This is a genomic window from Bacillus cereus group sp. TH152-1LC (assembly GCF_027710505.1).
GTDB classification, from domain to species: domain Bacteria; phylum Bacillota; class Bacilli; order Bacillales; family Bacillaceae_G; genus Bacillus_A; species Bacillus_A mobilis.
The window spans coordinates 230,685-280,738 of the sequence record NZ_JAQFNK010000005.1 but is presented as its reverse complement, the minus strand read 5'-3'; the positions used below and the strand labels follow the sequence as shown (position 1 = coordinate 280,738).

Genomic DNA, 50,054 nt, shown 5'->3' with positions numbered 1-50,054 from the left:
TAATTGCATCTTGCAATTCTTGATAACGAAATCCTAATCTTAATCCAAGCGCAATTACTAAAAACCATGAAATAAATAGCGCTAATTGAATTGGGAGATCAAAAATCGTTTGGAAGGAAAAGACAACAGCAAGAAATAGTAATAAAAGAACTATGATTTCTAGCATCGATGGTAATCTTACACTTTTCATTTTTTTCTCTCCTTACAAGTCGATAACATGACGTATGTCGTCTTACATGTATGTAATATACAATTAGCGAAGACAAAACAAAATTTTCATATTATTTCGATTTATTTTTCCAGTATAATATAACACCTTTTCTATTGTAAAAGTAGATGTTACTTTTCGCAATGGAAAATATAAAAAATGTTACATTTTTATTTAGATAGAACAATCCGAGAATAACTTTTTTAATATTTACCACAACAAAACTTTTTACTATTCCCCATCTTTTAAGAGCTACCATTTTTCCCCACGCAAAAAAAGCACACATCATTAAAATGATGCATGCTCCACTTTTATTTATACATATCTTGTATTTCTTCTTTATTTTTAAGTATTTCCACAAACTTATCGCTACACCCTTTCGGAAACAATACTCCGAGTCCATATGAATGCTCAAACTGGAAATGAGGGTACTTCGCCTTAACCTCATCCCAAAATTTATACACGCCGAAATTTCGATCTTTCACCTCAATATCGTGAAATAAAACGATACCGTTATTCGCAAGTTTCGGTAACCATGTTTTATAGTCATGAGAAACTGCTTCATACGTATGATAGCCATCAATATGCAACAAATTTATCGTTCCTTCTTGAAACCGATCCACAGCCTCGTCAAAAGTAGACCGAATTAAATTACCTATATGTGGGTAACTCATGTCCGTATATTTACTCACTATTTGAAAAACACCTTCTCCATATGGACCTGTATGCTCATCTCCTGCCCAAGTATCTACAGCAAAGCATTTTGTAGATAATCCCCCATCTTTTACCCCTTGGCAAAAACTGAAAAAAGAAGCTCCTAAATGAGTACCTAACTCAACTAATATTTCTGGTTTTTCAAATCTTACTAAATCATAAGCAAAGTTTAAATGTCCTACCCACGCAGAATTCATTCGAATATATGGACTATATTGATCAAATTCAAATATTGGTTTATGAGTAACCCAGCTCATCACATTTCTCCTTCTACACATATTTTTAACAAACCAAATTACTCTTATCTTTATTTTTTTATCTTCTTGATTATGATTTAATTTTATAATTTCGCCTCGTTTTATTTAACCTAATCACTTATATCGTAAAGATAACTGGAACTACTAAAATCCCCATCTCACAAAACAGAAATTTCAGTTTATTTTTTATACATTTCGTGATATATTGCATATTGTATTCAAAACTTATTTTTAGAGAAAGGAAATAAAACTATATGGATCCAAATCGCTTAAAAGGAATCATTATGGTTGTAATTGGTGCTTGTTTATGGGGATTGTCCGGGACAGCTGCACAACAACTTTTCCAATATGAACACGTTTCCACTGAATGGTTAGTTACAATTCGATTGCTTATATCCGGTGCTATCTTGCTCATTCTTTCGTCATTCGGAACGAGAAAAAAAGAAATATTCGGCATATGGAAACAAAAATCGGATGCTATTAAAATGATTTTGTTTGGCCTATTCGGTATGCTTGCTGTACAGTACACGTATTTTGCCTCTATTAAAGAAGGAAATGCCGCCGTCGCAACATTATTACAATATTTAGCTCCTATATTCATCACTGTATACTTACTTTTCAAATGGAACGTTCGTCCATCAAAAATTGATTTTATTTCAATTGCCCTTTCATTAGTAGGAACTTTTCTCTTACTAACAAACGGATCTGTTCATAACTTGGCTGTTTCTTCACCATCTATTATTTGGGGTATTTTATCAGGGGTATCTCTTGCTTTTTATAGTTTATATTCAAAGGGATTACTAGAAAGATGGTCTTCCTCTGTTATCGTTGGATGGGGCATGATTATTGGGGGTATTGGGGTAACGATTCTACACTTTATTTCAACAAAAGAATTCGTTTTATTATCAACTATGCAATATGTAAAACTAAGTACTCTACCGCTCATCACATTTGTCGTCATTTTCGGGACACTTATTGCATTTTATTTATACTTAGACAGCATACGATACTTAACTCCGAAAGAAACGACATTATTCGGATGTACAGAACCACTCGCAGCTATTATTTCTTCTGTACTTATATTACACGTACCGTTTCAATCTTTTCAGTTATTAGGGGCTCTTTGTGTCATTGTAATGGTGCTTATCTTAAGCCAAAAACCAGATGAAGGGAAACCCGAATTAAAGCTTGTTCATGAGAAAAAGGAAAATATACAATGAAAGGATTGAATGCACTATGCCTATCCCTCAAAATTATAAAAAACAAGGAAGAGTTTCGGCAAAATCACTCGTTTTAAATCAACTACAAGATTGGATTATTGAAGGTGTACTGCAGCCTGATGAAAAAATTAATGATGGGGAATTGGCTGAAGCACTAGGAGTAAGCAGAACACCTGTAAGAGAAGCACTGCAAATATTAGAGCTTTCTGGATTAGTGGAAATGGTACCTGGGCAAAAAACAAAAATTGCTCCTATTAAGTTAGACGACATTCCTATCATTTATGAAACGATGGCTGGTCTTCACTCTATTATAGGAAAGCAAGCACTTCAAAACATTACAGACGCTGATCTGAAACTACTTTCTGAAATAAATGATGATTTTCAGCGCTCTATAGAGAAGAAAAACGCAAAACAAGCTTTACAACTAGATATACAATTTCACAATACAATTTCTTCTATTGCTAAAAACCAATATATTGAACCCTTTCTAGAAAATATGCAACTTCACGTTTTACGTCTTGAATATTTGTTTTTCCAAAACTTCGTTCCAGCAAGTCAATCTATTGAAGAACATCATTCTATCATTCAAGCACTGCAGAAGCAGGACGAAAAACAAATGGAACTAATGATGTCCCAAAACTGGCTTCGTCCAATGAAAGAAATATCAAAAATAATTTCTATGAAATAATAATAGAGCTGGTTACAGAAAATTTATCAAGACCTAATTTAAAAAAAGATAGAAAAACTAAAGGGTTCTACATATTAGTCATATCTAATATGTAGAACCCTTTCTTCTTTTACTAAAGCCCCCGTTACTTGAAGAAATTTATTATAGAAATGAATTACTATAATCACGTTTAGATCATTTAAAGGGGCGTAAAAACGCAAGAGAATCAGAACAAAAAGAACGCAGCAGAAGAAGTTATCCATAATTATATTAATAACGATGGCTCTTTTAATATGTTTTTCATATTATTAATTTATCCCTTGCATGTAGTATAATTTTTATTAATACAATAATCAAATTCACTTATAACGACGGAGGGAGAATGTACGTCTATTATGTTAAATAAAGCAATAGAAAAAATCATCGCTATTATTTTTAAAGTATCTATATTATTACTGATAATAGGGTTACTTGAGAAATTTAGGTTCTGTTGCAAAGTTTCCGAAGACATAAAGAGATGGGGAATATTGTGGACCAGCTTTATGAAGCTATTAATAATTCATGTAATGCGTTATACGTCGAAAAAACGAAGTTTGGTTGAGGACTTCGTTTTTTCGACGTATATAGCATGAACAGTTTCTATACCTTTAATAGTACGTGAGGCATGGCGAAGACTTTGAAACCCTAAAGAACGGGAGAATCAACGTTTCACATGTCGGTGATCTTGCTCAATGATATTATTGAGGTACTTGATTGTACGATGAAAGGTATTTTTGTAAAGACCTATCTCTTTTAATTTTTTGAATGCGGAAGCTAAAGAAGGGGCCTTATCTGTCGTCAGAACCGTTGGTTCTCCAAAAGTTCGAACAAGTCTCTTCATAAAAGCATATGCTGCTTGTGTGTCCCGTTTTTGACGAAGTTGAATATCAAGTGTTTGTCCCTCTTTATCAATTGCTCGATATAAATAACACCATTTCCCTTTCACCTTGATATAGGTTTCATCCAAACGCCAAGATAACAATGTGTTTTTGTTTTTCTTCTTCCAAATGTGATAGATAAGATTTCCATATTCATGAACCCAGCGCATGATAGTTGTTGGATGAATAGAAATACCACGTTCTTTGAGAATTTCAGACACATCGCGATAACTTAAAGAAAAACGACAATAGTAGCCAACGGCTATTAAAATAATATCCCTCTTGAACTGTTTCCCTTTAAAATATCCCATCTGTGATTCTCCTTGTTTTATTTTTCGAAAGTGTAGCTTAGTTTAGAAAACTTTGCAACAGAACCTTATTATTTATCTTTAAATATAAAAAAGCATCTAAATAGATGCTTTTTTAATTCCTAACAAACTTAAAAATAGCTAAAACAGAAGCGATGACAGTAAAAATGTCTGCATCTTGCGTAGGATATTGATGAAATATTTCTTGAATTTGTTTATTCCATTCATAAAATTTCATTTCTCAAATTCCTCTCTATTATCATCTATTAGTAAATATATTAAAATTATACGAAAAAAACAAAGAAAATATACTCTAGTTAACATAACCTCACTTAGCGGAAGTAAAAAAGCTAGCTCTATGCTAGCTTTTTATCATCAATGATATCAAATAAAAAAATTAGAAATAATCTTTCATTAATTCTTTCATCCATACAGGGACACCAGTATCTTTTCTTGAATCAAACTCTGGTATATAAGGTTTAATATCTAATACTGGTGTCTTATTATTAGCATCTAATCCTTTTACGGTAATTACATTATCATCAATTGATAATATCTCAACTGTAGAAATCCCAATAGGATTAGGACGATACTTTGTTCTTTGTGCAAAGCAACCCTTCTTGGCTAAAGTTTCAATTCCCCTTGGTTTTCTAATCCAATTAGCCCTTCTTTATATCCTGGATTAATTATGATAGTCGAAACAATTTCTCCCCATTTTTCATATACCTTTTCATCAATAATTGATGTTACTTCGCCTATAGAAGACATAGTTATTAAACTCAAATTTTGTTCCTTCTTTCTTTACATAACCACCGTTATTGGAAGTTAATTATTCACCGATATAAAACAGACTTTGTGCAATACTCGTAAAAAATTCTGGTTCTTGTATAGGGGAATCTTTTTCTATCTCTAAGTATGTTTTAAACAATTCTGATGTCTTCATTCTCCACCTTGCTACTTCTTTACCTTGATAATAAAATTTTGCCCAATCCATTGGTACTTTCTTTACTATGAGTTCACAAGATTTAGATTTAATAAGAAGCTCAGGGGATATAACTTGCCATGAAATATAACTTACCTCATATTCTTCACTCTTCAGATAGTTAATAACTTTATACGTAGGTTTTCCCAACCATTTGGTATTCTTTATACACTGATAAACTATATCTCTATCGTTGGAATAGACATCAATTTGAACGTTCCAATCAATATTCCATACATAGGTTGCCATTCTTGTTAACATATTTTTGTACTTCCTTTTAAATGTGAACACTTTATTTCCAGCTTCATCTATAACATCGACTGATTTAGTAGAGCCCTTTATCCTAGGTGGTAAGTACGAATATTTCTTCATTCTAATACTTCTCCTTTATTTTATCATTTAGAATAATTGATTGGTTGCAAAAAAGGCTGATCTCTACTTTCATAAGGAATCCGCCTTTTTCTTTTTCTATGATCCTATTCATTTTTATACATTCCGATTCTGGCGTGGGTTTCAGGGTTCCCGTTTGTTTCTGGATTACCCAAAAAATTGGATAAAAACTGTTTCGTATTTTTGAAGAGATCTCTAAGGGTTTAAGTTACTTTTCAAAGCTAAAGAAAGATACTATTTTATAATACAACATATGATATCTTTTTAATTAAACTCAGCAATCTCTCAGATACGCCTATCAACATTTAGTTAGCCTTTATGTTTTGACTTATAACAAAAAATAAACGGCAAAAATGTCGTTTATTTTTTGTGTTTATGGACTAATATCCCTTTATTAACTATTAGTTTAATTGGTTATTGATGTACGCTAGCATTTCATGGAAACAATTTTTTTCAAATAGTATATTTAATGCAATATTTAAATGAAATTCTTTATTTATTTTGGCTATTACTTTGGAAGCTAAAATCGAATGGCCACCTAGTTCAAAAAAGTTACTTGAAAGTTGAATTGTTTGAACATTTAAGGTTTCCTTCCATATATTAAATAGCTTTTGCTCCGTTTCTGTTGAGGGTACAAAATAATCTTTTGTCTTACTTTTTAGATTATCTAAATCAGTTACTAATCTAAATCTATCTATTTTCCCATCATTTGTTCGTGGCATATCGTTTAGCTTGACATAATTCATTTTCTCTTCCGTTAATGATTGTTCAATCGCCTCGATAGATTTGTCATCTTCATAACAAACTGTTGGAGTGAGCTTTAAGGTTTTATTTGTATGAACATTAGATCTAATATTTTTATTTTGATAATCTAATCCTATTAATAATAAGGGTTCATTAATGTTTAAACTTACGAAAAATGAATTTAAACCTTGAACTGTTGAAAGGACCTTAAAGCCACGTTGTTGTGTTAATTTCACAAGTGAATAAATATCCTTACTCATACCAATATTATCCCACATACTCCACGCTAGACTTTTCGCATTAATGTTTTTCTTTACTCTTAGGAACTGAGCGAATCCGTCTAAAAAAGAATTAGCTGTGGAATAAGCTCCGAAAGATGTTCCTCCAAAAAATCCATTGACAGAAGAGAAAAATATAATTTCACAATTTTTTCTTTTTCCAACAATTTCTGATAGTACCCATGCTCCATTCACTTTAGGTTGGAGTTCTTGTAAGAAAAAGTCTTGTTTTGTCGATCCTAATGAATATTCATCAGGATTTTCAAAATGTTCCGATACACTTCCTACTCCAGCTAAATGAATGACTCCATCAAGCTGTTGATTCCAATGATGTTCAGTGTTCTCTACTATTTCAACAAGCTCTTCTTCATTAGTAACATCTACAAAATGATAACGGACATCCCCTAGAGATTCTAAATGTTGTAATCTTTTTTCCTTATTTGGATCGTTTTCGATTTGTGATCGTCCAATGATCAATAGCTTTAAATTGAATTTACTTATTAATTCCTTTGCAATGAAAAAACCTACTCCGCCTAGTCCACCTGATACTAAATAACACCCATTTTCTTTTATAGATTGATTTGACTTTTCTGTAAGTAAATCCACTTTACGAAGGCTAACACTATACCTGTCTTCTCCCCGGTAACCCACTTCAATATCATGATGGAATGATGTTATTTCTTTATACAACGAGTTTACATTATGTTCATTTCCAAATTGAAAGTCTATATGGACGACATTCGTATTTTGCCATTCTTCATTTAACGTTTTCAGGAAACCTGTAAGCATTGACTTTTTGTAATCATATTGGTCAGATGAATCGATTAGCTGTGCCTCTGTTGTTACAACAAAAAGTTTATTCGGAACGATCATTTCTTCTGAAAAGGCTTGGACCATATTTAGTAATGCAACTATATTATGTTTTTTAAAATGCTCAATATCATCTATATTTCTTGGACTTTCTGCCGTGTCATAGTTTAAAAGGTGAACAACGTTCTTTATATTATAATCCTGTTCTTCACAAGCAGATAATAGGGATTCATAATCACCAACAATGTTTGGATTAATTACATAGCTGTTATCTGAAATTTTTTTAAATTCATCACCTGCGTATACTTTTATATACTTACTATTATTATGATCCATTTTATTAGCTAGTTGTTCGCCTAGCTTATATGGATCCATAAAGATTAAGGTGATACCATATAATAAAGAAGGGTTGTGAATTCGATTATTTTTCTTAATCCAATCTTTCTTAAAAAACCATTGAGGTAATGTATTGTGATTTTCTAAGTACAAGTCTATTTCTTTTACCATTTCTTTAAAATAGCCATCCTGAAATAATTTAGCGAGTTGCGCTCGTTGAATTTTTCCACTATTTGTTTTCGGGAATATCGATTGAGTTACGGGAATTACATAGGTTGCTTCAATTCCAAAATGGCGAATAACTTTTTTACGGATTTGCTTAATCGTTTCTCCTGTTTCTTTTAGTCTTTCTCCTTTTTCAGAAACAAAAAAGATGACTAAATCATCGCTACCTTTATCCAAGTTTGGAATACCACAAGCTGCTGTAAATGTTACTTTAACACCTTCAATTTCTTCTACAACAGATTCAATCTCATGATTTAAAAAATTTGCCCCATTTATAATGATAACGTCCTTCGCACGACCAGTGATTGTCAAACGTCCATTGTTTATGTAAGCTAAATCCCCAGTATCGAACCAACCATCTTTTTTATAGACCTTTTTGTTTTCTTTCTCATTTTTGTAATAACCATTCATAATTGTTGGACCTTTTGCTTGTAAATGACCAATTTCATCCTCATGTAAAACTTGATCGTTTCCATCTACAATTCGAATTTCAACATTTTGGATTGGAACGCCTACTTCGGTAATCAGTGCACTATTCTCATGATTTTCATCTATAGTATGGATTCTGTTAGATAACTTTGTCTTATCAACAGACTTGAATCCACTATTTATCGTGAAATCTCTGTTTTGTACAATTGCTGAAGATGTTTCTGACATTCCAAACGCAGGTACCATTGCGTTTTCTGGAAGTCCGTGTTTTTTCATTATTTTAAGGAAACGTATGCTTGTCTTTGTCACCACTTGTTCGGCAGCATTCATAATATAATGTAAGGATGACAAGTCCCAAGCTCCTGAAGAGATTTCTTCTTCATGTTCATTCAATAAAGCAAAGGAAAAGTTTGGTGCCCAAGTAATCGAAACTTTATACTTCTCAACCCAATCTAGCCATAATAATGGATTTGCAAGAAATAAATCGAGCTTTGGATTAATATGCTGACATCCAATATAAACATCACGAACATGAAACATCACGATGCCTCCAACATGATCAAGCGGCATCCAGTTCATTGATATATCGTCTTCTGTAAAACAATTAAATTTCACCGTTGATTTAATTCTAGCTAAAATACTACGATGTCTATGCTGTATGCATTTTGGCATTCCAGTACTACCAGAACTTAATAAATTTATGACTAGATCGTCCTCCGTTGCTTCATAATAATCTGTATCTGGTAATTCATTTTGATAGACTGTAGTATCCAGTATCGGAATGTCCATTTCTCCCCATAGTTGTTTTAATCTTTCGATTCCATTACTTAGACCAGGTTCTGTTAATATAGGAGATTTACCCAGTAATTCCCATGCATTTTTCAACTTATTTACCCCTGAACTATTTTCTGTATATGTAGGTGGGGTGGCGATGGGCGTTGGAATGATTCCACCTAGAATACATCCCCAAAATGTTGTAATAAAGTGTTTGTGGTTATTGAATTGTAAGATTACTGAATCACCAGGTTTTAATCCATATTTCCGTAGACCTACAAGTGTTTTCCCTGCATCCTCAAGTAATTCTGCATATGTTTGAGTGACTTCTTTTCCATTTTCTTCTATATAAGTAATTCCTTTGTGCCCATTATTCTTAGCTGTATTTAAGAGCATTTCTATTAACGTATTAGGAGCATTTCGGTCATATTCATAAGATTCCCCTTTCTGATAAGCAATCGGTCTATCATTCTTTTTCTCAACTGTATCTTGAATAGGATCATGAGCATTTGAAGTATCATCATTCTGAACTTGCTTTGACTCAATATTTAAATCATCAATATGATATGGGATTTCAACCTCTTCTTGTTCATTAAATAAGCGTAAAAATTTTTCTTCGTTGGAATGGTTGTTTAATTTCTGTTCATTTTGTATCGTTTTTATAAAATTATCATTTATGCATGCCTCTAATAGTTCATAGTTTACTTCTCCATTTTCTGTATACGGTATTTGTGATACCTTTATAAAATGCTGTATACAATGTATTGGTTCTTTAGGTGTTTTTTGTGGATTTTTAGTGTCAAGTACAATAAAAGCAATGACTATCAGTTCCAAACCTGAAGCTTCATAAGTGAGGACTGCACAATCCGTGACAGGTAGCTTTAAATATATTTCTTTTTCCAATATTCTGTTATCTACTTCATCAACAACTAATTCTTTTTCATTTATTGTCTTCATATTACATCCTCCATCAATAAATTTCGGGTTTTGTCTTTCCAATAAAATATAAAAAATAATCAACTCTTTTTAAGAAGTATAAATAGTCTTTGTCTCTATTAAGTTCATATGTTGATTAATGATGTTGATTACATCGCTTAATTGTTCATTCAAATAAAAATGTCCACCATCAAATTCATATACATTGCATGTTTTGTTCGTATAGGCTTCCCATTCTTTAATTTCACCTGAATCAGTACCTTCATCATCTTTACCATTCAAAATGACAAGTTCACTATCTATTAACTTTTTTCTCTTTTTATATATATGCTCTTCAGCTATTTTAAAGTCTGTCATAAGAACAGGTATAAACATCTCTAATAATTTATTATCATTAAAGAATGAATCGGAGGTTCCACCCATTTGTAACAACTCATTTTTTAATTCATCCTTACAGAGTGTATGTTTATATTTCTTTATAGGAACATGAGGTGGATTTTGGGCAGATAAAAAGAGAATGGAAGGTAAGCGGTGCCCATTCATTCGAATTTTGTAATATAATTCATATGCTAGTTGACTTCCCATGCTATGACCAAAAAAAGCATATGGAGCACAATCTAGTTCATCTCTTATGTTTAAGTAGACATCATTTACTGCTTGCTTAAAATTTTTATATAACGGCTCATTTGTTCTCGTACCTCTCCCAGCTAATTCAACAGGACGGATTTGTAATTGGTTGTCAAGTTCTTCTTTCCACTTTAAAAACACACTTGAAAATCCTCCGGCAAACGGGAAACAAAATAGGTTCATTTTACTCATCTTTATATCTCCTTTGGGCGTCCAATTAATTGATTATTTCCAACAGCATATATATCATCTAGAACCATTTTAAAACCAAGGTCTCTTTTTTCATATAATGACCGTTCTATTAATCTCTCTTTATGGTAATCTTTTATATCTTGAGGAATTGGTAAGTTTCCAAACTCTAAAATACGAATAGCTCCATCATTATCTCTAGCTGGCAAAACTTTATTACGATTATACTTACTTGGAGCAAATGGAATATCCAGTAACCCGCTATCAAATGCATTGACGACGCCTACAGCCAAATCTCCATTTCCGGCTTTCAGTACTTCATCAATGATGGCCTTTGTTTCTTGTATGATTATATCTTTTTCTTCATTTATTTCACGTGATTTTGGATAGGATTGCCCTTTAAGTAGGTTTAACGTCTGCTTCGTTGCTTTAATTCCTTGTGCATTTGCTTCCATAGTCGGAATACCATGGGCTTCATGTGGAGTTTTCACAATTACTTTAGTAGCTCCACAAAAAGCAGCTATAGTCGAACCAACACAGATTGTACCAAATGCTTTTGCTTCATCAAATGGGAAAAGACCCATCCATTGATGAAAGACTGTTGAAATATCTACATCGTTGTAACCGAAGATATCCATATATTCATTCGTTAATTCCACTAAGGCGCTCATTGCCGCAATATCTTGTACAAGGTTTCCTCCTTGAGAATAACCAATTGATAAGTTTTTCACCCCTTGTTCAGCTGCTAGTAATGCTTCTATAATCATGACACTATTGATAATGCAAGGGGGAACAATTGTAGCAGTGAGTGGAGCAAAGAATTCTCGATTCAGTTCAATCCCCATTTCTTGATAAATGCCAACTAGTCTGTCTGTATACTGCCAATCTTTCAAACTCTTTTCTAATGCAACATCTTTAGAGTAAGGGATATTATAACTAATTCCTCCCCCTTCATTAGCAGTCCACCCAGATGCATGAATAATCTCAGCTAACAACCTACCATCAGGACTTCCGTGTCTAGCTTGTAGAGGTGCGTCTATTGCTTCAAATACTGTTCGACAATTTTTAACACCATAATTAACCGCCGGAAATCCATTCAATAAGGAACGATTGTTATTTTGGTATCCATTAATCACCTTTTCTACTTTTTCATAATTATTATTTCTTGTATAAGAATCTATAGTTGCAGTTAAAAGGTCAGCTTCTCCAGTATTTTTCAAAAAGTTTAATAATTTTATTTGATCATCTATAAGAGTCACACCACATCTTGGTTGAGCTAAAGTCACTTGTTCTTTTTTTGCCTTTCTTAATTGGTATGCCATATTTTTATTTGGTGGAATTTTTTTTAAATACTTATAATTTGCTTCTAGTGAAGAAGCTTCAATTCCAGTCCTCCATGAATTTAAAACGATTTCTCTTATTTTAAAAAATTCATCATTACTTATCTTTTTATTAACCAATTTCATGGACATCACCTTTTCATGTAATCAGTACCACCGATCTAACCGGTGGTTTGCACTCCCCCTTGAAAGGGCTTTACTTTTTGCTTGTTTTACCGATTCGCCCGTAAACGAGTGTATAAATTCTTTCATACTCAAATGATCACCAGCTGTATCATCTTGTAGTCAATTTCTAATATATTCTTCTATTACCTTCTTATTTCTTCCAGCGGTATCTACATAATATCCTCTACACCAAAATAGACGATTTCCATATTTATATTTTAAATTGGTATGTCTATCGAATATCATAAGCGAACTTTCCCTCTTTAAATGTCCCATAAATTGGGAAACACTTAACTTTAGTGGTATACTCACTAACATGTGAGTATGATCTGGACAAGCTTCAGCCTCGATGATTTCTACTCCTTTGCATTTACATTGTCTACGTAAATTGTGCCCTATATCTTTTCGACTCTTTCCTTATATCAATTGCCTTCTATATTTTGGAGCAAATACTATGTTATATTTACTGTTCTATTTTGTATGTGATAAGCTGTTTGTACCCAATTTGGATAACCTCCTCCGTTACTTGAATTAAGTTGGCGGACCAAATTTTTTTGTAACAAAGGAGGTTTTACAACATTTCCTCATAGCTATAAGCTTTTTAGAACCACTGGTCTAGACAATAGTTTTCTTTTAACAAGAAAACCGATTGTGCCAAACACAATCGGTTTTGTCTTTACATTCCATATGAATATTTTTGTCTTTTAATCCTTATATCATGTCGTAAATCTTGCACAGCTTGTTCTAGTGGAGTATATGAAAAGTAAATTCTGTCAATCCCCATATTTTTATAACGATTTTCAACTATAGTAGGATGTTGTTTACCTATAACTAAGTTACCCCCTACATATAGTAAAATATCGTCTAAACCAAACTCTTCACATGCTTTCCGTATTCCTTCACACTCAATTTCACCATGACCATTTAAAGTTGAAACTAATATAGCTTCAGCCCTATTCTCTTTAGCAGCCTTCGTAAAATCTTCAATCTTGTTATAGGTTCCAATATTTACAACATTAAAACCAGCTTCACTGAAAACATAATCAATGATTTTAAGCCCGACTGAGTGACAGTCTTCTCCAATTACACCAAGTACAATGGTTTCATTCATTTTTTATACCGACCTCTCAAAATTTTTATTACACACCTGATCTAGGTGCTGATTGATTGTCTCTGCTAAAGTGTCTGCATGCTCTGAAGAACACATATTATGGTGATGACCGTTAACTCTGTGGGCAATAACATTTCCATTCGTTACCTTTTGTGCACTTTTAGGATCAAGCAAAGGTAACGGAGATACTGGAGCTATTTCATTTACGTAATATAAATGTAAATTCGTATTTAGTTTATCTTTCATTTTAAAGGATTGTCTTGCAATGCAATTACCAACCATAACTTTTACTGCTCGATCTACTCCTTCAAATGTTTCACCCTTCTCAGGTGAGATAAATGTCTTTACCTTTGATTTCGCAAATTCTAATCCCTCTATAGGTGACATAGATTCAATTGTAGATAAATCAATATTCATATTGTTAAGAATTAATTCCGTTACATACTTAATTGCTAACTCTTTGGTTACTTTTTCTTCTGGTAAATAATCCAAAAATGCTAAATACTCGATGTTCTGCCCTTCCTCTTCCAATACTCTAACAATCTCATATAAAATTGTTACACCGAATGACCATGCAATTAACCGATATGGGCCTTTAGGTTGTTTTTTACGAATCTCTTCTAAATATTTATTAGCCATTTCTTTTACATCTTCAAGTGCTTTATCGTCCGAGTCATAGCCATATGATTGTAAACCATATACCGACCCTTTGTATTTTAATTTTTTTACGAAATCTGAATAACAGAGTACCCCTCCGCCTATTGGGTGAATTATAAACAATGGTACTTCATCCTCAATTTGACTTTCACTTTGAAGTGGAATTAGACATTGTCCTTTTTCTATTGAACTATAATTTCTAATATGACTTGCAATTTCTTTTATTGTTGGTGTTTGTATAAATGTTCTTAGTGGTAAATCCACTTTAAAGCTTTTTCGAATCTTGTACATTATTTCCATTGCAAGTATCGAATGTCCACCTAATTCAAAGAAATCTTGGTTAATTTTAATATTTTTCGTATCTAGAATCTCTTCCCAAATCGTAACCAATTCTTTTTCGACCGGATCTGTAGCTGGAGTATTCTCTTCACTACTCTCATTTATCTTTGGATCCATCGTTCTTAAATGTTTACGATCTACCTTTCCATTTGGAAGAAGTGGAAGACGATCAAGGAAGATGAAGTATCTTGGAATCATCACTTTCGGAAAAATATTAGCCAAATATTGTCTTAAATCGTTTATTGTAATTTCCTGATTGGAAACAATATAAGCTGCTATAGATATGTCTTCTCCTTTTTTTATGTCAATGACTGCACATGAAGATATTGCCTCATGTTTTAGTAATGATGCTTGTATTTCTTCTAACTCTATCCTTACCCCATTTATTTTCACTTGGTTATCTTTACGACCTATTATTTCTAGACTTCCATCCATCCTATAGCGCCCTACATCACCAGTTATATAAATCAAATCATTAGGATTACTGCTGTTGAATGGGTTTGGGATAAAAAGTCTATTTGTTTCTTCAATATTATTTAAATAACCAAGTGTTCGGTATGGAGACCTAATCGCGATATCTCCTATTTCTCCAATACCACACAAATTACTGTGTTCATTTAAGATTATAATTTGCGTTCCTTCTATTGATTTACCCGGTGACTGTGTGCCATTATCTGTTACTTTAGGTACTTTCGAAAATGCTACTGCCATCGTTGTTTCAGTTGGTCCATACGCATTAACTATTTCTCCTTCAAAATGTAAGCGCCATTGTGTTATAAGGGTGTCAGATAGTGGCTCGCCAGCTAAAAATGTATATTTCAACTGAATTTTCCCTTCCATTTCTTTAGCAGTTGTTAACCAATGATTAGCTAGAGACGGAACAGTATGAACGACTGAAATATTATCTCTCCTTAACCAGGACACAACTTTATCGGCACTTAAATCAAGTACATCCTCAGGTAAACATAGTGTTGCTCCACATATAAGCGGTAGGAAAATATCCCTAAGCGAGACATCAAAAGAAAGGTTAATTAATTGTGCACAACGATCTGTTGTATCTATATTTGAAAATTCATAACGTAACCAATTTAATACATGATTTAAGCCTTGATGTCTGCCAAGGACCGCTTTTGGTTTTCCTGTTGATCCAGAGGTGAAATAAATATAAGCCGAGTCTTCTCCGAATATGTGAGGTAAACTTACTTCATCTGAAATTGAAGTAGGATACCCTTCAATAGAATCAACATCAATTACTTGTTGAAACTGACTTTTGATTCCCTCATTTTGTTGATTGACACTTATCATAAACGTCGGATTTACGGTATCAATCATAAGTTGTTGTCGTTCAATAGGCATATGATTTGCATCAATTGTTTGTAGCACTCCACCACTTTTCAAAATTCCGAGCATACTAGCATATAACCCAAAGCTCCGCTCACCAATAAGAGTTACGACCTCACCTTTTGATAGACCTTTTGTAACTAGTACTTTTGCGATGTTATTTGCGTGTTCTACTAATTCTTGATAAGTCCAATCGATATTATTTTGTGTGATGGCTGTCTTATGAGGCACTTTGTCGGCCCACTCATCAATTAATTGTAAAACCGATGGACTTTCTTTTATATTCAATGGCAAATCTGGTTTTGGTAGTGACTTTGTTTTCGGAGTCACTAAAGAATATGATGTAATCTCTTTCTCTGGATCACGAACTATCTGCTCTAGCAAATATTCAAATTGATAAAGCATTTCCTGCATTCTTTCAGGTGAATACATATCAGGACGATAAACAAATTCAACATGAAGCCTTTTATCATTAAATATGTGAAATGTAATTGGATATTTAGATTTAGATATTTCTAAATTTACTTCTTCAATTGCAAGGTTATGAACTTGTCGATTAATCCCTTCTTCTGCAGCATTATGAAAGTTGACAAGTACATCAAAAATCGGATTATACTTCAAGTTTCGATCTGGTTGTACTTCTTTGACGATTTGCTCAAATGGTATATCTTGATTATCAAATACCTCAATACATGTCTCTTTGAATTGTTTAAGTAATTCAGAAAATGTTAATCGATCCGACAAATTCGTTCGCAATGCTACAGTATTGACAAATAGTCCTAGTAAATCTTCAATTTCTTTTCGATTCCTATTGGCGATTGGTGTCCCAACAATAATGTCATTTTGCCCAGAAAGTCTCGCTAACAACACCTTGAAAACTGAAGTAGCAAGCATAAACATCGTTGATTCATATTTTTTATTTAAACCTTTTAACTTTTTCGTTAATGCCTCAGATAAAGTATACTTTATACGTTTACAAGTAAATTCTTCTACTGTATTTGTTTTTTGATCAGAAGGTAATTGCAATATTGGAAGCTTTCCACTTAATTTCTCTTTCCAATATGTTAATTGTTTTTCCATAATACTTGTTTCAAAAAACTCTCTTTGCCATACCGTAAAGTCAGTGTATTGTATTGGTTGTGAGCTAATCGGTAAATCCATTCCGGTTTCAATAGCCACATAATTTTCCATTAATTCTTTTATTAATATTTGTATAGACCATCCATCCGTAATAATATGGTGAGTATTCGTAAATAAATAGAATTCATCTTCAGATGCTTGAATAATATAGTATATAAACAAGTCATCGTTTTCTAAATCAAACACTCTTTCCCATTCTTCACGCAATTTATTATGGATTTGTTCTTGGAGTTCAGAACGTTCATACTGTATCCAATTATAAACTTTAAGAGGTTGATAGTTAAAAGGACGTACAACTTGGATTGGTTTACCTTCATATTCGTGAAAATTTGTTCTTAAAATATTATGGCGCTCTACTATTTTATTCAATGAATATTCTAAAGATTCCAAGTTCAAATACCCCTTTAATTTTAAAGTTAAAGGAATCTTATAAGCATTATTGTCTTCTCTCAATTTTTCAATGAAATATAAACGTGATTGTGAAAAAGACAAAGGAATGTTTTCATTGTTTGGATGAACCTTAATTGTAGGTATGTTTTCCTTATCTTTATCTTCTTTAAGATTGCAAATCACTTTACCAAGGCTTTCAATTGTATCATTTTCAAAAAAGTCACGAATACTTATCCTAACGTTAAATGTTGAATTGATCACTGACACAACTCTTGTTGCCATTAAAGAGTGTCCACCCAAATCAAAAAAACTTTGCTTAATATAAATCTCGTTAAGACCTAGGAATTTCTTAAATATTACGGATAGTTTCTTCTGAGCTTCTGTTTTAGGTAAGTCCTTACTTTCATAAAGTGTATTATTCTCTAAGGGAATTTCCAGTAATACCTTTTTGTCAAGTTTAGCATTAGACGTTTTTGGTATACTTTTAACTTTTGTAACAAATGCAGGTATCATATAAGACGGTAAAAATTGTTTTAAGTAATTTTGGATATTTAACCCGTCTATATTTTCTTTTGGAACAACATAGCTAACGATTTGCGGTTCCCCATGCAAATTGTTACGAACAATGACAGCTGCATCTTTTATCATTGGGTGTTTAAGAATTACAGATTGAATTTCCCCAAGTTCAATCCGGAAGCCTCTAATCTTAACTTGATCATCAATCCTGCCTCTATACTCAATTTCATTGTTTGGTAGTATTCGTGCTAAATCTCCTGATCTATATAATTTACTACCATGACCAAAAGGATGATTTATAAAGCGTTCTTTATTTAAATCTGGACGGTTATGGTATCCTCTTACAACACCTGGACCACCTATAAATAGTTCTCCTGTTACCCCTATAGGAACTGCTTGGAGATTGTTATCAAGGACGAATAAAGATAAATCCGGTAGCGGATTACCTATATTACTTCCCTCTGTCGTCGCTTGAGCTTTCAAATCCCTTTCTGTTACTCGTTTAAAAGTTGCATGGACGGTGGTCTCCGTAATTCCATACATATTTATCATTTCTGGACATCTTTCCCCTAGCTTCTCATACCAAGGGGACAAAATATTGAAATTAAGTTGTTCTCCTCCAAAAATGACATATCGAAGCTTCAAACCTAAATCTTCACTTTTCATATCATCAATATGGTTAGTTAATTGTTGAAACGCTGATGGTGTTTGATTTAGAACAGTAATCTTTTCTTCCTTTAACAAATTATAAAAAGATTCCGCTGATTTACAAACAAAATTAGGAACAATTAATAGTTTTCCTCCAAAGAATAATGCTCCCCAAATTTCCCAAACAGAAAAGTCAAAAGCATATGAATGATACATGGTCCATACATCTGTATGGTCAAATTCAAATAGCTTGTCTGTAGATGAGAATAATCTTATTACATTCGTGTGCTCAACTAGTACTCCTTTAGGTGTTCCTGTTGAACCAGAAGTATAGATTACATAAGCTAAATTTGATGGATCTAATTGAAGTTCTAAATTCTCAATACTCTCTTTCTTTATTAGTGCTTGGTTTTCCTGAAGGTTAACAACTTTTTTATTAGGAAATAAAACTGTATTCTTAACATTATGATTCGTTATGATAAGTTGGACACTAGAATCATCTAGGATAAATTTAATTCTTTCAGATGGAACATTCGGATCAATAGGTACATAAGCTCCTCCAGCTTTTAGAACAGCAAGTATACTTATAATTAAATTAGTTGATCGCTCTAGGCAAATGCCTACAGGATTTTCGGGCTTCACACCTTGTTTTATGAGATACCTGGCTAGTTGATTAGATTGATTATTTAATTCTTTATAAGTTATTTGTTCATCTTTATATTGTATTGCGATTTCGTTAGGATGATTGATTACTTGTTGTTCAAAACGTCGATGAATAGATTGAATCGTATTAATATCTTCTAAATAGTGTTGATTAGGTCCCTTTAATAACAGGTCTAATTCTTCTTGCGTTAACAAAGAAACGTCACTTATAAATTGATTTGGATTGTCCATTAATTCGTTTATAAGATTAATGAAATGCCGTATCAATTGCTGAATCGTCTCACGCTTATATAACTCTGAACTATATTCAATATGTAGATTAATCCCTTCCTTTGACTCATCCACATGTAATGAAAAATCTACACGCGAGACTTCAAGCTTAATATCAACAGGCTGAACCTCCAAATCAAATAACTCCACATTTTCCCAGTAATCCTTTTGGTAGGAAAAATATACTTGAAAGATAGGATGATGATTCATCTGACGATTAGGTTTTAGTTCTTCTACAATGGCATCAAACGGAACCTCTTCATGTTCAAAGGCATCTAATATACCATTTCTAACATCATTAAGCATTTCCAGGAAATTCATATCTTCTCTAACTTCAGTACGAAGCGACAAGTTATTTACAAAAAAGCCTATTAAATTCTGAATTTCATCACGATTTCTACCAGCATTTGGTGTACCAACAACGAGATCATTTTGTCCAGTATAACGGAATAAAAGAATTTTAAATATTGATAATAGCGTCATAAACATTGAAGACTTATGTTTTACATTAAATGCATGTAACTTGTCTACGAGCTGACTTGAAATATTGGCTGTATATACATCCCCTGTGTATGTCGAATTTTTCGGTCGTGGGAAGTCCTTTGGTAAATCTAATACCTCGTTAGCACCTTTTAGTTTATTCATCCAATAATCTAAAGATTTTTTGTATTTTTCATTTCCCTTGAGTTCTTTCTTTTGCCATAGTGAGAAATCTGTGTATTGTATAGGTAAATCAGGTAATGAATGATTGTAATCCTCTTGTATATTTTCCTTATATAAAGTTGATAATTCCTTAAATAGTATTTGGTGAGACCACCCATCAGAAATAATGTGATGCAAAAGAATAACAAAATAATACTCAGTATCTGATATTTCATAAAGTGATAATCTATACAATGGACCTTTTTCTAAATCAAAAGGCCTGTGGATTTCTTCACTAATTGTACCCTTAACTAACTTATCCCTCTCTTGGTTCGTTTTACCTTCAGGATGAATAACAGGAATGTCGAAATATTCTACCTCATTAACCTTTTGAATCACTTGATTGTCTTTAATATGAAAAGTTGTTCTTAACGTCTCATGTCTTTCTAAGATAGTAATAAAGCTTTTCTTTAATGCTTCAATATTAAGTTTCCCGCGGATTTTTAATACCTTCGGGATATTATAGACCGCTTTACCCGGTTCCATTTGATTTAAGAACCATAAACGTTCCTGTCCATAGGACAATATTTCTTCAGTTTTTTTATTAGCCGAGATTTTACATTGGATATCTTTTGATTTTAATTTTCCTTCTAGCTTTCTTAGCTGCTCCTCAGATAATCGTTTTCTTTTGTTTTGGATTGTCATCACATGATCACCCACCTTTAGTATGTTTTACAATTCTATAGCTTCTACTAATAAATCTTCTATTACAATGGATAGTTGTTTAATAGTTGGGGCTTCAAATATTTTTCGAATCGAAATTTCAATTTCAAATATATTTTTCAACCTTGTTATTGTCTGAATTGCAGATAGGGAATGTCCTCCTAATTGAAAGAAATCATCATGTATTCCTAACTTTTCTGCCCCTAAGACCTCTTCCCATATTCTTGCTAATTGCTGTTCTATAATTGTTGATGGAGGGACATAGTTATTGTTCAAATTATTATCGTCATTACCTAATTTGGAAATTTTCTTACGGTCTACCTTCCCATTAATGGTTAATGGGAATTCGTCTAATGTTGTAAAATGAGTTGGAATCATATATTCAGGTAATTTATTTATTAGGAAATTCCTTAAATCATTAATATTAAAGGGTTCTAATGGGGCTACCGGTACAATATAAGCATACAATTCGTTAGATCCTGATTCATTTTCATTAGCTAAAACCACAGCTTCTCCAACTGCCATATATGTTTCGATAGCTCGTTCTATTTCTCCAATTTCGACACGGAACCCTCGTATTTTTACCTGATGGTCAACTCTCTCAATAAATTCAATATTACCGTTTGATAAATAGCGAACCCGATCTCCTGTCCGATACATTTTTTCATTTGTATCTATAAACGGGTTACTTATATACTTTTCATTCGTTGATTCAGCATTATTGAGATATCCCCTTCCGACACTACTACCACCAATATATAGCTCTCCTATAAAACCTGGAGGAAGAGGTTGTTGGTGTGCATCTAATATATAAGCCTTTGTATTACTCATCGGTTTACCAATTGGTGCCGCACGCTTAGTTGTTTGCTTGTCCGTTACTTTATATATGAATGTACCAACAGCTGTTTCAGTTGGTCCATAGTGATTAAAGACATTACACTTATTTACTGATGTAATATGACAAACCCAATTCCAGCGTAACTCTTCCCCTCCGATTAAAATGTTTTTGTGTGGTAAAATTTTTTCTGGCGAGTCGCCAAATAAACTCTTTAAGTGCGAAGGGACAATTTTCAAAAAGTCAATCCTATTTGAATTAAAGTACTTTTCGAGTTGAATCGGGTCACTCGCAATTTCATCAGACAAGATGTGAAGTGTGCCCCCAGATAATAGAGAACCGTATAAAACAGTGTGTCCAACATCCGCTGCAAAAGTTGAAAGGTAAGCATGATTATCATTTCCAAAAAAATGGAATATGCTCTTGAATTGCGAAAATGTGATTCACAATATTTTTATGTTCAATTAAAGCGCCTTTTGGCTTTCCGGTAGAGCCTGATGTATATATACAATAAGCTAAATTTCTTGAAGATACTTCAAGATTTAGATTGGCTCCATTCTCTATGTCCTTATTCAAATGGACCGGAATAATAATCCCTTTGAAATTTTCTAAATCATTAATATATTTACTTTGCGTAATTATAAATCTACAGTTTGCATCTTCTAATATTTTATAAATGCGTTCTTTTGGAAACTTGGGATCGATTGGTACATAAGCCGCCCCCGTTTTCATTATCCCCAGTGAACCAATTGGGACTTCAGGTGACCGATCCATAAATATACCTATAACTTCTTCTTTTTGTACCCCATTTAATATGAGCTGATGAGCTAGATCATTTGCTCTTTCATTTAATTGTTCATAATTTAAGGAATAATTGTTGTCATACTTAATAGCAACTGACTTTGGTGTTTGCTTTACTTGTTCTTCAAAAAGGGAGTGAAGACAAGTATTGATATTATAATTGCTTTCAGTTTCATTCCATTCTTTCACCACAAGGTTATAAAACCTTTGATCTAGAAGATTTAATTCAGAAATACGTTTATTTTCTGACTCTAATACATCTCCTAGCATTACAAAATAAGTATTCAGTATAACTTCAAAGTCCTGCTTTGAAGCTATACTAGTATCATAGTAAAGATCTGCAGTTAATCCGTCATCATTTTCTATAATTGATAACTGCATTTTAAATTTTTCATTAACTCCATAAATATCATCTAATTTAATAGAGAGATCATTGTTTCTATGGAACGGTTTCCATTTAATATGATCAAAACTAAATGGAATTCCTATAACCTTTTCACAATTTAGCGCACTTTCTACTCGTTGCCATGTAAAGGACTCCTTATAATCTTTGAAATCATTTATTTTTTGACATAAACCTTTTGCAAACTCTTTAAATGTTAGATCTTTATTAACATTGATTTCAATCGGTATAATTTTGTCGAGTGCACCGATATTTACTGATGAATTGTCACTTCTGCCCTGATAATTAACCCCTACAAATATGTGTTCTAATGATAAATACTTAGAGAGCCATATATACCAACCTGAGAGGAATATATCAGAAATGGAAAGGTTAAGTTTTTCACTAGTTGCCTTAATTTTGTCTATTTCTATATCTTCAAACTTTTTTCTAATACGTTGTATTGTACTTTTTGAATCGTTATTCTCATAGACAAATGGCATATCTACTTCCTGAAAATACTCTAAGTTTTCTAATTGGTTTTCTTCCACCCAATGTTGGAAACCAATGAAGGAATCCTCAGAATTCTCAAACTCACTTAATCTTTTTATTATTTCTTTATATGAAATACTACCCTCTATATTCGAAGAGTTATTTTTCGAATAATTAGAAATCATGTTTATTAGTGGTTGAGCTTGTTTATCAATAACATAAGGGTTTCCGCTAATTTCCAAATAATACTTTTCAGAATTTTGTTTAATCAGTTTCCCTTTTATTGCAATTTCAGACTGGGGGTAACTGTTTTGATTTTGCAAATAACTCTTGCTTAAATATTGTTCTTGTTCATCTTCTGGCAAATAACTAATATCTACTTGCTCAAGTTCAAATGAATTAATGATGTCTTGATAAAACGAATTAATCGCTTTCTTGAACTCTTTTATATCAATTTTCCCTTCAATAACATATATTAATTTTATAATCAAATCTTCATTTAATTTTCTTATCCTGTATTGTTGAGTATTTTCTTCTCGCTTAGATACATTATCCATTAGTTTTTCCCCTCCATATTAATCAGAAAATTAAACTTTTCTTTTTCTTTCGTAAAAATTCTTGCTGTTTTTCTTTCAGATATTCCTTTTCTTCGTTGTTAAGCTGCTCGCTGACTTCTTTTAACGTAAGATAAGGAGTTTCTATTACCATTGCTAGAACTTTTTGATAGAGGTATACCATTTTTTCTATCGTGCTTTTTGAAAATAAATTAGATTTGTACATTACAATTACATAGAAATCCTCTTTGGTATGTTCTATATTAAAATGAATATTGAATTTTGGAAGATCATGTTTTATTGGATACAAATCTGTGGTTAAATAATCTGTTTGATTATGGAACGTTGACAGATCATTAACTGCAAAGACAACCTGGAAGAATGGAGTCGAATCTAGTCGGTCAGGTCTAAGTTCTTCGATAATTTTGTCAAAAGGGATATCTTGATGATCTAATGCTTCGATATATATTTTTTGAACATGTCTTTGAACCTCATCTAAAGTTGGATTATTATTTAAATCTGTTCTTAATACTAATGTATTAACAATGAAACCGAGAATTCCCTCTAGATTTTGTTGATTTCTTCCATCTTGAACAGTACCTAGAACAATCTCATCTTGTTTACTCAAGTAATGCATAACAACGTTAAAAGCAGAGAGTGAAAAATTATATAATGTTCTTCCTTGCAGTTTACAATACTCAAAAATATCATTTGTCACTTCTCTTGGAATACGATAGACGTACTCTTCACCTTCAAGATTATTACTAACCGCAGAACTTTGTTTTTCTTTAGGTAGATTTAACTTAGGCAGATTTGATAGTTTTTTCTTCCAGTAGCTTAATTGTTCATGAAACTTCTCACTGTTAAGTTTGTTCTGCTGCCATACAGAATAATCTGCATATTGAAGTTCATTTCGCTCTACTTCTATTGGCTTCTTTTCAATTATGTTTGTGTAATAAGTTAGCATTTTATCAATAAGCATGTTAATTGAAGATCCATCTATAATTAGATGATGGAAGTTCATTAATAAAATATTCCTCTTGTCATTGATTTCCCATAAAGTAAAGTTGTATAAAGGACCATCTTCTAAATGAAATACACTTTTCGCTTGTCTTTCAATTTCCTTTTTTAACTGATCTTCAGTTAATCCTTTTGCAGGAATTACTTCTAAATTAACTTCCGATTTTTTATGGATGACCTGTATAGGTTTTCCTTGTTTATTTATTGAAAAAGTAGTTCGTAATATTTCATGCTCTTCAATAATTAGATTTAGACTTCTATTTAAATACTTGACTTCTAATTCTCCAGTAATATCTAATGCAATTGGGACATTATATAAAGGAGTCCCAGGAGTTAGTTGCTCAGAAGTCCATAGTCTTATTTGGTTTAATGAAAGAGGAATCTCATTTTCTCTTGGAATTTTCACGATGCTTTCTGTCGAATCATCTTTCATATGACCTATTTTCTCATTTATAACGTTGACTAATTCACCTATCGTAATCATTTCAAATATAGTACTTAAAGGTAAATGTAGTTTATATTCATCGTTAATAGCACTAATCAATTTAGTCGCTAACAATGAGTTACCACCTAATTCAAAGAAATTACTACTATATTCTGGATGGATGTGATCTTTCAAACTTAAAATGCCCCTGATCATTTTACTGACTTTTTCCATAATATGATCATCTACAAATTCTTCTTCGGTCCAACCGTGTTCATCTGTTTTTTGTTCTAAGTTAACTTCTTCTTTAATCGTAAATTGGCCTAATGGAAGCTTTCTTACCTTTAACCCGGTATTTAGCCAAGGTTCATGATCTAATATGATGTCATCTTTATATGAACTGATTACATGTACGTATAAATCACCTAATGCACCCAATGGAACATCTGTATGGTTTTTATCTAAAATTCTGAATTCGTGAGTGCTATTTAACTTTTTACTTAAAAATTCATTATTTGGTACAGCTTTAACATTTTTATTAGTAATTGTTTGGTAAGCAAACACCTTACCAATCTCTTCCTGACCAAAGAATTGCGTTATTTTAAAATCATTATACATACAATGCTCAAACCAAGGTATTAAATAATCCTTATCCACATGTCCAAACATGCAAATACTCTTAATTGGTAAATTTTGAAATAAGTTGTTATGGAGATTCACAAAAGAGTTTTTATCCACAAAAAGTTGTGTTATTTCATTGTCCTTAATATATTTTAAGTACTGATTTGCAGAATTCAATATCCATTGTGGGACAAGATGTAATTGTATTCCGCTTGTTATGCCACCCCAGAACTCTAAAACAAAAGGTAGTGAGTGAATTGAATTACTTACTATCCAACAATCTTTCCTATCTACTTGTTCACAGGAGTTTATTAATAATGACATGATGTCACGTTGAGATAATTTTTCCACTTTTAGTTGATTTTTGCTAGAATCATTGTAAGTAAAAAATGTAACCTCCTCATTACCACTAGGAGTATTTGGATTCTCAAAAGGAGCTTCTACTATTTGTTCCCACTCATCCTCAATAAATATGGCTTCAACATCTGTTTCTGGAAGTTCGTCATAAAAGTCTTCTTCCGTTAATAAATAAGAAGGTTTCATTGTTTCTAATATAGAAATATAGTCCTCTTCGGTCGTACCAAGATTAATTGGCAAATAAGATATTCCAGCTTTTACAATACCTAACAAACAAATAAGGGTTTTCGCACTATTCTCTAAATAAAGAGCAACAATTGACTGTGATGTCATCCCTAGATTTCTAAGGTAATGGGCAACCTGATTTGACTTGATGTTCAATTCTTGATAAGTATATTTTTCCTCCCCTTCTTGAATCGCAATTACCTCAGGATAAAGTTTTACGTTCTCCTCAAACTGCTTTATAAAACTAATACCCTCTGCCAATTGGTTGTTTGATTCCACTGGCGTATCCTCTTTCATAACAAAATCTATTTCGTCAATCTTTGTGGTCGGTTCCTCTACTACTCTATTTAATAAATTAAGGTATTGTTCAATCATCCATTCAATAGATTCTTCTTTATATATATCAGTAGAATATTCAAAATATCCTTCTAAGTAATCTTGCTTTTCTGTCAAACTTAAAATCAAATCAACCTTTGAAGTGTCTGTATGTACTTCAATCGGTTTCATATTAATTCCAGAAAAAGCAATATCTTCAATCAACTCATTATGCAAAGCAATAATCACTTTAAATAACGGTGAATGTGTTGCGTTTCGTTTTATTTTTAATTCATGGATCACTTGCTCTAAAGGTGCATCTTGATTCGAGAACGCTTCCAAAGTTGTGTCGCGCACTTTTCTTAAAAATTCATTAAACGTTTCTTCACCTTTTAATTTAGATCGAATTACTAAAGAATTTGCAAAAAATCCAATTAAATTCTCTGCTTCTTGTCCCCTTCTGTTGGCAACCGGAGTGCCTATATTTATATCATCTTGACCACAATATCTATAGAACAATACATTTAATCCAGCTGTTAATGTCATAAATAGAGAAGCTTCTTCTTTTTGAGAAATCTCTTTTAATTTATGCAGTAATGCTTTATTAATTTTAAAGCTTTTAATTCTTCCATTATGAGAAGGCTTATTTGGTCTCGGATAATCAGTAGGTAAATTTAACTCAGTATTGGAATCCTTTAACCAATTCACCCAATAATCCATCTGTTTCTTTATATTAAGTGAGTTTTCTAAACTAGTTTGCCACATCGTGTAGTCTTTATATTGTATAGGTAAAGGTTTTAAATTTATATTTTCCCCTTTTTCTTTAGCCTCATAAATTTCTGCAAGGTCTCGCATAAAAACGCTTAATGACCAACCATCAAAGACTATATGATGGATATTAACAAATAGCCAATATTTTTCATCCGAAAACTTAATTAGCTTTGAATAAATTAATGAATCAGTTTCTAAATTAAAAATGTGTTTTGCATCTTTTCTTACGTAATTCCATGCCTTTTGTTCTATTTCTGTATTTGATTCACCTTGGAAAGTAAAAACTTCTAATCGAAAATTAGAAATATTAGAAATTTTTTGAGTGACTTCTTCTTCATTCATCACAAAGTTCGTTCTTAAACATTCGTGACGGTGAATCACTTCTTTTAAACTTTCTTCAAGTATAGTTGGGTTCAAGGAACCTTCCAAAGTATAAATAAAAGCTTCATTATATACTGGTAGATTAGGCTCTAATTGATGTAAAAACCATAGACGTTTTTGAGCATAAGAGAGAGGAATGTTGTTTTCTTTATCTGTTTTCGGAATAGAAAGTTTATTTGGTTTTTCATTTGAAAACTCCTTCTCTTCTATACAAGCAGCTAATTCTTTTATGGAAGGACACTTGAAAATATCTTCTATTGTTACTTCAATATTATATTTTGATAGTCGGTTAATAATTTTTGCAGCTAAGAGGGAATGACCACCTAATGAGAAAAAGTTATCCTCTTTTCCAATTTGACCACGGATTTCTGATTCCCATACCTCTAACAAAATCTTCTCTGTTTCTGAATGAGGAATGAACTTTTCTTTATTAACAGGGAAAACGTCTCTCGATATCAAATTTTGTTTATTTACTTTACCATTATCTGTAAGAGGGAGTTCAGACAAAATTTCTATAAATGATGGATGCATAAATTTAGGTAAACTATCTTCTAGATGCTTTTGGACTTTCTCAAAAATGTGAGCATCGTTGCGCTTCGGTACTATATAAGCCACCATTTGTTTGTCACCGTTTATCTCCTTTACAACGACAGCGGCTTGAAGGATATTAGGGTGTTTCCCCATTGCCACTTCAATTTCTCCTAGCTCAATTCTAAGCCCTCTTATTTTAACCTGCTGGTCCTTTCTAGAGATAAATTCAAGGTGACCATCATCATTTTCTCGAACATAATCACCAGATTTATACATATATTCATCTTTTGGAACGAAAGGATTTTTAATAAAAACTTCGCTTGTTTTTTCAACATTATTAATATATCCACAACCAACGCCTGGTCCCCCAACGTAAAGTTCACCAATTTCTCCCTTTTTAACAGGTTCCAGCTTTTCATTAAGTACATATATTTGTCGATCACCGATAGCTGTACCAATTGGAACAGATTTTTCATGTTTGGAGAAGTTAGGTGGTACTACATAACATGTAGAGAAAACCACACACTCAGAAGGGCCATATCCATTTATTATTTTCAAATGAGGGTATTGTTGTTGTGCTTTTATGATATGTGAAGGAGACAAAGCTTCTCCACCAGTCATAACTGTTTCAATACCTGTTAATGCCCCGCGATCATCATCAATGACGAGGTCAAAAAGTGATTTTGTTAACCATAATGTATTGATTTGATATTTCTTGATTAAGCTTTTTAGATCATTACTAGTTGGGATTTTTTTATTATATAAAACACATCTTCCACCATTTACTAAAGCCGGCCAAGTTTCGAGAACAAATACATCCCAAGAAATTGAAGAGTAATGTAATGAGATAGGTTTGTTTTGCAGGTGCACCATTCTTTGATCGAATGTAAAACCCAAAATACTTCGGTGCGGGACTGCAATACCTTTTGGCTTACCACTGGAACCAGAAGTGTAAGATATGTAGGCGAGATCATTTATACTTGTTGAATGTTTAAGATTAATAATACGTTCTTTATTAATTTGTTCACGTTCTTTGTCTATGAATATCGTATCTTTATTAGTTGGAAGTGAACCTTTACAATTGGCCTGACTTAAAATAAATAAAATGTCACATTCCTTAACTATAAAATCAATTCGACTTTTTGTAGAATTACTAGGGTCTATTGGTACATATACACCACCTGCCTTCAAAATGCCTAAAACACTTTGAATTAGATCAAAGCCTCTATTCATAACTACTGCTACTTTTGACTTAGTCTTCATACCTCTTCGTTTTAAATAATGTGCCATTTGGTTAGCTCCATCATTTAATTGTTTATAAGTCATTGTTTTATCTTGGTCTATTAATGCAATTTCATCAGGTTGAATTGAGACCCGTTTTTCAAATAAATTATGTACACAGCTATAATTTTGCATTTTTTATTTCCCCTTTACTAACTCTTGAAACCAACCTTTTATTAAATGCTAGATAAATACAATAAGCCATTAAGATTCCACCACTAACTTGGAGTATAATAGAAACTCCAAAGCCAATGGAAATAGCTCCCGATACTAAACTATAGGCAATCGGTAGTATACCCATTGAAGAGGCACTTAGTAAGCTCATTACTCTACCTAACACTTGCTTCTCCGTGTTTTCTTGAATATAACTAATAATTGGTACACTAATCAATGAAGCACAAATTGCGACAATCAAAATTATACCTAAATGTACCCAAATAACTGTAATAGTTCCTATGATAACTAAAGATGTTCCCTGTATAGCAAGTAGAGCTACTGATCGCTTTAGTCGGTTTTTATTTAAGTTTAACAATATACTTGCTACAGAACCTACAAGTAAACCTGCCGCCCATGTGCCTTGATAGAGACTTAAAATAAATGCATCCCCATTTAACATTTTTTCCACAATTAGCGGGATTGCAATTCCAATTGGTCCTACGAAAAACAGGTTTGTTAAAAGAAGAATAATCAAACATATACCAATATTTGAATGTTTATTAATATACTTATATCCTTCAACAAGGTCTTCAAACATTTTTTTCTTTTTATTAGATTCGTTACTTTTTTTCTTTGAATTATTTATACTTTCATCTTCATCTTTTGGCACATTGACACGGACTAAAAAAAGTGAAGATACTAAAATAATTCCTGCCATTGCAAAAAATGAACTAGCAAAAGAGCCTATACTTATTACAAAAGCAGCTAATACACCACCCATCATCATCAATACTTGGAAGGACCCCCTTTGTATTGCATTAACTCTTGTTAAGAGATCTTTAGATACAATTTTAGGTACTAAAGACATTGTTGCTGGAAAGAATATGGCATCTAGTAATCCAAAGATAACTGCTAAACAAATTAAAACTGGTAGTGTAAGTAAGTCGTTTAAGAATAGAACCCCTTCTAAACACAGTATGAAAATGCGAGTAAAGTTTGAAAAAAGCATAACGTTTTTACTATTAAACCGATCAATGATTGTACCACCAATTAACATCATTATTAATCTTGGAATCGTAGCAGCCATCATAACCACACCTAACATGGCTGAAGCTTTAAGTTCGTTTACAACTAACCATTGCTCGGTTACTACAAATGATGTGAAAATAAGACCTTGTAACCCGTGAGAACATATAAAGTTTACAAATTGTTTATTTTCGAATAATTGGCTTAATTCAGTTCTTAAGTTCTGATTGTAATCAGCACCTGTCTGCATAAATACACCTCTTTTAAAGTTATTTTGGTTATTTCCTTTTTTGTTGCATTATAATGAAAGCGCTGACAATTTGAAGGTAAAACTATACGTGCGAATTCACACATTGAATCAAAAAATTATGAAAGATTCCCTTATTTACAACTAAAAATTATTGCAGTTCAGATAAAATCGTGTTGGATACTTGTTCAGGATGTGAATTTATAAACATATGGGCTCCATCAATTTCATGTATTTTGTAATTGTTAAGCCAATGTTCCCATTCTGAAAATTGATTGAAATGTTTATGGTCTAGTTTTCCGTTTAAAATATGTACCCTAGTTGATAGCGATATATCTTCTAGTGGTTGAAATGTCTCTATTGCTTTAAAATCTGCTCTAATGACCGGCAAGAAGAAATCTAACAACTCTTTTTCTTCTAATAATTCTTGAGATATCCCACCAAGCTCAACTAGATAATCTATAAATTCTTTATTACTTAAGTGAGAAACTTTTTTAAACTTTAAATGAGGTGGTGAACAAGCTGACAAAAAAGCCATTCTCGGTGTGATGTTCATCTTCTCAAGCTTTTGTACTAACCGAAAGACTATAAATCCTCCCATACTATGTCCAAAGAGTATGACATCATCTTTTAAAAAATCATCTAACTTCTCAATATATAAATCTATCAATTCTTCTATATCATCTATTAAAGGCAGTCGATTTGTTCCATGTCCAGGTGGTTCAATCGCTATAACATTAAGTTGATTATTCAAATAGCGACTTAGATTACTAAACGACACGGAATATCCGCCTGCAAAGGGAAAACAAATGACCGTCTGTTTATTTGGGGAGTAATTACCCATGATTTTAAATAATTTATCCAATATAGAAAACCTCCTTTATATATTCTTAATAACTATAAGAGTTTAGAGCAGAGAAAACATATTTAGAGGATAGACTTCCAGCTATCTTCTTTACATCCACCTCCTTTTATAAAAATATTTAAAAAATTTAACTTTTTCAAAAACTATTTCCTCATCCTTATTAAACCATATATGTAAATTTATCACAATACTTATTGAGTTTTTTATAATATGTTGTATTTTCGTTTTTTAATTTATTAAAGATAGATTACCCAATTAGTATTTCGGCCTATAGAATTACACAACCCTTAGCGGTCGCTCACAGATTATTCCAATGGCACCCAAATCATTAAATTAACAAATTAATATAATAATTATTATATTTTCAAAAAGTTTTGAATTAAAACATCATTCTCTATTATATTGACTTTATCGGGAAACCCATCTGTTCTTGAGCATACTGATAATTTATATCTCTTATCAATATTATATTGTTTAAAGTAGTATTTTTTCTGAGCTCTCGTTAAACGTATTCCAAACTTATCTTTTATTATTGAAAACGAATTTAATGGAATATTAAGGCCACGTCCATCAGCTTTAATATAACTTTCTTTCAGAGTCCATAAATCGTAAAAGTAACTCTTTTTTTCCTCTAGTGATTTTTGTGCCAAGGCTACATATTCTTCTTTGGAAAAGAAATGTTTAGCAATCTCCAAATCTGCAGTATTAATTTCCTCAATATCAATACCAACAAAGTCATTATTTACAACTACAACTACCCATTCATTAGAATGTGAAATATTGAAATGAAATTCTTTAATACTATCACAATAGGGTTTCCCATAATTATTTAACGAAATTAATATTTTTTCAATCGGAATATTAAAACGTATAGAAATCAAACTTCTTACTACAATATGCCCAAGAAGATTATTCTGTGCATCTCTCCACCTAAGGAAACGTTTGTACCTCAGTTGTTCTTGAGGAGAAAGTACATTTAAAAGTTTTTTTATTATAACAGTATCTAATTTTTTCGAATTATTAATAGCGAAAATTTCCATTGTATTTTTTTGGGTTTTACTCAATATCTATCCCCCTCATTTTTAATAATTAGTATCATTAAAGTATATCTAATATATTAAAATTTTCTAAGTAATCCAACTTTTTAATTATATATTAGATTTTATTACTATTAAAATAATAAATACGGATATGCATAATTGCATATCCGTACTATCGATAGGGCGTACTCTATTGAGAAGATTACAAGTTATTGATTTTAAAGGATTTAGAGGTTCTCAAATACACTTATCAGAATTGAAGCGTGGCATTTAATTCCAGAGTGGCCCTTGAAACCCATAATTGTTTCCGTACCCCTTATACAATAGGGCTTTTTTATTTGTCGAAAACTAGAAATCATAATAACAAATACACTTGTATTGGATTGAAAGGAGGTAATACACAAAATTTTTACTTGTAGGGGGCACTATATCATTTCAACATATCTCCGAAAATAAAGAAGCATCTAATTTAAATTAGATGCGGAATGTATCAAGTACATTATCTTTTTCTTCCTTATTAATCCCGATGTATCTTAGTGTAATTTGTGGTGTACTATGATTCAATATTTCTTGTAACATAGCAATATCCTTTGTTTGCTTGTAAAACCAATATCCAAATGTTTTACGCATGGTATGGGTACCTAAAGATTCGACTCCGGCAAAATCCCCGGCTTTATGTAACTGTCGATAGGTTTGAATTTTACTAATAGGTTTATCACCTTTTCAAGAAGGAAATAACCAGGTGCTTTTTAGATCCTCAGCGTATGGAAGTACTTCCTCAAAAATGGATGTAATATTTATAATACGCTCCTTTTTTGTCTTTCCTTCTTTCACTTTAAATTCTTTCCTTTTTTTTCGCTTCAGTTTTAAAATTTCATTCGTTTCCGTTTTAAGTAAATCACTTACACGTAACCCAGTATTAATACCAATTAGAAATAATATATAATCACGATCTGAACAATGACGTTTGAGCGACCATTTCATATCACTAAGCTGTTCTATGCTCCGAATTGGTTGTACATCAATTAAATGTTGCTTTTTATCCATTTGTTTTTCAATCCCTTTGTTTTCATTGATTTGAATGTATACTTTTTTGTCTTTTTTTTATAATGTCAATGAAATTAGATAAAAGTCAATGTTTAAGCGGAAATGAATGTAAACTTTTGGTTTTTAAAACGTTTATAGCTAATTTTGTAATAAATTTCTCAATATTGATATAGATATTAAATATAGGTTTTATATCTAAAATTAACAAAAAATATAATATCATAAAAATTAAGATAGTTTGTGTCACTTGTTTTTCCCTTATGCTTAAGATAAGATCGTATTCGCCGATCTTATCTTTTTTTATTTGTAAATTTTTGATATAAAAAAGGAATCCTTATAAGAGGTATCTCCAGCATCTTGGAAAAACCCCACGCTAAGTGTTGGTTTGTAATAAAGTTTAATCAAAAGCATGCTATAAAAATTGATTTTTCAACAGAAGAAACCCAAACATTTTGAAAAAAGTTTGATCAAAATGCTTGGGTTATTTGTTGCTAGTGAATAATTTTTTATAAAAAGTTTAATCATTTTTCTACCTGTGTTTACTCCACAATCGCGCCCTATAATGGAATAACAAAATAGAGAAGTAGTAACAATTTAACTTATTTTTCTTCGAGTAACGCGTCCGTTACTTGAAGAATATAACTTCAAAATGTAGCTTCTAGTACATGTAAGAAATAAAATGAATATAACGCTCTTATTTTTAAAAATGTGAAAGAAAAATTGTGTTAAAAGCCACCTATTTAATAGGTGGCTTTTTTATAAACTGTTCTTCGAGTATTTGAAAAATAGTATTTTGGTCTTTTACATCTGAAAGGTCAGTTATATTTGTCGGAGAATAGTACTCTGCATGTACACGTCCCGAACTATATGTGTCTTTTATATAATATCCGATTCTTGTAACAATGTGCGTATCTTTAATAATGTCTGCTTTAGCCTTTAATAAAAGTGTGCGTTTGTATGTTCTAACAAAATCCTTGACTGCAACCTCTACATTAGTCATTTGACGATTAAGTGTAGCAGTTCCACAAACTAAATTGCCTTTGCTTTGTGCTTTTGATTAGACGCCATAGAAAAAGCAATTAAATGACACCAATGCCACTCTACATTGTAACCGTCTTCTATAGAAATTATATTCTTTTTTATTGCTTTATCAGCATGTTTTTTAGCAGTCTCTCCCATGACACTGCTAGCCCATGGTTCTCGGCTCCTCTGATGTATTTTATTATATTCCTCTAACTTTTCATACTTTAAATCATGTGCCATTTCCTTTCGGTCTTCTCCACATGATTTTTCATAATTGAATTTTAACCGTTGTCGTGGTGGCTTTCTACTATGATAATGAACAACACCCGAACGAACAAATTCATATTTTGAAGGATAAAAATCAAAGGTACCAACTAGAATATACAAAGGTATATTAAAATTTGGATGGGCTCGACAGGCAACGGGCCAATTAAGTAATTTATCAGCTTTTTTACCATCGGAATCTATCATGTCGTAGGGAGTCCCACGATACTCATCAAATCCGACAAGATTTGTTGCTTTTTGTTGATCAACATCAAAAACTATATACTTGTTAGACATAGTAAGGTTACCGTATTTATCTATATCAGCCAATTATATACACCATTTTAATTGTGAACATTAATTGATCTTGACTCCAACCTTATTGATTACCTATTATTAGAATCCCATTATGTATGACATTTCCTTAATTCTATATCATCAATCAACTCTATTTGACAGCGGTAACAATGCAAAGGTTTTTCACTTAAAATACCAGACCAAGTCAAATTAAGACTTCAATGTGATGGTTGATTAAGATACTCGATTTCAACGGAAGGTCTTACCGTATCTAATTGGTCAAAATCATTAACTTTTACAAATGCCCAAACTTTATGTTCTTTCTCATAAACTATTGAAACTTCTCTAACATCCTCGTACTTAATACCTATACCTTTTTTTACCATCGTTTAATCTATTTGCAAATTCAATTGTAACCGTTTTACTACTCCTTCTTCCAATAATCTTCCTGTTACTTTAAGTAAATTATTTCACAATTTTATTTATAAAAAAAATATCCAAGTATTATTCCATTAAATGGCCCAATAGTTGAATAAGGAGAACAGCGTTCTCCTATTGACTATAACATCTTATATACATCTGCGTAAGCTACTTTCAGTTGTTCTCTCAATTGCTTGTTTTCATTTTCCAATTTCTTATTTTTCCTTTTAAGTGATGCGATAAGTGCATCCTTGTTGCTCTCATTCATTTCTCGCTTTACTTGTTTCGGTGTAGGGACCTGTGATTGTTGATTTCGTAATGTTTCAACGGAGTTCCTTGTTGTTATAGAGCGTTGCTTTTGATACATCAGCTTCACTAGATACACTGTTAAAGTTTATTTTTTCATTTGCCTTTATAAGCCTTTTAATGGCTTCATCTACTTTTTTATGGGTATTTGCTTTACGTTTGGCATGAATCACTTTCAAATGTGCAGAACGGTCATATTCAGACATGTTTAACACCAAACTTTCTCTTCATCCGAGCTTGTCTACCAAAGATAACATTTCCTTCTTGGAGGGTATTTAAAATGTTCTGGTAACGTTGTAAATTCTTTTCGTTTTTCTGAGCAATATCTTCTCGCCCTCTTTGTTTTGCTATTTCAATGGCTTTTGTAGTTGTTTTAATGTGAAGTTCATATTTTTGCTTATCTAATTCTGAAAAACCAACCGCTAAATCCTTACATGGTGTTTGATTGTCACCACAAGTAAGACAGGGCGGTGCTTCCATATGAGGGCAATTTCCGTTCAGACGAGCGTGGCACGTTCCATAAGGATTGTCCATTGCATTTAGCTTGTGATCCTGCCATAAGGCATCTAATATGTCTGTTGAAATATCTTCTCCTGCTTTAATTTCTTGTACTTCACCATTTAAGTCAAAGCTAAAAGCACCTTGCTTTATTACAGATTCAAACGCTTTTCTTTTGGTATCATCTAATAGCTTTGCGTATCTTAGTGTCATTTCGGGGGATGCATGAGCTAGTAACTCTTGTACGGTTAAAATATCCGCACCACCGTTTAACATTTTTACTCCGTAAGTATGTCGGAATTGATGTGGTTTTAAATGAAACAAATTTCCACTTTCGTCAGTAATGTTTTTTTGCTTTGTCAATATATTTAATTGTTCTCTAACAAATACCTGACTAAATGGGTTTCCTTTCCGTTGCCCACGATAACGGATAAAAATATACCCTTCAGGATTATTGTCTTGGTTGCTATTTTCTTTAGATTTTGCTATTAGAACCGCAATAATTTTTGCTAATTCTTCGTCAATTGGGATTCGATGCCCTTTTACATAAGTTTTTTCAATATCGGTTTCAATTGAATATTGACCATTGAGTTGAACTAAACAATTTGTAGTTAAACCTAATACATCTGATATTCTATGTCCTGTTTTAAAGGCTATCCAAATGACAGGGACGACTTCTTTATGCAAATCATCAATATGAGTAAAAAGTTGTTCTAATACATAGTCGGGAATATAATCAATTTGGTCAATAGGCTTTTTTCTTAGTTTTGGTTTATCTTCGGGAAAAATCAATAATCGCACATAATTTTCAGGATGAGAGCTGGGGTGTTTCGAATTATTAGCGTATTCATGTAGATATTCAATGTATTTTTCAATATGGGTTCTTTTTAAGTTTTTTAAATTTTTCCATATAGGTTCTATACAAAATATAAAAGTGAAAAATGGTGATAAATAGTTCATATAATTTCGTGCTGAGCCCCAAGAGAATTTGTTTTTACTAAGCAACCGTCGTTTAAAATATTTTTTAACTTCTTCCCGAATCTTTACGTCTATCTTTGAGAAATCAAGATAATAATTTGATTGACTTTTATTGTAATCAACACCATATTTATCATGTGAAATACGGATATCCCACTTATCTTTTTCCCATTCCTCTCGATTATCAGTAAGTCGGAGAAAAGAAGTATAAATCGTTCTTAAATAGATTGCTACGTTATTTTTGAATGTTTGACTTTTTCTTATTATGTATTTTTACGTTCTGTGAGTTTTAACTCCTTGTTCATTCAACCAAAATAAATACTCTCGTTCTGCTTTTTCAATGTCTAATTCCAATAAAGATGATAGTTTTGGATATTTTTCGTTTAAGAAATCCGTCATTCTTCTTAATGGATTTTGCCCCTGAAAACTACGTTTGATCGTCCAAAAATCATTAAATAGATGTTGATAAAATACATATTTTACTTCTAAATTGATTGTAGGATAGGTAAAGCGAAAATGAATATTTTTATTTGAACCGTTATAGCTTGCTATAACTTCTTCGAACTGCTTAATTTCACCCAAAAAAGTAATATTCCATTTGTCGTTGACTAAGAAATAGGGATTGTTTATTTGTTCAATCGTAATAGAGCCATCTTCATTGATTGTTTTTTCGGGATAGATGGACAGTTCTCTTTGTAACCTTTCATGAAAGCCCATTTCTTCTATATGAACATTTTTAATTCTCTTCATTCAATATCCCCCGTTCAGTTATTTGTTTAGGTGAAATTCGGACTGGGCTTTCTTCCAATCTTCTCGAATTTCTTCATCCGAAGGATGAAGGTATAGATTCATCGTTGTTTGAATTTGAGAATGTCCTAATCGTTCTTGCACTTGTTTAATATTCTTTGTTTTCTGATAATATATTGTAGCGTGTGTATGGCGAAATAAGTGGGGATGAAGATTTATCCCTGTTTTCTTTTTCAAACGTTTAAAAAGTGATTCTACATCACTATATTTCATCGGTTTTCCTAAGTTCTCGCCACGCAATTTGACGAGTATAAAATTTGTATCCACATCCAGTTCATCCATAATTTCATACAAATAATCATCATATAAATCAATTAGGGACTGTGACACGAAAATCTCACGTTCACCTGTTTTTAACTTTGCCCCGTTTTCTAATTCTCCTCGATCAACTAAACGAATCATATGGCCTTTTGCATGATCAAATATAACGTCTTCTATAAAAAGTGAAAGAACTTCTCCAATGCGTAATCCTGTTTCAAATAACAGTTGAATTAAGAAAGTATCTCGTATATTAGTTGTGGCATTTAAAACTTGCTGCACTTGTTTCTTTGTCAGTATTTTTACTTTTTTGCTTGATTCTTTTAATTTAAGTACGTTTCTGATGGATGGCTTGTCATTATTGACATGATGTAAGAAACTTTTGTAACGTGAGTGTCCCCCCGTAAACACTTGTTTCATTAACTTTTCCATCATGTCATTTTGTATTTCTTCATTTCGAAATAAGTGGTCATAGAAGTTTGCTATAACCGTAATTGTAAGATTAATAGTTTTTTCCGTCCGTTTGGCTTTTTCTTGTCGAAGAGGAGTGGTTTTTGAACCCTTATAAGGACTTCTTAACCAACCAACAAATTCAATTAAATCTTCTAACCGTATATACTTATAATCTTTGTTTGTTTCATCTAAGTAGGTAAAGTAATGTTTTAAGGAATAGCAGTATGTTTTTTGAGTATTAGAACTTTTCCCTGTCTTATCTAAATACTTTAGATACTTCATGACAGAAATCACAGGGAATCCCTCTTGATCCAGTAATATGTATCTTTTGCTGTTATTCTCTAAGACAACCTCTTGCACTCTCATAGCACTTCACCCCTAAAAAATATTAACGCTCGGTCTAAAGACCTCACTACGACTCCCGCTATGGGATACGTCCTCCGTCTGAATTATACATATTCTTCCGAATATTGTATACATACTGAACTATATTTTCAATATCTGTATAACTAATCTAATATGTATAAGAAAAGAGGATATATGCTCATATATTGAACATAATATCCTCTTCTTAGTTTAGTCTATTTAACAAAATCGTAACCAGCTCACCTTTTATTAATCTATATAGCTATGCCTGAATATCTGCATAATCTTCCATATCTTCGTACTCTTTTTCCAATTCCTCTAAAGACAGCTCGTATAATTGTCGGTCGCGAATTTTAAACACACCTGCTCCAATTAACTCATCAATTAAATGCCTCTTACGATTTTCAACAGCAAAACGGAGTTGACTACTCATCTTTTAAAAAACTCCTTTCTACGATCATTGAAAATGATAATCTTTATCAATTACCACTTTTGATTATAAAAGATGACTCTTTATAAGTAAAGTAATTTCATGAAATATTTACCTTACAAAGTATTTGTGGCCACATTATATATATGTATGCCGTGCGAAAAATGTTATGACACATTTTCTTATCCTTTTTCTTTCATACTTTGCAAGTTGTCTCACTATCATTAAATTCACCATCTATTTCTACTTGAATGGTGACATGTTCTACATGAAACCTCTCCTTCAATACATCCGTAGCCTCTTTTAATACACTTTGCGTTTCATTATCTTTAATAATCAAATGGCAAGTTAATACTTGAAAATCAGATGTGACAGACCATATATGCAAATCATGAACTTCTTTTACAACCGTAATATTTAATAATGTACTTTTTACCTCTTCAACATTTATGTGCTGCGGTGCACCTTCCATTAATATATGGACCGTATCACGTGTTACACGCCATCCACTAATAATGACTAAAATAGACACAAGAATACTAGCAATCGCATCTGCAGCAGTCCATCCGAAAAATTTAATACATAGCGCTGCAATAATCGCTCCGACTGATCCCAATAGATCGCCTAATACGTGTAAGAAAGCACTTCTTAAATTCAAATTGCCCTTCACATCTCCGCCTCTCATTAATATCCAAGCTGATAAAATATTAATAAGTAGACCAAGTATGGCAATAATGAGCATCCCATTACTAGCAATCTCAACTGGTTCTTTAAAACGGCGAATTGCTTCAATAAAAATGTATACTGAAATGACAATAAGAACGACACCGTTACATAATGCCGCTAACATTTCGACTCGCTTATACCCGTATGTTTTCGCAGCTGTTGCTGTTTTTTCTCCAAGCTTAAACGCAAGTAAACTTAAAGCTAAAGATACCGCATCACTTAGCATATGCCCCGCGTCAGATAGTAGTGCTAAACTATTTGTTACAAATCCTCCAATTACTTCAGCAATCATAAAACTTGTTGTTAGTACGAAAGCAATTAGTAACGCCTTTTTATTGTTAGAATGACCGTGATCATGTGAATGTCCCATACGAATGCTCCTTTAAGTGCAATATCTGTATGTTAGTATGAAACAAACTCCCCATCTTTATCCCGCTTCCTCTGTATACACACTTCGCTCTTTTTCAAACAAGTCCTTTTTCTCAAATAAAAACAAGACTACTTCTTTTTTATTTTCATATTGTTTACTAAAGAAAGAATTTTTAAGGAGGGGACACAATTGAAAAGATTATTTCTCTGTATGGAGCGTGAACTTGTTGTTGTAAAAGAACGATATGGTAACTATGAAACCTCATACCACTTACAAAATATGCAACCTACCTGTATTGCAGTTGATCCATTCCAACAAAACCGTGTATATTGCGGAACATTTGGACGAGGTTTATGGTTAAGCGACGATGGCGGGGATTCGTGGAGACCGATTGGAGATTCCTATCGTTACTTTGATTTCCCTAAAGAGGATGGTATTCTGCACTCCTCTATCACTTCCATAACGATAAGCTCAAATGAACAAGTTAATGGGTATGGCGTCGTTTATGTCGGCACAGAACCGAGCGCTTTATTCAGTTCAGAAAATGGCGGTGAAACGTGGACTGAACTTAAAAATATGAAATCATTATTATCTTCTTATACGTGGGCTTTTCCGCCTAGACCTTTCACCCATCACGTACGTTGGATTACAGTTGATCCAAACACTCCAAATACAATCCATGTTTCAATTGAAGCAGGTGCTGTTATTCAAAGTAATGATAGAGGGCATACATGGATTGATAAAAAATTTGGTGCTCCTATCGATGCTCATCAATTGCTTATGCATCCTGACGCTCCAAATCGCCTTTATGCATCATGCGGTGACGGATTTATGGGCGGACCTGATCGCGCATACCTCGAAAGTTATAACAGTGGAAACAGCTGGATCTCATGCAGTGAAGGACTTGAACATCATTATTTATACAGCATGGCTATCGATCCGGCTGATTGCGATACAATTCTCGTTTCTGCCGCACCAAGTGCCGATCTCGCTCATCACCGTATTCCTTATGAATCTTATATTTATCGTAAAACGAAAGATACTCCTTTCCAGCAAGTACAACAAGGTCTACCATCAGCAATTGGTACAGTCATTTCGATGTTTGCGACAAATCCTGCAGAACCACATACATTTTACACTTTAAATAACAACGGCGTGTTTCAATCCAATGATAGCGGCGAATCGTGGGAACAACTAAATATACCATGGAAAGATGAGTATAAAACGCATCATCCGCATGCGTTACTCGTAACTAATTCTTAACGAAAAGAGACTGCCTAATGGTTTTAGGCAGTCTCTCTTCTATTTCTTTAAATCAATGACAATATCATCCAACACTATATCTTTACTCTTTGCTTCTTTATTCGGCACTTCAATTTTCTTCTCTTTTCCATTCACATACTCCACTCCGCCATGATTTTCAGGTGTATGCACTCGCAAGTGCACACGAGGTGTAACGATAAGCTTTGTTGCATTTTCGTTTAACTTTTGGAATGTAGCACTCCAACTACTTTTATGCGGTTCGGCTACTGTACTAGTTCCGCCATTTCCTTCACCTGCATATTTATTTCCTAAATCATCTTTTATTTCTAACTCAACATCCGCACTATCCCATATACTTCGTAATGCCTTAGATTCTTCCTGATTGAAAAAAACGATAAAGGACATCGGGGTTACTTCCATTTTGTCTATGTTTACTTTTATTAATTCATTTTCAGAAACCCTATTAACCTTTACTTCCTTACTATCCATTGCTTTTAAACTAAGTGCGAAATTCCAGTTTCCCTTTATTGTATTACCTTCATAGTCCAACTCAATTGCTTCTATATCCCACCAAACATTTGCTACATCTAGCCTTTCACTACCATGACCACTCATCGTAGTCATACCTACATATTTTCCCTCTCCAACTTTTGTAACGTTCGAACTACCTCCTCCGCCATTAAAGCCCATAACTTGCGGACTTCCAAATGGGAACGGTTTCTCTCCTAAATCTTTTTCACTCTCAATAGAATATGTGATGGTAATTGTTCTACCATCAAAAACAGCATCATTAATTGTAACCTTAACCCCATTACTCTCTCTCGTCATATTCAACTCAGTCGAAAACTCTTTATAATTTTCATATAGACCTGTTCTACCATTATCTAAAAATCGGAATATGTCACCTACAATTGGTAATCCCCCGGCATACGTAGGAAATCCAATGCCCAGTGTTGCAACTGATAATCCTACTAAAATAGATGCAGCAGCAACACCTTTTTTCCAACTTTTCATCTTTTTCTTCGTACGTATCGACTGTTTTACATTCCGTTTTACTTTTTCTTTTTCAATTTCAGAAGTCTCAATTTCTTCAAGTTCTTTTTCATCTATATCAATATCATTTAATAGTTCATAAATGTCTTTCATATTGCACTACCTCCAAAACTAATATTCGTAGCATTTTGTTGTAGTTTCTTTTTTCCACGGTACACGCGATTATCGATTGCTGCCCGAGTTAGCCCTAACTTGTCTCCTATTTCTTCTGTCTTCATACCGAGAAGATATTTCATAATGAACACCTTTTGATCTAACGGTTCTAATTGATTAATAAGCTGCATTAATTCTTCCCTATCTTCCATAACGATTAGTTCGTCTTCAGCTGATTTCTCCGTACTGATATGAAACTCATCTGAAATAATTTCTATTTTTTTAGTCGCTTTTCGGTAATAATCAATCGCTTTAAATTTCGCAATTGCCGCAATCCATTTTTTAAAGTCACTTGGCTCTCCATGAAATTTATTTGCGTTATTCCAAATGGAAAGAAATATATCGTTTACACATTCCTCTATGAGTCCATCATTTTGAACTGGAAGTAGAACTTTGTGCGTGATTCCTTTTATGAGCGGTAAGTATGTATCGACAACAAATTCTAGCGCATCTTCTTTTTGCCGTTGTAGCCTTTTTATAAAATTTTTCTCATTTGATTTCATGTAGCGATTCCCCTTATTTTTTTGTAAAAGCTTTTACACCCTATATAACGTCTTAGAAAAAATTTTCTCTCATCTTTTTTATTTTTTGTATGTTATGGAATACTTTCCCTAAGACATTGTCTCACATAACTATGTATTACAAGAAAATTTTCTCAAGTCTACACTTTAATTCATGTAGTACACTATTTATGTGGTAACTTTTTAACTTAGTGTACATTTTACCCCGCATTAACGGGCAGTAAATCCCACCTCAAAATTGTGCGAATACGAGGATGTTAGGTGGGAGATAACTGCCCGTAAAAGCCCGATTGGTTCAACTAATAATCAGTGGGGGCTGGCCCCCCACTGATTAAAGTTTCACTTTATTTCATTAATCTACTTTTCAACATTTTAAATTAGGAGATGAGATGTGTATGTGTGGAATTACAGGTTGGGTAGATTGGCAGAAAGATCTTTCAAATCAACATGTTATTTTAGAAAAGATGGCAAATAGTATTCAGCATCGTGGTCCTGATGCTGAAGGATTTTGGTTTTCACCTCATGCGGCCTTTGCACACCGACGTTTAATTGTTATTGATCCAGAAGGCGGGACACAGCCTAAGACATTTCGTGCTGGTGATTATACGTATGCTCTTACTTATAATGGAGAAATTTATAATTTCCGTGAACTGAGAGAACAACTTCGAAAATGTGGTCATGCATTTGAAACGCATTCAGATACAGAAGTGTTACTACATGCTTATCTAGAATGGAAAGAAGATTGCGTACAACATTTAAACGGAATTTTCGCTTTCGCCTTATGGGATGATCAGAAGCAACAATTGTTTTTAGCGCGTGATCATTTAGGCGTAAAGCCACTCTTTTATACTGAAAGAAATGACAGCATTATTTTCGGATCTGAAATAAAAGCGCTATTGGCTCATCCATCTGTTCCTTCTGAAATTGATTCGGATGGCATAAACGAAATATTTGGATTAGGCTTATTTCGAACTCCAGGCTGTGGCGTCTTTAAACATATTCAAGAAGTGCGTGCTGGACATTGTATAACGTTTACACGTGATAAAAAAGTAGTTCAAAAGTATTGGAATTTATACAGTAAGGTTCATACAGACTGTACTGAAGATACATCATCACATATTTTATCTATTTTACAAGATACAGTAAAAAGACAATTAATTGCCGATGTTCCTCTCGTCTGTATGTTATCAGGAGGATTAGATTCTAGCGGGATTACTGCACTAGCGGGGAAAGAATTTGCTGCTGAAAATAAAACACTTCATACGTATTCCGTTGACTTTGTAAATAGCGCAAAAGATTTCGAGTTGACATTTGCTCGCACTGGTTTAGACGCTCCTTGGGTAAAACGCGTTTCTGAACATGTAGGGACATCGCATCATGATATTATTGTGAATGCTGAAGAATTAGCAAATCACTTATTCGTTCCCCTTCGTGCAAAAGATTTACCGAGTGCCGGTGAAATGGAAACTTCACTATATTTACTATTTTGCGAAATGAAAAAAGATGCAACTGTAGCTTTATCTGGAGAATCTGCTGATGAAGTATTCGGCGGGTATCCTTGGTTTCACCAAGAAGAATTACTATATGTAGATAAGTTTCCGTGGCTAACGAATTGGAAAAATACATCTCCTCTTCTACTAAATGAAGTAAATAACCAATGCAACTTAGAAAACTATATTGATGCACGATTCCAAGAAGCGATACTTGAAGTACCTACTCTTGAAGGCGAAAACAAAAAATCCGCAAAACAACGTCAAATGTTTTATTTATTTTTAACGAGATTTCTCCCTTTCTTACTTGACCGTAAAGACCGTATGAGTATGGCTGTAGGGTTTGAAGTTCGTGTACCGTTTTGCGATTATCGATTAGTTGAATATTTATGGAACGTTCCTTTCAACATAAAAAGCATTGATAATATTGAAAAAGGCATTTTACGTAGAGCACTGCAACCTGCTTTACCTGACGATGTACGTAACAGAAGAAAAAGTGCTTATCCAACTTCACAAGATCCACATTATCTGCAAACAATCCGTCATTTATCACTCGACATGTGCAGTAATAAAAACAATCCTATTTTCTCACTTATTAATCATTCCACATTACTTGCCATTGCCGATGAAAGCAATAAAGAAATTAATAATTTTGAAGCAAGAAGTGCTATGGAATATATGCTTCAAGTAAATGAATGGTTACAAACGTATCACATCCATATCGCTTAACAAAAAGGAGTTCAAGGATAAAAACCTTGAACTCCTTTTATATTAATTAGCGCATCGTTTATTTTCAGTATCAATAGACCATCCAATAATAGTGGCACAATCTCTACCTTTCCACTGCAGTACATTTGTTAATACTGGTTCAATCTGTAAGCAACTTCCGTCGTGCAATATTTCTACTAATGATTGATCATCATCAAACCTTTGTTTATCACATTCTAAAATACCGTCCGTTGCCATTACAATATGATTCATTCCTTTTTCTAATCCTCTTACACCTGACGTAAAGCAAGGTGTATTTGCCGCAAAAATATTTTTCCTACCGATATATTCGTAATTCTTTCGTTTATTTAACCGCCCTTTACCATTCTTCGTTTTCTCAGAATGGAATAAATATGCGAAACAATCACCAACTGATAGCCAATATAAAAATTCGCCTTTTCGTAAACAAATTAAGCATGCAAGTTCCTCATCATTTTGATCACATTTTTCAATAAACAATTCATCTGTAAATAACGCTAATAAGTACATATGTGTATGATGAAAAGCTAAATGTATCGGGTAGGAAAATAACTCTTTTAGTTTCTCTTTTCTTTCTGAAATTGCTTCTATTATATAATCAATATTTTTTGTTTTGTGGTGTGTATCAAAAATCATAACAAATTCAAATTGTAATTCAGGATCCCACCAAGCAAGTACCGCATCTCCTCGTTCATATGCATCACTTTCTTGATTTCCCCCATATACGCCGACTGAAAGAGGACCACATTTTTCAACATGTATTTCATCTACATACATCTGTTCATGACTCATCCATTTGAATGTATTCACAGCTATCATCCTCTCTCTTGCTAAATGTATACCTTTACACATAGATTACCTTATATTTCAATAAAAATAAACTTTTTCAACATTTTTTATCCAAATAAAAGGATTTTATGTCTAAATTAACGAATATATCTTATTATACGATATAAAAATAGGAGGTAATAACAGTAAATAAGAATCTATAAAAAACTATAAAAATTTACAATTACAGGTTTTATATTTTACAGAATTCAACCTATAATATTTTCAGGTGATGAAAAGGGGGAAAAGGATGAAAACAACACGTACTTGTAAAATCAATTCTATTACAAAAGAACAAACGGAAGATTTAATTACTTTGATCCGTACGTTCGAAAGTGCAAAACGATATAGTTTTAATCGTTTGATTGAGGGCGAAAACGAGAAAGAATTGATAAAAAAACTACAACCTAAATATTTGTTAAATAAACGTTTTTGTGAAGATGCGATTTTACAAGCGCAAATGATCCTTTTCTCTCAAAAAGAACTTCTTCCTGTTTACCTAGAAAACAATCAAAAAAAGTTAGAAAAGACGTTACAAAAAATAGATGATTATGAACGCGGCAAAAAAAGACCTAAACAAGTTTCATTAGAAACTTGTTTAATTGGTTTAAGAAAACGAAAACAAAAATTAGAACAAAAAATTGAAACATATGCAAAACATATTAAAAATAAAACATTACCTCCTATTATTTTTGGTGGGCGGAAAAATTTCTATGAAAGAATGAAAAACAAGATATCCAATCAAGAATGGAAAGATTTGCGGACACGACAATTATATTCTCGTGGAGATAAAAGCAAAAAAGGGAATTTGAACATGCGCATTACAGTTGATGACTGTGGGCAAGGATGGTTAGAAATTGCAAATCCATTAAGACTAACAAATGGAAAAACAAAAAGCCCGCGAATCAAAGTTCCGATTATCATTCCATATCGTTTTTATCATCAAATTACAAATGTCGTTATGGGAGAGCAAATTGGTGTAAATCCAAAAGGAAAACCGATTATAGAGCATCAAAAATATAGTGTAGAAATCATTCGTAAACAAAATGAATTTTATGTAAATATTACGTTTGATGAAACAGCAATAGGTCGTGTACTAGATTTCAAGGAAACACCACAATTAGATGTAATTGCAGGAATTGATGTAAATCCGGACCGTATTGCAGTTAGTTTATGTACAAAACAAGGTAATTTTAAAGGGTCAAAAAATTTTTATCTACACAATCTGAATATGTTTTCAACAAACAAACGCGCAACGATAATTGGACAAATCGTACAACAAATTAAAACATGGTTATTGGAAAACAATGTAGGTGGAATTGTTTTAGAAGATTTAAAGTTTCAACAATCTCATGATACTGATAAATACAGTAATCGTAATTTCCATCAATTTACGTATAAAAAGATGTTGAACAGTTTAATTCGCATGTCTCTTCGTAACGGATTTTCTGTTAAAACAGTAAACCCCGCTTATACAATTGTGATTGGAAAATTAAAATACAGTAAAAATTTCGGTATTAGCGTTCATGAAGCAGCCGCCTTCACGATCGCAAGACGTGGATTAGAATTGCAAGAACAATTACCAAAAGAGATTATATTATTATTAAAAAACCAAATTACAAAAAAACTGCGTATTCTTGTTGCTTCCATGGAAGAAAGTAAAAAGAATACGAAAAAAATATATATAAAATGGTTACAAACAATTCAAACGTGGCAAGAATATCACAATTGGAAATTGTGGAGCATTCTTCATAAAACTGTTTATATGAGCAATCAACAATTCGTATTTAAAATTTAAATGAGAAGGGGGGTACTGGTTTATTTCTTATAACCTCTTGCATACTACTGACTTGGATGAATGGTCGTATGCAAGGACAGATCGTTCCTAACAGGAACCTGCCGTCATTCTTTCACAATAGGTGGATGAAAAGGTCACAACCCTTACGGACAGGAAAAAGGTGAGATTCCTTTTCGGTAGTTGGCATTTGACTTGGTTCGCCAACGATTTATAGATTTTTATAAGAATTTTAAACCAGGATTTATCATTATGAAAGACATCAATCAACATTGGGAGAGTATTTATTATCACTTACGATATGAATATGAAGACAACCTTTCCCATCAAGCTATTCGTATTTTACAAATCGTTTCTCGTGAGAAAGATATAACAATTGGAAAAGTCGCTACTGAGCTTAGTCTCTCTCATAACACAGCATCTGAACACGTAAAGCGTCTTATTCAAAAAGGATTTATTATAAAAGAAAGAAACAAACAAGATGAAAGAGTTGTAAACCTTACATTAACGATAGAAGGCATTGAAGGATTAGAAAAGCATACTTTACTAGATAAAGAAAAGATAAAAATATTAGAATCTCAGTTATCAAAAGAAGAACAACAATTAATTGAAAAAGCCTTTTCGTTATTAGCGAAGGAGGCAAAATATGCATTTCCTCGTTAAAGTAATCGTTTCCGCACT

The 50,054-nt window shown here is 32.6% G+C and carries 27 protein-coding genes and 7 pseudogenes (1 of these 34 only partly in view); 7 read left to right on the top strand and 27 right to left on the bottom strand.

What is annotated here, in order from left to right; all coding sequences use genetic code 11:
- Together PDL00_RS15710 and PDL00_RS15705 are read right to left on the bottom strand one after the other, a co-directional pair.
- Positions 1 to 190 (bottom strand): annotated as a pseudogene (locus tag PDL00_RS15710) (Na+/H+ antiporter NhaC); the annotation flags it as partial.
- A gap of 329 nt (positions 191 to 519) precedes the next feature.
- Positions 520 to 1,179 carry a class I SAM-dependent methyltransferase gene (locus PDL00_RS15705; RefSeq protein ID WP_270729974.1) on the bottom strand — a complete coding sequence of 220 codons (660 nt, stop codon included), beginning with the start codon at positions 1,177 to 1,179 and terminating at the stop codon, positions 520 to 522.
- A gap of 254 nt (positions 1,180 to 1,433) precedes the next feature.
- Between PDL00_RS15705 and PDL00_RS15700 the strand changes: the two genes are divergently transcribed.
- The gene (locus PDL00_RS15700) at positions 1,434 to 2,399 is read left to right on the top strand and encodes a DMT family transporter (RefSeq protein WP_270729973.1); all 966 of its coding nucleotides are present in this window, start codon (positions 1,434 to 1,436) and stop codon (positions 2,397 to 2,399) included.
- A gap of 16 nt (positions 2,400 to 2,415) precedes the next feature.
- Positions 2,416 to 3,087: a GntR family transcriptional regulator gene (locus PDL00_RS15695; protein WP_097817727.1), complete on the top strand. Its 672-nt coding sequence runs from the start codon at positions 2,416 to 2,418 to the stop codon at positions 3,085 to 3,087.
- Positions 3,088 to 3,637: 550 nt separating this feature from the next.
- Here the strand turns inward: PDL00_RS15695 and PDL00_RS15690 are convergent.
- From PDL00_RS15690 to PDL00_RS15585, 22 genes and pseudogenes are all read right to left on the bottom strand, one after another.
- Positions 3,638 to 4,294 (bottom strand): annotated as a pseudogene (locus PDL00_RS15690) (IS6 family transposase).
- Positions 4,295 to 4,688: 394 nt separating this feature from the next.
- Positions 4,689 to 5,074: pseudogene (locus tag PDL00_RS15685) on the bottom strand (TrmO family methyltransferase domain-containing protein).
- A 46-nt stretch (positions 5,075 to 5,120) separates the two neighbouring features.
- Positions 5,121 to 5,645, bottom strand: a complete 525-nt coding sequence (locus tag PDL00_RS15680) for a tubby C-terminal domain-like protein (protein WP_270729970.1) — start codon at positions 5,643 to 5,645, stop codon at positions 5,121 to 5,123.
- A 419-nt stretch (positions 5,646 to 6,064) separates the two neighbouring features.
- On the bottom strand, positions 6,065 to 10,216 hold the full coding sequence (locus PDL00_RS15675) for an SDR family NAD(P)-dependent oxidoreductase (RefSeq protein WP_270729967.1): 4,152 nt from the start codon (positions 10,214 to 10,216) through the stop codon (positions 6,065 to 6,067).
- 69 nt (positions 10,217 to 10,285) lie between these two features.
- Positions 10,286 to 11,014: a thioesterase II family protein gene (locus PDL00_RS15670; RefSeq protein ID WP_270729965.1), complete on the bottom strand. Its 729-nt coding sequence runs from the start codon at positions 11,012 to 11,014 to the stop codon at positions 10,286 to 10,288.
- A gap of 2 nt (positions 11,015 to 11,016) precedes the next feature.
- Positions 11,017 to 12,477: a methylaspartate mutase subunit E gene (locus PDL00_RS15665; protein WP_270729964.1), complete on the bottom strand. Its 1,461-nt coding sequence runs from the start codon at positions 12,475 to 12,477 to the stop codon at positions 11,017 to 11,019.
- A 21-nt stretch (positions 12,478 to 12,498) separates the two neighbouring features.
- A pseudogene (gene tnpA / locus PDL00_RS15660) lies at positions 12,499 to 12,972 on the bottom strand (IS200/IS605 family transposase).
- Positions 12,973 to 13,192: 220 nt separating this feature from the next.
- Positions 13,193 to 13,627, bottom strand: coding sequence for a methylaspartate mutase subunit S (gene glmS, locus PDL00_RS15655; protein ID WP_270729962.1), 435 nt, complete (start codon positions 13,625 to 13,627; stop codon positions 13,193 to 13,195).
- Between the two features lie 3 nt (positions 13,628 to 13,630).
- Complete coding sequence (locus PDL00_RS15650; RefSeq protein WP_270729988.1) at positions 13,631 to 20,938, bottom strand: non-ribosomal peptide synthetase; 7,308 nt, start codon at positions 20,936 to 20,938, stop codon at positions 13,631 to 13,633.
- 27 nt (positions 20,939 to 20,965) lie between these two features.
- Positions 20,966 to 22,210 carry a non-ribosomal peptide synthetase gene (locus PDL00_RS15645; RefSeq protein WP_270729986.1) on the bottom strand — a complete coding sequence of 415 codons (1,245 nt, stop codon included), beginning with the start codon at positions 22,208 to 22,210 and terminating at the stop codon, positions 20,966 to 20,968.
- A complete protein-coding gene (locus PDL00_RS15640) occupies positions 22,188 to 24,023 on the bottom strand; it encodes an AMP-binding protein (RefSeq protein ID WP_270729960.1) in 1,836 nt (611 codons plus the stop codon). The genes PDL00_RS15645 and PDL00_RS15640 overlap by 23 nt, the downstream gene beginning before the upstream one ends.
- A 22-nt stretch (positions 24,024 to 24,045) precedes the next feature.
- Entirely contained in the window at positions 24,046 to 30,081 is a 6,036-nt protein-coding gene (locus PDL00_RS15635) for a non-ribosomal peptide synthetase (RefSeq protein WP_270729956.1), read from the bottom strand.
- Positions 30,068 to 31,378, bottom strand: coding sequence for an MFS transporter (locus PDL00_RS15630; protein WP_270729954.1), 1,311 nt, complete (start codon positions 31,376 to 31,378; stop codon positions 30,068 to 30,070). The genes PDL00_RS15635 and PDL00_RS15630 overlap by 14 nt, the downstream gene beginning before the upstream one ends.
- 148 nt (positions 31,379 to 31,526) lie before the next feature.
- On the bottom strand, positions 31,527 to 32,219 hold the full coding sequence (locus tag PDL00_RS15625) for a thioesterase II family protein (protein WP_270729983.1): 693 nt from the start codon (positions 32,217 to 32,219) through the stop codon (positions 31,527 to 31,529).
- Between the two features lie 377 nt (positions 32,220 to 32,596).
- Positions 32,597 to 33,304 (bottom strand): 4'-phosphopantetheinyl transferase family protein, encoded by a 708-nt coding sequence (locus PDL00_RS15620; RefSeq protein WP_270729951.1) that lies wholly within the window; start codon positions 33,302 to 33,304, stop codon positions 32,597 to 32,599.
- A gap of 450 nt (positions 33,305 to 33,754) precedes the next feature.
- Positions 33,755 to 34,327, bottom strand: a pseudogene (locus PDL00_RS15615) (tyrosine-type recombinase/integrase).
- Between the two features lie 1,029 nt (positions 34,328 to 35,356).
- Positions 35,357 to 35,944 carry a hypothetical protein gene (locus PDL00_RS15610; protein WP_270729949.1) on the bottom strand — a complete coding sequence of 196 codons (588 nt, stop codon included), beginning with the start codon at positions 35,942 to 35,944 and terminating at the stop codon, positions 35,357 to 35,359.
- 526 nt (positions 35,945 to 36,470) lie between these two features.
- Positions 36,471 to 36,843: pseudogene (locus PDL00_RS15605) on the bottom strand (DUF6262 family protein).
- Positions 36,836 to 38,863: pseudogene (locus PDL00_RS15600) on the bottom strand (tyrosine-type recombinase/integrase). Before PDL00_RS15600 ends, PDL00_RS15605 begins: the two co-directional pseudogenes overlap by 8 nt.
- Positions 38,864 to 38,881: 18 nt before the next feature.
- Positions 38,882 to 39,997 (bottom strand): tyrosine-type recombinase/integrase, encoded by a 1,116-nt coding sequence (locus PDL00_RS15595; protein ID WP_270729946.1) that lies wholly within the window; start codon positions 39,995 to 39,997, stop codon positions 38,882 to 38,884.
- 262 nt (positions 39,998 to 40,259) lie between these two features.
- Entirely contained in the window at positions 40,260 to 40,430 is a 171-nt protein-coding gene (fbpA, locus tag PDL00_RS15590) for a Fur-regulated basic protein FbpA (protein ID WP_000098301.1), read from the bottom strand.
- A 193-nt stretch (positions 40,431 to 40,623) separates the two neighbouring features.
- Positions 40,624 to 41,523, bottom strand: coding sequence for a cation diffusion facilitator family transporter (locus PDL00_RS15585; RefSeq protein WP_270729944.1), 900 nt, complete (start codon positions 41,521 to 41,523; stop codon positions 40,624 to 40,626).
- A 189-nt stretch (positions 41,524 to 41,712) separates the two neighbouring features.
- On the opposite strand from PDL00_RS15585, the gene PDL00_RS15580 reads away from it, so the two are divergent.
- Positions 41,713 to 42,786: a glycosyl hydrolase gene (locus PDL00_RS15580; RefSeq protein WP_270729942.1), complete on the top strand. Its 1,074-nt coding sequence runs from the start codon at positions 41,713 to 41,715 to the stop codon at positions 42,784 to 42,786.
- Positions 42,787 to 42,825: 39 nt separating this feature from the next.
- On the opposite strand, the gene PDL00_RS15575 is transcribed toward PDL00_RS15580, so the two are convergent.
- Both PDL00_RS15575 and PDL00_RS15570 read right to left on the bottom strand, forming a co-directional pair.
- Complete coding sequence (locus PDL00_RS15575; RefSeq protein ID WP_270729941.1) at positions 42,826 to 43,932, bottom strand: DUF4179 domain-containing protein; 1,107 nt, start codon at positions 43,930 to 43,932, stop codon at positions 42,826 to 42,828.
- Positions 43,929 to 44,495 (bottom strand): sigma-70 family RNA polymerase sigma factor, encoded by a 567-nt coding sequence (locus tag PDL00_RS15570; protein WP_270729938.1) that lies wholly within the window; start codon positions 44,493 to 44,495, stop codon positions 43,929 to 43,931. Before PDL00_RS15570 ends, PDL00_RS15575 begins: the two co-directional genes overlap by 4 nt.
- Positions 44,496 to 44,908: 413 nt before the next feature.
- Between PDL00_RS15570 and asnB the strand changes: the two genes are divergently transcribed.
- Positions 44,909 to 46,732 carry an asparagine synthase (glutamine-hydrolyzing) gene (asnB, locus tag PDL00_RS15565; RefSeq protein ID WP_270729936.1) on the top strand — a complete coding sequence of 608 codons (1,824 nt, stop codon included), beginning with the start codon at positions 44,909 to 44,911 and terminating at the stop codon, positions 46,730 to 46,732.
- A gap of 42 nt (positions 46,733 to 46,774) precedes the next feature.
- Here the strand turns inward: asnB and PDL00_RS15560 are convergent, their stop codons facing one another.
- Positions 46,775 to 47,602 carry a protein phosphatase 2C domain-containing protein gene (locus PDL00_RS15560; RefSeq protein WP_242250842.1) on the bottom strand — a complete coding sequence of 276 codons (828 nt, stop codon included), beginning with the start codon at positions 47,600 to 47,602 and terminating at the stop codon, positions 46,775 to 46,777.
- 226 nt (positions 47,603 to 47,828) lie between these two features.
- Here PDL00_RS15560 and PDL00_RS15555 point away from each other — a divergent pair, with 226 nt between their 5' ends.
- The 3 genes from PDL00_RS15555 to PDL00_RS15545 all read left to right on the top strand — a co-directional run.
- On the top strand, positions 47,829 to 49,376 hold the full coding sequence (locus PDL00_RS15555) for an IS200/IS605 family accessory protein TnpB-related protein (protein ID WP_270729934.1): 1,548 nt from the start codon (positions 47,829 to 47,831) through the stop codon (positions 49,374 to 49,376).
- Positions 49,377 to 49,625: 249 nt separating this feature from the next.
- On the top strand, positions 49,626 to 50,036 hold the full coding sequence (locus PDL00_RS15550) for a MarR family winged helix-turn-helix transcriptional regulator (RefSeq protein WP_098613265.1): 411 nt from the start codon (positions 49,626 to 49,628) through the stop codon (positions 50,034 to 50,036).
- A protein-coding gene (locus PDL00_RS15545; RefSeq protein ID WP_242242996.1) for a DUF3147 family protein crosses the window boundary here: on the top strand, positions 50,020 to 50,054 show its 5' end (the start). The gene runs 295 nt beyond the window's last position; 35 of the gene's 330 nt are visible here — the first part of the coding sequence; its start codon is at positions 50,020 to 50,022; the stop codon falls past the right edge of the window. The genes PDL00_RS15550 and PDL00_RS15545 overlap by 17 nt, the downstream gene beginning before the upstream one ends.

Coding starts and splice junctions, on each gene's coding strand:
- PDL00_RS15595 (WP_270729946.1), bottom strand. CDS start 39,997: ATGAGAGTGCAAGAGGTTGTCTTAGAGAATAACAGCAAAAGATACATA.
- PDL00_RS15675 (WP_270729967.1), bottom strand. CDS start 10,216: ATGAAGACAATAAATGAAAAAGAATTAGTTGTTGATGAAGTAGATAAC.
- PDL00_RS15705 (WP_270729974.1), bottom strand. CDS start 1,179: ATGAGCTGGGTTACTCATAAACCAATATTTGAATTTGATCAATATAGT.
- PDL00_RS15670 (WP_270729965.1), bottom strand. CDS start 11,014: ATGAGTAAAATGAACCTATTTTGTTTCCCGTTTGCCGGAGGATTTTCA.
- PDL00_RS15575 (WP_270729941.1), bottom strand. CDS start 43,932: ATGAAAGACATTTATGAACTATTAAATGATATTGATATAGATGAAAAA.
- PDL00_RS15585 (WP_270729944.1), bottom strand. CDS start 41,523: ATGGGACATTCACATGATCACGGTCATTCTAACAATAAAAAGGCGTTA.
- PDL00_RS15550 (WP_098613265.1), top strand. CDS start 49,626: ATGAAAGACATCAATCAACATTGGGAGAGTATTTATTATCACTTACGA.
- PDL00_RS15625 (WP_270729983.1), bottom strand. CDS start 32,219: ATGGGTAATTACTCCCCAAATAAACAGACGGTCATTTGTTTTCCCTTT.
- PDL00_RS15560 (WP_242250842.1), bottom strand. CDS start 47,602: ATGTGTAAAGGTATACATTTAGCAAGAGAGAGGATGATAGCTGTGAAT.
- PDL00_RS15695 (WP_097817727.1), top strand. CDS start 2,416: ATGCCTATCCCTCAAAATTATAAAAAACAAGGAAGAGTTTCGGCAAAA.
- fbpA (WP_000098301.1), bottom strand. CDS start 40,430: ATGAGTAGTCAACTCCGTTTTGCTGTTGAAAATCGTAAGAGGCATTTA.
- PDL00_RS15570 (WP_270729938.1), bottom strand. CDS start 44,495: ATGAAATCAAATGAGAAAAATTTTATAAAAAGGCTACAACGGCAAAAA.
- glmS (WP_270729962.1), bottom strand. CDS start 13,627: ATGAATGAAACCATTGTACTTGGTGTAATTGGAGAAGACTGTCACTCA.
- PDL00_RS15665 (WP_270729964.1), bottom strand. CDS start 12,477: ATGAAATTGGTTAATAAAAAGATAAGTAATGATGAATTTTTTAAAATA.
- PDL00_RS15635 (WP_270729956.1), bottom strand. CDS start 30,081: ATGCAAAATTATAGCTGTGTACATAATTTATTTGAAAAACGGGTCTCA.
- PDL00_RS15700 (WP_270729973.1), top strand. CDS start 1,434: ATGGATCCAAATCGCTTAAAAGGAATCATTATGGTTGTAATTGGTGCT.
- PDL00_RS15640 (WP_270729960.1), bottom strand. CDS start 24,023: ATGGATAATGTATCTAAGCGAGAAGAAAATACTCAACAATACAGGATA.
- asnB (WP_270729936.1), top strand. CDS start 44,909: ATGTGTGGAATTACAGGTTGGGTAGATTGGCAGAAAGATCTTTCAAAT.
- PDL00_RS15680 (WP_270729970.1), bottom strand. CDS start 5,645: ATGAAGAAATATTCGTACTTACCACCTAGGATAAAGGGCTCTACTAAA.
- PDL00_RS15630 (WP_270729954.1), bottom strand. CDS start 31,378: ATGCAGACAGGTGCTGATTACAATCAGAACTTAAGAACTGAATTAAGC.
- PDL00_RS15650 (WP_270729988.1), bottom strand. CDS start 20,938: ATGACAATCCAAAACAAAAGAAAACGATTATCTGAGGAGCAGCTAAGA.
- PDL00_RS15555 (WP_270729934.1), top strand. CDS start 47,829: ATGAAAACAACACGTACTTGTAAAATCAATTCTATTACAAAAGAACAA.